Source organism: Micromonospora saelicesensis (assembly GCF_900091575.1).
GTDB lineage: Bacteria > Actinomycetota > Actinomycetes > Mycobacteriales > Micromonosporaceae > Micromonospora > Micromonospora saelicesensis.
Window position 1 is genome coordinate 509,077 of the sequence record NZ_FMCR01000001.1, and the last position, 57,482, is coordinate 566,558.

A 57,482-nucleotide genomic window follows, 5' to 3' on the forward strand; every position below is an offset into this window, starting at 1 on the left:
CATGAAGAACCGCTCCCGAGCCTGCGTCTTGATGTACTCGGGGTCTTTCCAGTTGGCGGCCTCGGCGGCGAGCTTCGCGATCTCCCGCTCCTGCACCGCCTGGGCCGCCTCCATCCGCTCGATGTCGGCCTGCTGGTCCAGGTAGACCCGGACCGGATAGGTGTAGGCCAGAGCGAGCGCGATCAGGACCGCGAACAGCACTGTGGCCCGGCCGGTGAAGCGACGGGGGTGGGGTGCGGCGAGCCGCTTCACGGAACCAGCGGCAGCGGTACGCCGAGCGGCGGCGGGACGATTCGCGGAGCGCACGCCTTCGGCGCCGCGGGCAGCACCCGGCGCGCGACCGGCTGCGCGCGGCTCGGCGCGTACACCGGCCTCCCGGACCGATCCCCGCGTGGCGCGCCCGCCGCCCGGCCGACCGGACTGACCCGGTCGGCGGGCGGGACGCTGACCACCCGGTGTGCGGCGCTGCTGCATCGTCACACCCCTCCCCCGAGGCTTCGTGCGTCTCAGGCCGAACGGTAGCGCGGGAACGCGCCAGCGCCGGCGTAGCGCGCCGCGTCGGCCAGCTCCTCCTCGATCCGGAGCAGCTGGTTGTACTTGGCGACACGGTCCGAGCGGGCCGGGGCGCCGGTCTTGATCTGGCCGCAGCCGGTGGCCACCGCCAGGTCGGCGATGGTGGTGTCCTCGGTCTCGCCGGAGCGGTGGCTCATCATGCACTTGAAGCCGGCCCGGTGGGCCAGGTCCACCGCGTCCAGGGTCTCGGTCAGCGAGCCGATCTGGTTGACCTTGACGAGAACCGCGTTCGCCGCCTTCTCCGCGATGCCGCGGGCGATGCGCTGCGGGTTGGTCACGAACAGGTCGTCACCGACGATCTGCACCCGGTCGCCGATCGAGGCGGTCAGCGTCTGCCAGCCGCTCCAGTCGTCCTCGGCCAGCGGGTCCTCGATCGACACGATCGGGTACTCGTCGGCCAGCTTCGTGTAGTAGGTGCTCATCTCCTCGGCGGACTTCGCGGCACCCTCGAACGTGTAGGTGCCGTTGTCGAAGAACTCCGTGGCCGCCACGTCGAGCGCGAACACGATGTCGGTGCCGAGCCGGTAACCGGCCTTCTCGACCGCCTCGGCGATCAGGTCCAGAGCCGCCGCGTTCGTCGGCAGGTTCGGCGCGAAGCCACCCTCGTCGCCGAGCCCGGTGGAGAGGCCCTTCTTCTTCAGCACCGACTTCAGCGCGTGGTAGACCTCCGCGCCCGAGCGCAGCGCCTCACGGAAGGTGGGCGCGCCGATCGGCGCGATCATGAACTCCTGGATGTCGACGTTCGAGTCGGCGTGCGCGCCACCGTTGAGGATGTTCATCATCGGCACGGGCAGGAGGTGCGCGTTCGGGCCGCCCAGGTAGCGGAAGAGGCTCAGCTCGGCGCTGCCGGCAGCGGCCTTCGCCACCGCCAGGGAGACCCCGAGGATGGCGTTCGCGCCCAGCTCCGACTTGCTCTCCGTGCCGTCGATGTCGAGCATCTTCTGGTCGATCAGCCGCTGCTCGCTGGCCTCGTACCCGATGATCTGGTCGACGATCTTGTCTTCGACGTTGGAGACCGCCTTCTCCACGCCCTTGCCCTGGTAGCGGTCGGCGTCACCGTCGCGCAGCTCGATCGCCTCGAAGGCGCCGGTGGAGGCGCCGGAGGGCACGGCGGCGCGGGCTACCGTGCCGTCGTCCAGACCGACCTCGACCTCGACCGTCGGGTTGCCCCGCGAGTCGAGAATCTCCCGGGCGACGATTCCCTCGATGGTTGCCACTAAGTCGCTCCTCGTTGTTGTGATCCGGTCCGTGGGTGGGCCGCGACGGTGCGGCTGAGGCAGGTGTTGAACGCAGCGTATCGGGCGGCGCGAACGGGCACGGCGTCGCCCGCGCACCCGGGTCGCCCCGCGTTGACGGACATTCCCGGATTTCCGGGCGTCAACCGGCAACGGGTTTGCGCTGCGCGGACCAGATCCACCAGGCTGGTCGCCATGCCCGCCGCCTCGACCACCCTCCGCATGCTCGCCGTGTCGGTCATCGCGTCGCTCACGGTCACCGGCTGTCAGACATTCGAGGACGCCGGAGTCGCCATGGGCCGCTCGGAACTCGTCAACGACCTCGCCGCCCGGCTCGATCGGGCACTGGAGTTGACCTACTCGGCCGACTACCAGTTGCCCGGCGGCCAACGCGCCGCGATCGTGCAGGCACAGGACCCGGCGCGATCCACGTACACCTATCCGGGCGGGCAACTCACCGTCACCCCGGAGGCCATCACCCGGTGCACGACGACCGGCGCCCGCCCGCAGTGCACGCTGATCACACCGCCCACCCCGGGCAGCAAGCCCACCGTGACGCTGTTCGGCGAGGCCAACCAGCAGGGCCTCGTCACGCCGCCGGTGGTTGTCGGGCTGCTCACCGCCGCCGCGCTCGACCCGCAGGCGGTCATCAAGCAGAGCGACACCACCGTCGCCGGGCACCACGCCGCCTGTGTCGCGGTGGAGAGTTCGTCGTCGGGCGACTTCACCGCCTGCGTGACCACCGAGGGCGTGCTCGGCAGCTTCACCGGGCCTGTCGACGGCAAGCCGATGGAGCTGGCACTGAGCAGCTACACCGCGACCGTCGACGAGGGCGCGTTCGAACCGCCCGCCGACGCCGACGTCGTCGACCGCCGCCCCGGCGGCTCGTGACCGAGCCACCGGCCGAGCCCACAACCGTCGCGCCGCCCGGCGGGATCGCGTCCGGAACGCCCGGCGGGATCGCGCCCGCGCCGCCCGGCGGGTTCCTGCCCGGGGCCGATCGGAGCCGGCCTCCCGGCCCCGGCGACCTGGCCCTGCCGGTGACCGGCGCGAAGCTGCTGACCGGCGTCGACGGTCAACTCCTCCGCGTCGCCGACCTGCCCGCCGACACCGAGTGGGTGCCGCTGGGCACGCTCGACGGAGTGCCCGCCTGGGGCGCCGACCTGACCAGCGCCGACGACAGTCCTGGCCGGGCGCGCGGCTGGGCGTCACTCGCCGCCGAGGTGCCGGAGCCGCACGCCACGCTCGCCGGCCGGGCGTTGGCGGTGCTGACCTGGCGGCGTACCCACCGGTGGTGCGGCGCCTGCCGAGCGGAACTGACCGACCGACCCGGCGAGACCGCCCGACAGTGCCCCGACTGCGGCCTGTACGTGCCGATGCAGCTCTCCGCCGCCGTACTGGTGGCGATCACCCGGCCCGGCCCGCCCGGCCACGTTGACGAGCTGCTGCTGGTCCGGCACGCCACCGGTCCGACCGGGCTGTGGGCGCTGGTGGCCGGCTTCGTCGAGGCGGGCGAGACACTTGAGGCGGCGGTACACCGGGAGGTCGGTGAGGAGGTCGGGCTGCCCGTCGACCGGCTGGCCTACTTCGGCAGCCAACCGTGGGCGATCTCCGGCCCGGGCGTGCTGCTCGCCGGCTTCACCGCCCGTGCCGCCGACCCGCACGCCGAGCCGGTGGTCGACGGGCGGGAGCTGACCAGGGCTCAGTGGTTCGGCCTGGATGCGCTGCCGGCGCAACTGCCGCCCGCGTACTCCATCTCGCGCTGGCTCATCGACGCGACGGTGACCGCCGGGCGGCGCTGAAACCCGCGCGGCCCGGCGTTTCTCCTCAGAGACCGAGCAGGGTGCGCAGGTGGCGCGGGGGCGGGCAGTCGTGGGCGAGCATCGCGTCGTGCCAGTCGCGGACCGACACCCCATCGGGGCGGGCGGCGGCGATCTCGGCCACCTCGCTGTACCCGACGAAGTAGGTGGAGAGCTGGGTGGAGGTGAGTTGGGCGCGCCGCCACTTGCCGGCCGCCTCGCCCTCCTCCTGGAAGCCGCGCCCGGTCATCAACGCCATCGCCTCGGCCTCGGGCAGGTCCTCGGCGTGCACCAACTGGTCGAGGAGCGCGTTGATGGTCATCCGCAGTTGCATCTTGAGCTGCTGCAACCGCACCGGCAGACCACCGAAGCCGAGCCCCGTCATCACCTCCTCCGCGTAGACCGCCCAGCCCTCGATGAACGGGCCGGACTCGGCCAGCGCGCGGACCCGCGTCCCACCGACGTAGCGTCGGGCGTGGGCGAGCTGGAGGAAGTGCCCCGGCATCGCCTCGTGCACCGTGAGGTTGCGGATCATGTGGTCGTTGTATTCGCGGTAGAACGACTCGACCCGCTGTGCCGGCCACTCCGACGGGGTGGGAGCGATGCAGTAGAAGGTCGGCACGACGGCGGTCTCCAGCGGGCCGGGCGCGTCGCAGTACGCCACCGCGACCCCCCTGGCGAACTCCGGCATCTCCTGGATCACGCACCGGTCGTCGACCAGTGTGACCAGGTCGTGTGCGCGGACGAAGTCGGTCGCCTCGTCCAGGGTCACCCCGGCCAGCTCGACGATCGTCGCGTCGTTCGGGTGCTCGCCGGCGAGCAGGTCCAACGCCCGCCGTACGGTCGCGTCGTCGGCTGGACCACCGACCAGCTCGACGGCCGCCTCGCGGATCTCCGCGGTGACCCGGTCCAGGTTGGCCCAGGCTCGACGCTGGATCTCGGCGGCGCCCAACTCGGTGTCGAGGGTGTGCCAGAGCCGGGCCTCCCAGCGGCGCCGGCCCAGTCGCGGGTCACGGCCGGGGCCGGCATCGGCGGCCAGGCCGGTGCGCAGCCAGGCGACGAACTCCTCCAGCGCGGCGATCGCGGCGGTGGCCGCCGGCTCGACCCGGTCCAGGTGGCCCGGCGCCTGGGCGAGCAACGGCGGCAGCTCGTCGCGGATCAGCGCGGCCGTGCCGGTGAACTGCCCGACCGCCGTCTCCGCGTGGATGCGCGGCATGTCCCGCAGCGTCGCGCGGGCGGTGGCGAGGGCGTCCGGTACGGCGGCGAGCCGGCCGGCCAGTTGGGTCAGCCGCACGTCCGCGGGGGCGTACGGTCGGGCCAGCAGCGGGTGCAGCAGCGGGCCGGGGTTGTGCCGCAGCGGATCCCACTCGTGCGAGCGGATCTCGGTCAGCTCGAACAGCTCCCGGTCCACGAATGAGGTGAGCAGCGCGTGGTCGACCTGCTCGTCGACGTCGAGCGAGTCCGGGTCCAGTTCGGACAGTGCGTTGGCCGCGTCGGAGAGCATCGACCGATCGGCGGTCAGCCCGTCGGCGGACAGGTCCGGCAGTCGGTCGTCGAACCGGTGGTCCCCGGCGGCGGTGGCAACCCCCGGCCGCGACTCCAGTAAAGCCTCGACAACCCGCTCAGCCAGCACCCCAAACGCTTCCACCGCCCCACCCTACCGACCGCCCCACCTCCCGCCGCCGGTTTCACCCACCCCGTCGATCATGAAGTTATTGCCATCCACCTCGGCGTGTCGGAGCAATAACTTCATGATCAACGCGAGCTGGCGGGTGGGGGTGGGGGTTCGGCTTGGCGGATGGCTTCGGCGTAGGCGAGGGTGGCGCGGCGGAGAGCTGCCTCGGGGTCGATGCCTGCCTCGCGGGCCGCGGCGACCGTTGCCAGCAGGCTGGCACCCAGTCGCGCTTCGGCGTCCACCTGGGTGTCCGCCAACGGGGGCGGAACCTCGATGCCCCTGCGGGCGGCGCGGCCGAGGATCTGCGTTGCCAGGGCCAGCGCGGGCTGACTCAGGGCCACGCCGTCCAACACCGAGTGCCGTGCCTTCTCCGCACGCTTGATCCGCTCCCAGTTCTCGGTGATCTCCTCCAGGGTGCCCGCCTCGGCACCGGCGAAGACGTGCGGATTACGCCGGATCATCTTGTCGACCAGCCCACCGGCCACGTCGTCGATGGTCCACCGCTCGTCCTCGGGCAGCTCCTCGGCAAGCCGCGCGTGCAGCACCACCTGCAACAACACGTCGCCCAACTCCTCGCGCAGCGCGTCGGTGTCGTCGGCGCTGATGGCGTCGTACGCCTCGTAGCTCTCCTCCAGCAGGTAACCGGCGAGGCTGCGGTGCGTCTGCGCCCGCTTCCACGGGTCGCCACCCGGAGAGGCCAGTCGATCCAGCACGGCCACCGCGTCGAGCAGCCGGGCACCCGGCGGATCCCACGAGCCGTACATCAACTCCATCTCGGCCAACCCGGGCTGCCGGGCCAGCCGCAGACCCAACTCCCGGGCCAGCGCCTCGTCACCGGCCGGACCGGCCAGCCACACCACAGTGCCGTGCGTCGCCACCGCGTCCAGCAACGGCTGCGTCGCCGGACCGTCCACCACTGTGACCTCGGCGCCCGCCTGGCGCACCGCCGTGGTCAACTCGCTGTCCGCGCCGGTCAACACCGGGTGCTGGCGTACGACGTCCCAGGCCGCAGCCGTCAGCAGGCCGGCGGGCAACCGGGGTGAGGTGACCAGGAGAACGATCCGTGCGGTCATGCTCAGCTGGCCGTGCCCTCGGCCTCCGGCGTCCCGGTCGGCCCCTCCGGGGTGGAAATGTCAGTGACCGCGTCGGAGGCCGGCTCACCCAACGGCACACTCACCGCGGGTGCGTCACCGGCGAAGCTGAGCAGCGGGAACTCAAGCGGACGGTACCGAGGGCTGACGGTGACGTCGTAACGACCGACCGCCTCGGCCAGGATCCGCTTGGTCGCCAGCGCGCCGCGTAGCTGCTCGCCGTCGAGCTGCTGGGCGGCGTCCGCATCGGTCACCTCAGCCGGGATCTTGCCGGCCGCACGCCCGGCGGCGATCACGTCCGCGATCTCCTCCTTGGTCGGCTCGACCGGCTCGGCCGGCAACCCGGACAGGCAGGTGAAGAGCTTCGCCACCTCCCGCACGTGCCCGGTCTCCGGGTCGAGACCGAGCTGCTGGGCGGCCTGGTCGGCCGCCACCTGGCCGCGCGGCTGGTAGTTCTTCTCGGCGGAGAGCTTCTCGCACACCTTGGTCAGCACCATGGTCCGAACCACGTCGGCCACCTTGGGCAGGGCCGGTTGCGGCGCCTCGGGCTGCCCACTGGCGGATGACTCCGGCGCCGGGTTCTTCGTCCGCAGGTCCTTCATCGCGGTGGTGACCTGAACGTCGGTGATGCGCTGGTCACCGATGTAAGCGGCGATACCAGGCTCAGCACGACAACCGGAGAGGGCGACGAGGCCGAGCGCCACAGTGGCGACGGCGGCAAGACGGCGAGCACGCATAGCCGTCACTCTCTCACGCCGTCACCCGGGGTTGTGACACCCCCCACCGTCGCTCATCGCACGACCAGGGACGGCGCCGACGCGCGACCGTCCCTGGTCGAGAGCACACCGTCAGCTCAGGCGCCCGCGGCCACGGTGACGGCTCAGGCGCTCGCGGCCACGGCGAGTGGGGCGGGAGCACCGAGCACATCGGAGAGCAGTTGGGCGCACCACTGGAGCAGCGCCTGGTCACGCAGCGGCTCGCCACCGATCCGACGGGTGGTCGGTCGGGGCACGCTGACCTGGTCGGTGGCCTGCTTGTAGACGGCATCCGGGTGGTAGCGCTTGAGCCGCAACTGCTTCGAATCCGGCAACGGCAGCGGGCCGAACCGTACGTGCTTGCCCTGCATCGACACGTCGGTCAGGCCGTAGCGGCGGGCCAGCAGACGGAACCGGGCCACCTCCACCAGGTTCTGCACCGGGGCCGGCGGCTCGCCGTACCGGTCGGTCATCTCGGCGATCACCTCGGCCAGCCGCTCCTCGTCGCGCGCCTCGGCGAGCTTGCGGTACATCTCTAGGCGCAGCCGCTCCACGCTCACGTAGTCATGTGGCAGGTGCGCGTCGACCGGCAGGTCGATCTTGACGTCGGTCTCCTCCTCCGGCCGCTCACCCTTGAACGCGGAGACCGCCTCGCCGACCATCCGCACGTACAGGTCGAAGCCGACGCCCTCGATGTGCCCGGACTGCTCGCCACCGAGCAGGTTGCCGGCGCCCCGGATCTCCAGGTCCTTCATCGCCACGTACATGCCGGCGCCCAACTCGGTGTGCTGGGCGATGGTCGCCAACCGCTCGTGCGCGTGCTCGGTGAGCGGCTTCTCCGGCGGGTAGAGGAAGTAGGCGTACGCCCGCTCCCGGCCCCGGCCGACCCGGCCCCGGATCTGGTGCAGCTGGGCCAGGCCGAGCAGGTCGGCCCGCTCCACGATCAGCGTGTTGGCGTTCGGGATGTCGATGCCCGACTCGACGATCGTGGTGCAGACCAGGACGTCGAACTCCTTCTCCCAGAAGCCGACCATGACCTTCTCCAGGGCGTCCTCGCCCATCTGGCCGTGCGCCACCGCCACCCGCGCCTCGGGCACCAGCTCCCGCAGCCGCCGTGCCGCCCGGTCGATCGACTCGACCCGGTTGTGCAGGTAGAAGACCTGCCCGTCGCGGAGCAGCTCACGGTGGATGGACGCGGCCACCTGCCGGTCGTCCTGCGCGCCGACGAAGGTGAGCACCGGGTGCCGCTCCTCCGGCGGGGTGGCGATGGTGGACATCTCCCGGATGCCGGTGATCGCCATCTCCAGGGTGCGCGGGATCGGGGTGGCCGACATGCTGAGCACGTCGACCGACGCGCGCAGCGTCTTCAGGTGCTCCTTGTGCTCGACACCGAAGCGCTGCTCCTCGTCGACGATCACCAGACCGAGCTGCTTGAAGCGGGTCGCCGTCTGCAACAGCCGGTGCGTACCGATGACGATGTCGACGGTGCCGTCGGCGACCATCTCCAGCGTCCGCTCGGTCTCCTTCGGGGTCTGGAACCTCGACAACTGCCGGATCTGGACCGGGAACTGGCTCATCCGCTCGGCGAACGTGTTGTAGTGCTGCTGAACCAGCAGGGTGGTCGGCACCAGCACCGCCACCTGCTTACCGTCCTGCACCGCCTTGAACGCCGCCCGGACCGCGATCTCGGTCTTGCCGTAGCCGACATCACCACAGATCAGCCGGTCCATCGGAACGGTCTGCTCCATGTCCCGCTTGACCTCGTCGATCGCGGCGAGCTGGTCCGGCGTCTCCTGCCAGGGGAAGGCGTCCTCCAGCTCGCGCTGCCACGGGGTGTCCGGGCCGAACGAGTGCCCCTTGGACGCCTTGCGGGCGGCGTAGAGCTGGATGAGCTGCGCGGCGATCTCCCGGACCGCCTTGCGAGCCCGGGCCTTGGACTTCTGCCAGTCCGAGCCGCCCATCTTGTGCAGGGTCGGCTGCTCACCGCCCACGTAGCGGGAGAGCTGGTCGAGCTGGTCGGTCGGCACGAACAACCGGTCGCCGGGCTGGCCCCGCTTGCTGGCCGCGTACTCGATGACGAGGTATTCCCGGCTGGCGCCGTTGACTGTGCGCTGCACCAGCTCGACGTAGCGGCCGATGCCGTGCTGCTCGTGCACCACGTGGTCGCCGGCCTTCAACTCCAGCGGGTCGATGGTGTTGCGCCGCCGGCTCGGCATCTTGCGCATGTCCCGCGTCGAGGTGCCCCGACCGCCGGTCACGTCGTTGCCGGTGAGCAGCACGAAACGGGACGCCTCGTCGACGAACCCGCTGCTCAGCGCACCACAGGTGACCACCAGCTCGCCGGGGACGGGCGCGGTCGGCACCTCCTCGGTCAACCGGGCACCCAGGCCGGCGTCGCGCAGCACCTCCACCGCCCGCTGGGCGGGGCCGTGCCCCTCGAAGACCAGCGCGATCGACCAACCTTCGCCGGCCCAGCGCTTGAGGTCCTCGACCACCCGCGAGGTCTCGCCGTGATAGAGCGGCGCCGGTTGGGCGGACAGGGTCACCGCGATGGCGTCGTCCGGAGTGACGGCGGCCTGCTCGGGCGCGTCCTCCCAGGGCTGCCGCGTCTCCGCGGTCTCCCCATTGACCAATCCGAACGGGGACAGCGTCCACCACGGCTGGCCGAGCCTGCCCGCGGCGGCGCGTACCTCGCCGAGGGTGCGGAAGGCGGCGGCGCCGACGTCCACCGGGGCCTGGCCGCCGACCGCGGCGGCGGCCCAGCTGGCCTGCAGGAACTCCTCCGAGGTACGCACCAGGTCGTGCGCCCGCGTGCGGATCCGTTCCGGGTCGCAGAGCAGGACGTGGGTGCCGGCCGGCATGGCGTCCAGCAGCAGCTCCAGCGAGTCGGGGCCGACCAGCACCGGGGCCAGCGACTCCATCCCCTCCACCGGGATGCCCTCGGCCAGCTTGTCGAGGATCTCGGCCAGCTCGGGGTGCTGCTCGGCGAGCGCGGCGGCCCGGTCGCGGACCGCCGGGGTGAGCAGCAGCTCCCGACAGGGCGGTGCCCAGAGCAGCGGAACCTGCTCGATGGTCCGTTGGTCGGCGACGGCGAAGGTGCGGATCTCCTCCACCTCGTCGCCCCAGAACTCGACCCGCGACGGGTGCTCGTCGGTGGGCGGGAAGACGTCCAGGATGCCGCCGCGCACCGCGAACTCACCGCGCTTGGTGACCAGGTCGACCCGGGCGTACGCCATGTCGATCAGCCGGCGGGCGACCTCTTCCAGGTCGGCCTCCTCGCCGGCGGCGAGCTGCACCGGCTCCAGATCGCCGAGCCCCTTCAACTGCGGCTGGAGCAGCGAACGGACCGGGGCCACGACCACTCGCAGTGGCCCGGTGCCGCCGTGCGCGTCGGTCGCCTCCGGGTGCGCCAGCCGGCGCAGCACGGCCAGCCGCCGGCCGACCGTGTCGGAGCGGGGGGACAGCCGCTCGTGCGGCAGCGTCTCCCAGGAGGGGAAGACCACTACCTGCTCGGCCGGCAGCAACCCGCCCAGCGCGGCGGCCAGGTCGTCGGCCTCCCGGGTGGTGGCGGTCACCGCCAGCACCGGTCGCCCGGCACCGTCGTTGTCCGCGGCGACCGCCGCGACGGCGAACGGGCGCAGCGCCGCCGGGGCGGTGATGTCGAGGCCGTCGACCTGGGCGGCACCGGAGCGCGCCAGGTCACGCGCCCGGGTCAGCCCGGGGTCGGCCAGGGCGGCGGTGAACAGACCGGTGAGCAAGGGAAATCCTTCCCGGGGAGTCGACGCACACGACGGCGGCCCCTCGTCCAGCCGGACGGGGGGTGCATGACGCAAGCCTATCCCCGTCCACCGACACACACCCCCTTCCGCCGAGGTCCGCGCCGCGCGCGTCACCCACGTCACCCGCGCCGCCACGCCGCCATGCCGCCGCACCGCCGCACCGCCGCACCGCCACGCCGCCACGCCGCCACGCCGCCACGCCGCCACGCCGCCACGCCGCCACGCCAAGATCATGCTCGAACCAGGATGTAGTGGCCTCAGCGGCGCACCGATGCCACTACATCCTGGATGTTGCGCGATCTTGCCGGGCGGGCGCCGGCCGCCGCCGCCCGGGGATCTTGACCGCCGCCGGCGGGCGTGGTCGGGTTTCGGTATGGGTGAGCAGTGGCGGGCACAGTTCGACGCGGAGGTGAGCTTCGCCAACGGCGGCGGGCTGCGTGCCGAGGGGTTCCGGCTGGACATTCCCGGTCGGGAGATCACCGACGACGACCTGGCGGCGTTGTTCGTCCGGCACCTCGGGCTGCTGATGGTCGCCGAGGTTCGGATCAGCGCCAAGACGATCATCGAGGAGCCGCACAAGGGCGGCCGGGGTGTCGCGGTCGACGGATCCGGCGCCGATCGTCGGCTGGTCGAGCTGAGCCACGTGATCAGCGACGGGATGACGACCCTGCCGGATTGGCCGGGCCCTCGGATCACCGAGTGGCTGACCTTCGCGGCATCCCGCGAGCGGTACGCCCCGGGCACCGAGTTCCACGTGGCCCGGATCGACATGATCGCCAACACCGGCACGTACCTGGACACGCCCGCCCACCGCTGGGCCGGCCGGGACGACCTGACCGGGGTGTCGCTGGACCGTCTCGCCGACCTACCGGGGGTGGTGGTCCGGGTGCCGGCCGGCATCCGCGCGGTGGACCGGCTGATGCTGGCCCCGTACGAGGTGGCCGGCCGGGCGGTGCTGCTGCACACCGGGTGGGACGCGCACTTCGGCACCGATCGGTACGGCGCGCCGGACGCGCCGTACCTGACCGGCGACGCCGCCCAGGCGCTGGTCGACGCGGGGGCGGCCCTGGTCGGCATCGACTCGATCAACATCGACGACATGAGCCCGGCGGCCGCCGGTGTACGCCCCGCGCACAGCGCGCTGCTCGCCGCCGGCATCCCGATCGTGGAGCACCTGACCGGCCTGGCCGCGTTGCCGCCGAGCGGGTTCCGGTTCACCGCGGCCCCGCCGATGGTGGCCGGCATGGCCACCTTTCCGGTCCGCGCCTTCGCCGTCGTCGACCCCTGACGCCACCCGCCTCGGACGCCACCCGCGACGCCGTCGACGCACGGCCAGCGGCCGGGCCGGTCTCCGTGGCGATCAGTCAACCGCCCGGCCAACCGGTTCCGCCCGGCTGTCCACAAAACCAGCCATAGGCTGACAACGTGGACAAAGAATCGCACGGCACAGCTCACGACTGGGCGCCGCGCAGCATCGGACTGCTCCTCGGCACCCTCGTGCTGGCCACAGCGTTCATCGCGGCCTACGTCGGCGCGTTGCACCAACCCACACCCCGCGACGTGCCGATCGGCGTCGTCTCCGGCGACCAACGCGCCCGGGCGACGCTCGACGCCGTGCGCGGCCAGACCAACATCCTCAAACCCATCGGGTACGACGACCCGGCCGCCGCCGAGCACGGACTGCTCAGCCGCGCGGTGTACGCCGTACTCAGCACCGGACCCGACAACGGCCTGCTCCTCACCGTGGCGAGCGCCTCCGGTCCCTCCGCGACCAGCGCGATCAAGGAGGTCCTCGGCACCGCCACCACCCGCACCGGCACCCCGCTCCAGATCGTCGACGAGGTGCCGGTCCCCCCGGCCGACCCGCGCGGGGTGGTGCCCTTCTACCTGAACGTCGGGTACGTGCTCGGCGGCTACCTGGGCTCGACAGTGCTCGGGATATCCGCCGGCACCACCCCCCGTACGGCGCGTCGGGCCGGGCTGCGGATCGCCGCCCTGGCGGTCTACAGCGTGCTGCTCGGCATCGCCGGCGCGGTCGTGGTCGGGCCTGTCCTGGACATCTGGCACCACGACGTACCGACGATCGCCGCCATCGGCGCGTTGGCCGTCTTCGCCGCCGCCATGTTCGCCAGCGCCATCCAGGGCTGGCTCGGCGTCGCGGGCACCGCGCTGGTCATCCTGCTGCTGGTGGTGCTCGGCAACCCGGGCTCCGGCGGCATCTACGCGCCCGAGTTCCTGCCCGGGGTGCTGCGCGGCATGCACCGCTGGAACATCCCCGGTCTCGCCAACGACCTGACCAAGGCCGCTGTGTACTTCGACTGGCGGTCGGCCGGCTGGCCGGCTGCCGCCCTCGGGATCTGGACGGTGCTCGGAGGGCTCGGGTTGGTCACCGCGAGCCTGGTCCGGGGTCGGCGGGCCGCCACCTCCGGCCCCGGGGCCACCCGCTCCGGCCCCGCGCCGGACCACGACGGTGGTTGAGATCACCCCGGAAAACACCCTCCCGAGGGCAGTGGATCACCAGGGGGCCCTCCAGACATCCCCGGCGCGCGGATACCATCCAGTAAGTCGGACAGCGCTGTCCTTCGTACCCACGTAAGGGAGCGCATCGTGACCGACCAGCACGACCATGACGGCCCGGACGCCGCACTGCGCGCCGACATCCGCCGACTCGGCACCCTGCTCGGCCAGACCCTGGCCCGCCAGGAGGGTCGCCCGCTGCTCGACCTCGTCGAGGAGATCCGCGCCCAGGTTCGCTCCGACGCCCCTGCGGCCGCCCAGCGCCTCGGCGGGCTCGACGTGACCACCGGCACCAAGCTGGCCCGCGCCTTCTCCACCTACTTCCACCTGGCCAACATCACCGAGCAGGTGCACCGTGCGCGGGATCTGCGCCGCCGCCGCGCGGTGCAGGGCGGCTGGCTGGACCAGGCCGCCAAGATGATCGCCGAGCGCGGGGTGCCGGCCGAGGAGATCGCCAACGCGGCTCGCCGGCTGGCGGTGCGACCGGTCTTCACCGCGCACCCGACCGAGGCGGCCCGTCGCTCGATCCTGTCCAAGTTGCGGGCTATCGCCGACGAGTTGGACACCGAGACCGCAAACGCGATCCTCTACGGCGCCAGCGACGAGGGCCCGGCCAACCGCCGGCTGGCCGAGTTGTTGGACCTGATGTGGCAGACCGACGAGCTGCGGCTCGACCGGCCGGACCCGACCGACGAGGCCCGCAACGCGATCTACTACCTGCGCGACCTGTACGCCGAAGCCGCCCCGCAGGTGCTCGACGACCTGGCCGACACGTTGCGCACGCTCGGCGTGGAGACCTCACCGACGGCCCGGCCGCTGAGCTTCGGCACCTGGATCGGCGGCGACCGCGACGGCAACCCGTTCGTCACCCCGGCGGTCACCCGCGAGGTGCTGACCATCCAGCACGAGCACGGCATCGCGGCCACCGAGAAGGCGATGGACCACCTGATCAACGAGGTCTCGGTGTCCCGCCGGCTGCGCGGGGTGTCCCTGGACCTCTCCGCCAGCCTCGCCGCCGACCTGGACGCGCTGCCCGAGGTGGCACAGCGCTTCCGCCGGGTCAACGCGGAGGAGCCGTACCGGCTCAAGGCACGCTGTGTGAAGGCGAAGCTCGCCAACACCCGGCTGAGGTTGCGCCAGGGCACCGCGCACGTACCGGGCCGGGACTACCGGGGCTCCGCCGAGCTGATCGCCGACCTGGACCTGCTGCGCGCCTCGCTGGCCCGCAACTCCGGGCAGCTCACCGCGGTCGGCCGGCTGGCCTCCACCATCCGTACGGTCTCCGCGTTCGGCCTGCACCTGGCCACCATGGACGTCCGGGAGCACGCCGAGGCGCACCACGCGGTGCTCGCGCAGCTCTACGAGGCGGTCGGCGAGGTCTCCGACTACCCGGCGCTGACCCGGCTGGAACGCACCAAGCTGCTCGCCGACGAGCTGACCGGTCGCCGTCCGCTGTCGACAGTCGACACGTCGCTGTCCGAGCCGGCCCGCAAGACGTTCGACGTGTTCAGCACCATCCGGGAGGCACAGGACCGGTTCGGCGCCGAGGTGATCGAGTCGTACATCATCTCGATGACCCTGGGTGTCGACGACGTGCTGGCCGCCGTGGTGCTGGCCCGCGAGGCCGGCCTGGTGGACGTGCACAGCGGGCGGGCCCGGGTCGGGTTCGTGCCGCTCCTGGAGACCCCGGCCGAGCTGAACTCCGGCGGCGAACTCCTCGACGAACTGCTGTCGCTGCCCGCGTACCGGGCGCTGGTGACGGCGCGGGGTGACGTGCAGGAGGTCATGCTCGGCTACTCCGACTCGAACAAGGAAGCCGGGATCACCACCAGCCAGTGGTCCATTCACCGGGCGCAGCGCGCGCTGCGCGACGTGGCCGCCCGGCACGGTGTGCACCTGCGGCTGTTCCACGGCCGGGGCGGCACTGTCGGACGCGGCGGCGGGCCGACGCACGAGGCGATCCTGGCGCAGCCGTACGGCACCATGGACGGCGCGATCAAGGTGACCGAGCAAGGCGAGGTGATCTCCGACAAGTACACCCTGCCCTCGCTGGCCCGGGAGAACCTGGAACTGACCCTCGCCGCGGTGCTCCAGGCGACCCTGCTGCACACCGCACCCCGGCAGCCGGCCGAGATGTTGGAGCGCTGGGACGCGACGATGGACGTGGTCTCCGAGTCGGCGTTCCGGTCCTACCGGTCGCTGGTCGAGGACCCGGACCTGCCCGCGTACTTCTGGGCGTCCACCCCGACCGAGCTGCTCGGCGCGCTGAACATCGGCTCCCGGCCGGCGAAGCGCCCGAACACCGGTGCCGGGCTGTCCGGGCTGCGGGCCATCCCGTGGGTGTTCGGTTGGACGCAGACCCGGCAGATCGTGCCGGGCTGGTTCGGCGTCGGCTCCGGGCTGGCCGCCGCCCGCGAGGCGGGGCTGGCGGACGTGCTGGCCGAGATGCACCGCAACTGGCACTTCTTCCGCACGTTCCTGTCGAACGTCGAGATGATGCTGACCAAGACCGACCTGAGCATCGCCCGCCGGTACGTCGAGACGCTGGTGCCGAAGGAGCTGCACCCGATCTTCGAGCAGATCGAGCAGGAGTACGAGCTGACCAAGCGGGAGGTCCTGGCGGTGACCGCCTCACCGGCCCTGCTGGAGAACTCGCCGGTCCTCCAGCGCACCCTGGCCGTCCGCGACACCTACCTGGAGCCGCTGCACCATCTCCAGGTGGCGCTGCTGCGGCAGTACCGGGAGTCGGGCGCCGCCGGGCGGGCGATCGCCACCGCACCGGGCGGCCGACGCGCACCGAGCGACGGCACCGCCCTGGAACGCGCGCTGCTCACCACCGTGAACGGCATCGCCGCCGGGATGCGCAACACCGGCTGATCAACAGGTACCGAAACGGGCCCCGGTCGCTGCGACCGGGGCCCGTTGTCGTAGCTCTGCGAACGGCGGTCAGAAGTCGCCGCCGCCGAAGTCCCCGCCCCCGAAGTCGCCGCCGCCGAAGCCGCCACCACCGAAGTCGCCGCCACCGAAGTCCCCACCGGCGTAGTCCCCGCCGCCGAAGTCCCCACCCTGGTCGCCGCCCCCGAAGTCGCCGCCCTGGTCGCCGCCGTCGCCGCCCTGATCGACACCGTCACCGAAGCCCTCCTGGTAGCCGGCGTCGTAGCCGTACCCCGGGTCGGCGAAGGCGGGAGAGAAGAGCGCGTCGGCGATCAGGATGCCGCCGAGCACGCCAGCGCCGGCACCCAGCGCCGTCTTCCACCAGGGCGTCGAATACCAGCCGGCGGGCACCGGGCGACCCTGATAACGCCCACCGGGGTAGTAGTAGGGCGTTTCCCGGCCGGGTTGCGGCCCGGCCCGGAAGGTCTGCCCCTGCACATCGACCTCGCGCTCCTTGGTGAGCTGCCCGACGCCGCGGGCAGCGGCCAGGGTCGGCACCTCGGGGCCCGGATCGATGCCCAGCGCCGTACGCGCCGCCCGGATGTACGCCAAACCCTCCAGCGCGGTCTCCCGGGCCAGCCCGAACTGGTGCGGCGTGGACGCCTGCTCCAGCTGGGAGCCCGCCGCGTTGTACCGCTCACCGGCGTCGGCCAGCGCCTGGCGTACCGCTGGGTCCTCGCCGTGCAGGTTCATCAACTGGCCGCCGAGGCGCTCGTACCACCGCTGCGCCTCCGCGCGGGCGTCGCCGAGCTCGGTGCGCCGACGGGCACCGGCCTGAGCGCGGATGAGCGCGGCGGCGCCCAGCGCGCCGACCAGCACAACGGCGAGGCAGAGCACAAGTTCCATGTCATCGAACGTACCCCCGGGTCGCACGTCGTATCCGTCTGGCAAGCTCCGGTGATGGACGTCTCGACAGTGCTCCTGGTGATCGTGTGCCTCGGCGCCGGCGGGGCGGTGGGCTGGCTGGCGGCCCGGTCCCGGTCGGCCGCCGACATCGCCCGCCTGGATGCCACCCTGGCCGCCACCCGGGAGGGCGAGGGTCGGCTGGAGCAGTCCATGCGGGCGTTGAGCTACGAGGCCACCGCACAGTCCCAGGAGGCGGTGGCCCGGGCGGTCGCGCCGCTGCACGACACCCTGCGCCGCTACGAGCAGCGGGTGGCCGAGCTGGAACACGACCGCGTCGACGCGTACGCCGAGCTGCGTGAGCAGGTCCGCTCGATGACCGCGGTCTCCGGTGAGCTGCGTACCGAGACCAAGCAGTTGGTGGCGGCGCTGCGCGCACCGCAGGTGCGGGGCCGCTGGGGCGAGCACCAGTTGCGCCGGATCGTCGAGGCTGCCGGCATGCTGGAGCACTGCGACTTCTCGGAGCAGGTCACCGCCGCTACCGACCAGCAGGTCGTCCGACCGGATCTGGTGGTCCGCCTGCACGGCGGCCGCTCCGTGGTGGTGGACGCCAAGGCCCCGTTCGACGCGTACCTGACAGCCATGGAGGCCCGCGACGAACGCGGCCGGGACACCCACCTCGACGCGCACGCGCGGCACCTGCGGGGGCACGTCGACGCCCTGGCCGCCAAGTCGTACTGGTCGGCGTTCGACAACTCACCGGAGTTCGTGGTGCTGTTCGTCCCCGCCGACCCGTTCCTCGACGTCGCGCTCCAACGGGACCCGACGCTGCTGGAGCACGCCTTCACCCGCAACGTGGTGCTCGCCACGCCGGCCACGCTGGTCGCCCTGCTCCGCACGGTGGCCTACTCATGGCGGCAGGAGGCACTGGCCCGCAACGCGCTCGCCGTGCACACCCTGGCCCGGGAGCTGTACGGCCGGCTCTCCACCCTCGGTGACCACGTTGGCAAGCTCGGGTCCTCGCTGGCCGGTGCGGTGACCGCCTACAACCGGGCGGTCGGCTCGCTGGAGGCCCGGGTGCTGGTCAGCGCTCGCAAGCTCGCCGAGTTGGGCGTCTCGGACGACGAGTTGGCCACGCCGGTCCAGGTCGAGTTGGCGCCCCGGCAGCCGCAGGCACCCGAGCTGGCCGATCCGGCCGACGAGGTCTCGGCCCGCTAACCATCTATGTGACAGTGCGTATGCCTGCATATCACGAAGTGGTCACAAGGAACTGAGCACTAGTGACAGTGCTCGCCGACACCCCGAAAGATTCTGCTCACCCGAGCGCCCTTCTCTGAGGGCCCTGTTCTCTGGAGGAAAAGAGAACGTGAGCAGACTCCCAAACCTGAGCCGGCGCACCTCAGCCGCGCTCTTCGCATCGGTCCTGGCGGCGAGTGCCGTGACCGCCATGGGTGGTGCCGCCACCGCGGCCGCCGCTCCAACGACCACAGCGGACACTTCCCCGGCCACCGCCGCCGAGACGCTGGGCGCGCACGACGCCAAACTGCTCAGCGAGGCCCGCGCCAAGAAGGCTCCGACCGTCACGTTGATCGTCGCCACCGAGAAGGGTGAGGCAGGGGACGTCGCCGACAGCCTCACCAAGCTCGGCGGCACCGTCAGCCAGCGGCAGGACCGGGTCGGCTTCGTGCTGGCCAAGGTCCCGACCGACCGGGTCCTCAAGGCGGCCCGCCTGCCCGGCGTCTCGGCGGTCGACCTGGACGAGGTCATCCAACTGCCGGACCCGGCCCCGGAACAGACCCCCACCGGCACCGCCGGCGCGCGGCAGGCCACCGTGGAGGCGCCGGGCGCGGCCACCCCGGCCGACAACCCGTACATGCCGACGAACGAGACCGGCGCTGTGGCGTTCACCGCGGCCCACCCGGAGTGGGACGGCCGGGGCGTCACGATCGGCATCATGGACTCCGGTGTGGACCTGGCCCACCCGGCGTTGCAGCAGACCACCACCGGCGAGCGAAAGATCGTCGACTGGGTCACCGCGACCGACCCGCTGGAGGACGGCTCGTGGCGGCGGATGCAGGCCGAGGTCGCCGGCCCGTCGTTCACCATCGACGGCCTCGGCACCTGGACGGCGCCGGCCGGCACGTACCGGTTCAACCTGTTCAGCGAGTCGGTCACCACCGCGAGCGACGCCCGGGGTGACGTCAACCGCGACGGCGACACCACCGACACCTGGGGTGTGCTCTTCGACCCGGCCACCAACAACATCCGGGTGGACGCCAACCAGAACCGCAACTTCACCGACGACCCGATCATGCGGCCGTACAAGGAGAAGTACGACATCGGCTACTTCGGCACCGACAACCCGGCCACGCCGGTCGCCGAGCGGCAGCCCTTCGTCGTCGAGTTCCGCAAGAACGTGAACACCACGCCGATCGGACTGCCGGGCACCTACGACTACGTCAACATCGGCATTGTCGAGAGCACCCACGGCACCCATGTCGCCGGCATCACCGCCGCCAACGACATGCTCGGCAACGGGGCCTTCGACGGTGCCGCGCCCGGCGCCAAGCTGGTCTCCGCCCGCGCCTGCTCCTGGGGCGGCGGCTGCAGCGCAGCGGCCCTCACCACCGGCATGATCGACCTGGTGGCCAACCGTGGCGTCGACATCGTCAACATGTCGATCGGTGGCCTTCCGGGCCTGAACGACGGCAACAACGCGCGGACGAACCTCTACAACGAACTGATCGAGACGTACGGCGTGCAGTTGGTCATCTCGGCCGGCAACTCCGGCCCGGGTCTCAACACCGTCGGCGACCCGTCGGTGGCCAGCAACGTGATCAGCGTTGCCGCCAACATCAGCAAGGACACCTGGCTGGCCAACTACGGCTCGGTCGTCAAGAAGAAGAACGCACTGTTCAACTTCTCCTCCCGTGGCCCGCGCGAGGACGGCGGCTTCAAGCCGAACATCGCCGCCCCCGGCTCGGCCATCTCCACCGCACCGACCTGGCAGCTCGGCGCCCCGGTCCCCGAGGCCGGATACGCGCTGCCCCCGGGCTACGCGATGCTCAACGGCACCTCGATGGCGTCTCCGCAGACCGCCGGCGCCGGCGCGTTGCTGCTGTCGGCCGCCAAGGCCACCGACCGGGGCGTCAGCCCGGCGGCACTGCGGCGGGCGCTGTTCACCTCCGCCAAGCCGATCGCGGACGTGCCGACGTACGCGCAGGGCTACGGCATGGTCAACGTTCCGGGCGCCTGGCAGCTGCTGCGCCAGGGCGTCGAAACCCGCTCGTACGTCTCCGACGCGCCGGTCTGCAGCCCGCTGGCGGAGCAGCTGACCATCTGGAACGGTGTGAAGTTCGTGCCGAACCCTGGTCGGGGCACCGGCGTCTACAACCGCTGCACCTCGTCCGAGGGCGGCCACAAGGTCGGCCAGAGCAAGACGTACCCGGTCAAGCTCACCCGCACCAGCGGCCCGGCCGGCACCATCAAGCACAACATCACGCTCCAGGGCAACGACGGCACCTTCAAGGCACCGAAGACCGTCGCGTTGCCGCTCAACAAGGCCGTCACCATCAGCGTCACCGCCAAGCCGGCCACCGAGGGTGCGCACGGCGCGATCGTGCGGATCGACGACCCGGCCACCAACGTTGTCGACTTCGAGGTGTCCACAGTGGTAGTGGCCTCGAACGACGTGAAGAAGCCCAACTTCTCGTACGCCAACGAGGGCTCGGTCGACCGCAACGGCTTCACGTCGTACTTCGTCACGGTGCCCGAGGGTGCCAAGGCCCTCCAGGTGAACCTCTCCGGGATCGCGACCGGTTCGCAGACCCGGTTCATCGCGATCAACCCGCTGGGTGTGCCGGTGGAGGCAACCACCAGCACCGTCTGCTACACCAACTTCTCCGACGTCAACGTCTGCAAGCCGCAGGAGCGTGACTACCAGAACCCGCTTCCCGGGGTCTGGGAGATCGAGGTGGAGTCGCGGCGCACGTCCCCGGCGCTGAACAACCCGTTCAAGCTCCAGGCGCGGGTGCAGGGCCTGACGGTCGAGCCGGCGCTGGTCGAGCTGCCCAGTGTCGAGGCCGGCGAGCCGACCCCGGTGAGCTGGAAGGTCACCAACGCCTTCGGTCCGGTCTCGGTCAGCGGCCGCAGTGGCGCGCTGACCGGTGTGCGGACCGAGCGTCCGACCATCACCGAGGGCGGTCCCAACCAGGAGTGGACCGTCGAGATCCCGGCGGGTACGTCGACGTTCACCGCCCGGATCGGCAACCCCGCCAACGCGGGAGCCGACCTCGACCTGTTCGTCTACCGGGGTACCACCGAGGTCGGCCGGGCCGCGGACGGCGACTCGGAGGAGGCGGTCACGCTGACCAACCCGGCCGCCGGCACCTACCGCGTCGTGGTGGAGCCGTACGGGGTTGACGGGCCGGGGACCAGCACCGCCTACGACTACTACGACGCGTTCGCGTCCGCGTCGCTGGGCACGATCACCGCCCCGGCCGCCGCGGTGCCGCTGATGCACGGCGAATCGGCCACCATCACCGGCACGGTGACCGCGGTGGCCGTTCCGGCCGACGGGCGTCAGCTCTCCGGTGAACTGGCGATCGTCACCAGCGAGGGTGCGGTCGTGGGTCGCGGCAACGTGTCCATCGGTGCCGTGAACTGATCCGCTCGTAACACCGCAGGAGCCCGTCCCCACGTTCGGGGGCGGGCTCCCGTGTGTCAGGGGTGAGTGGTCAGGATCGGTGGGCGGCCGTGACGACGAACGGGGTGCCCTGCTGGCAGGTGGTCATCATGCCGGGCTCCACCCGGCCGGTGACCTCGACCCGTACGCCCGGCATCAGCACGTCACGAGGGCCGCCGAGCAGCAGGTAACCGTCGAGCAGTACGCACCCGGGCTCCACGCCGCCCTGCAAAGTGCCGCTCAGGGTGGTGGCCCCGACGCCCGGCGGTGTGCTCGGGCCGCCCGGCTTCGGGGTCTTCACCCCGGGCGGCACGGTCGGGGTGCCGGTCGCCGGCGAGGGCGTCGGGTCGGGCGTGGGCTGGCTGGTCACCGGCTGGGCTCCCGTCGGTGTCGGGGTGGGTGTGCCGCCCCCGACGCCCTGGCCGCCGCAGGCGCTCAGCGCCACGCAGACGGCCAGCGCGGGGACGGCGAGCCGAAGAGTCCTCATGCCGAATCTGACGTACGCCGACCCGAGTTCGTTCCCGCGCTTCAGCCGCGCGCCGCGGCGGCCTTCATGTCCCGCCTCAGCTCCTGCGGAAGCGAGAACGTGAGCCGCTCGTTGGCGGTGGTGATCTCCTCGACGTCGGCGAAGCCGCGGGCGGCGAGGTGGACCAGCACCTCCTGGACCAGGTCGTCCGGGACGCTCGCGCCCGAGGTCAGGCCGACCGTGGTGGCCCCCTCCAGCCAGGCGTCGTCGATCTCGTGCGCGAAGTCGACCAGGTGACCGGCGCGGGCGCCGGCGTCCAGGGCGACCTCGACCAGGCGGACCGAGTTGGAGGAGTTCGTCGAGCCGACCACGATCACCACGTCACAGTCTGCGGCGATCTCCTTGACCACGTGCTGCCGATTGGAGGTGGCGTAGCAGATGTCGTCGCTGGGTGGGGACTGCAACAGCGGCAGCCGCTGCTTGAGGCGGGCCACCGTCTCCAGCGTCTCGTCGACAGAGAGCGTGGTCTGGGAGAGCCACACCACCTTCTCCGGATCACGTACGGTGATCTTGTCGGCGCCGTCCGGGCCGTCCACCAGCTGGATGTGCGCGGGGGCCTCACCGGCGGTGCCGATGACCTCTTCGTGCCCCTCGTGGCCGATGAGCAGGATGTCGTAGTCCTCGGCCGCGAAGCGCCGCGCCTCGTGGTGCACCTTGGTGACCAGCGGACAGGTCGCGTCGATCGCCTTGAGCGACCGCGCCTTGGCCTGCTCGTGGACCTCCGGCGCCACACCGTGCGCGGAGAAGACGACGGTGGCGCCCTCCGGCACCTCCTCGTTCTCCTCCACGAAGATGGCGCCCTGGGCCTCCAGGGTCTGCACCACGTGCTTGTTGTGCACGATCTGCTTGCGCACGTAGATCGGGGCGCCGTAGAGCTTCAGCGCCTCCTCCACGGTCTGCACCGCGCGGTCGACACCCGCGCAGTAGCCGCGGGGCTTGGCCAGGAGCACGCGCTTGCCGGTCCGGTGAGTCGCCTGAGCCTCAGTCACCACCCCATCGTACGTGCCACCCTCCCACCCGGCACCGGCCCGCAACCCACCCCAACCCCCACCCCCTGCCCTCGGTGATCAAGAGGTTTGCGTCAGAAACGCGCCCAGCGCCGACGCAAACCTCTTGATCACCGGGGAGGTCCGTAGGGTGGGCGGGTGAGCGAGGGCGGGCGGGTGAGAAGCGGCGGAAGCGGCGGGGGCGGCGGCGGGGCGAGCAGCGCTGAGGAGCCTTGGCCGGTACGGGTGGTCAGCCAGAAGGTGGGGGCCTGGATCGCCAAGCTGGGCTGGGTGTGGGTGGACGGGCAGGTCGCGCAGATCAGCCGCCGCCCCGGGGCCAGCACGGTCTTCCTCACCCTGCGTGACCCGTCGGCCGACCTGAGCCTGACCGTCACCACAAACCGGGACGTCCTGGACTCCGGCGCGCCGGAGCTACGCGAGGGCGCACGTGTGGTGCTGCACGCCAAGCCCGAGTTCTACGCCGCCCGGGGCACGCTGAGCCTGCGGGCCGACGAGATTCGCCAGGTAGGGCTCGGGGAGTTGCTGGCCCGACTGGAGAAGCTCAAGAAGCTGCTCGCCGCCGAAGGGCTGTTCGACCGCGCCCGCAAGCGTCGACTGCCGTTCCTGCCCGGCCGGATCGGGCTCATCACCGGTCGCGCGTCGGCGGCGGAGCGGGACGTGCTGACAAATGCCCGGCGCCGCTGGCCAGCGGTGGAGTTCCGGACGGTCAACGTGGCCGTGCAGGGCCCGTCCGCGGTGCCGCAGATCGTCGACGCGCTCAAGGTGCTGGACGCCGACCCGAGCATCGACGTGATCATCATCGCCCGGGGTGGCGGCGGCATCGAGGACCTGCTGCCCTTCTCCGACGAGGCGCTCTGCCGCGCGGTGTTCGGCTGTCGTACGCCGGTGGTCAGCGCGATCGGCCACGAGACGGACGCGCCCTTGATCGACTACGTCGCCGATGTCCGTGCCTCCACCCCGACCGACGCGGCGAAGCGGGTCGTCCCCGACCTCACCGAGGAGGTACGCCTCATCGGTCAGGCCCGGCACCGCCTCGAACGGGCGGTACGCAACCTGGTCGACCGGGAGACGCACCGGCTCGACGGGCTGCGTTCCCGGCCGGTGCTGGCCCGCCCGCAGGTGATGGTGGAGCATCGGGCCACCGAGCTGGCCGCGTTGCGCCAACGGGCCGGCCGCTGCCTGGATCACCGACTCACCGCCGCCGACGGTGATCTGCGGCACACCCTCGCGCGACTACGCGCGCTCTCCCCCGCCGCCACCCTCGACCGGGGGTACGCGATCGTGCAGCGCGCGGACGGCCACGTGGTCCGCGCGGCGGCAGAGGTCGGCAAGGGCGACCCGCTGCGGGTACGGCTGGCCGACGGCGAGCTGGCCGCCACGGTCGATGGCTGAGTGGCGACGCGGCGCGGTGGGGAGTGGTGTGCTGAGATGAACGCGATGACTGACGACACGAAGGCCGGGCCGGACGAGCGGCTCAGTTACGAGCAGGCCCGCGCCGAGCTGGCCTCGGTGGTGGAACGGCTGGAGGCAGGCGGCACGTCCCTGGAGGAGTCGCTGGCACTCTGGGAGCGCGGCGAGGCGCTGGCGGTGATCTGTCAACGCTGGCTGGATGGTGCGCGGGCGCGGATCGACGCCGCCCGGCAGGAGCCCGCTTCCTGACCGACCGCCGGTGGGGCGGCCGGAGCCGCCCCACCTCGGTACGTCAGTTGAACAGGCTGTACAGCTCGGCCGGCGCCTCGACGACCTGGTCCGCCGGCGGCTTCTGAGCGGCGGTGGCGGCACCGTAGTCGGAGTAGGTCATCTTGACCTCCTGGGCGGCGGTCTGCCCGGCGGCCGGCAACTGCAGCACCAGCTCGCTGAGCCGGCCCTGCGGGTCCACCTTCGCGGTGAACGGGACGGTCTTCGCCTGGGTGCCCAGCGCGGCGATCGTGGCCGCGTTCAACGAGCCCGCCTCGGCGGCCTTGGTGACGTCGATGGTGCCGGCGTACGCGCCGGTGCCGGTGCTGCGGACCTCGGTGATGCCCTGGGTGAGCACCGCGCTACCGGCCGGGTCGACCTTCTCGAAGTCGAAGCCGAGGTTGCGGTTGCCCTTGATCCGGTTCTGGTCCAGGTGCTGGTACTTGCCGAGGTTGAGCTGCTTGATGGCGGGCAGGCTGTCGGCGGTGGGGCCGGTCAGCTCCAGCTTGACCCAGCTGTCCGGCTTGAAGTGGATCACGTCGAGCTTCATCGCCAGGTCGGCCGAGGGACCACCGATCGCGATCTTCATCGCCGCGCTCTGGCTCGGCTGGTGCACCAGCCCCTCCGCCGTCGAGCCGGCGCCGGCCAGGGTGAACCGGAAGTTCCCGTTGCTGATCTCCTTGGTGGAGTCGAGCAGGGCCTGCTTGGCGTCACCCGCCACCGGGGCACCGGACGGGCTCGCCGTGCCGGAGGCGCTCACCGTCGGGGACGGCGTCGATCCGGCGGTGCCGGTTCCGCTGGCGCAGGCGGCCAGTGCGGGCGTGATCAGAGCGGCGGCTACCAGGCCGGCGCCGAGTCGTCGAACAGTCATACGTGTCTCCCAAGGGGGTCACCCGACGACCTGGACGGCGCCGGAAACTCCGGCGACGCAGCAGCACCGTCGGCTGCGTCGCGCGACCCGGGCCGAGCAGCGCGCCCGGATCACACCCTCCTTGTTCCCTGTCGACGGGCCGGACAATCACCCTTCGGGCCTGTTGCCCAGATTCGGCGCCCGCGGGGCCACCCCACCGGGGTCCGGTCAGCGCAGCGAGCCGGCCAGTTCGCGGAGTTCGTTGTCCCGGGCGTCGCCGACGACGATCACCGTGCGGGTCGGCTCCAGCAGGACCAGCGCCTGCTGGTTTCCCCGGGCCGTGTAGAGCTGCCAGGTGCGCCCGGCCAGCTCGGTGGGGCCCTGCGGCTGGCCCTGACTGGTCAGCTCGGCGGGGAGCAGACGGTCCGCCGGGACGCTGCTCTGCAGCAGTTGGACGCCCCGCCCCTCCGGTGTCAGGTAGCCGAGTCGCAGGTTCGCACCGTCCTCGACGGTCTGATAGCGGGCGCTGACCATCTTCCAGTCGCCGCCGAGCCCCTGCGGCTGGCTCACCGGAAAGACGTTCGCCGAACGGGCCTGCTCGATGGCGGGCGCCGGATCGACTGTGGTGGCCTGGTCGCCGCCGAGGAATCCCCGGTAGAACGCCAGCAGCAGCGCGATCGGGACGAGCAGGACCAGCAGCGAGATCGCCATGTCCTTCGGCGACCGCTCGGACTTGCCGGACACCGCCGGCGGCGGTGGGGTCGGGTCGGTCGCGGCGGGCTCACCACCGCGGCCGGCGGGGACGTCGGCCGGCGGCTGACCGTCGGGCGGCGTGCGGTCGGCGGGTACGCGGTCGGCTGGCTGTGCGGGTTCCACCCCCTTATCTTCGCAGCCGCCCGACCGGCGGTATCCGGGCCATCACCGCCCCGCGCCGACGCCCGGTCGGCCATCGTGTGAGGATCAGCGACAAAGCCGTCAGTGGGGGCCTCCCCGCCGCCGGTCGTTCCCCGCACCGTCGCGAGGAGGAGTAGCCGTCATGACGAACACCAGGACGCGGATCCCACAGGATCTCGACCGAAACCTTGCCCTCGACCTGGTCCGGGTCACCGAGGCCGCGGCGATGGCCGCCGGCCGGTGGGTCGGTCGAGGCGACAAGGAGGGCGGCGACGGAGCCGCGGTCGACGCGATGCGCAAGCTGATCAACTCGATCCAGATGCGCGGTGTGGTGGTGATCGGCGAGGGCGAGAAGGACAACGCCCCGATGCTCTTCAACGGCGAACACGTCGGCGACGGCACGGGCCCGGAGGTGGACGTCGCCGTCGACCCGGTGGACGGCACCACCCTGATGAGCAAGGGCATGCCGAACGCGGTGGCGGTGCTGGCCGTCTCCGAGCGCGGTGCGATGTTCGACCCCAGCGCCGTGTTCTACATGGAGAAGCTCGCCGTCGGGCCGGCGTACGCCGACGTGATCGACATCAACGCCGGTGTGGCGGAGAACCTGCGCCGGATCGCCAAGGTCAAGGGCACCGACGTCTCCGAGGTCACCGTCTGCGTGCTGGACCGGAGCCGTCACGACGACCTGGTCGCACAGATCCGCCGGACCGGGGCGGGGATCCGGTTCATCTCCGACGGCGACATCGCGGGCTCCATCGCGGCGGCCCGGGGCGAGTCGGACGTCGACGTCCTGATGGGCATCGGCGGCACCCCGGAGGGCATCATCTCCGCGTGCGCGCTGAAGTGCATGGGCGGCGCGATGCAGGCCAAGCTGTGGCCGCGCGACGAGCAGGAACGGGAGAAGGCGATCGCCGCCGGGCACGACCTGGACCGGGTGCTGGGCACCGACGATCTGGTCACCGGCGACAACTGCTTCTTCGTGGCGACCGGGGTCACCTCGGGCGACCTCCTGCGCGGGGTGCGTTACCGGGCGGGCGGCGCGTACACCCAGTCGATCGTCATGCGCTCGAAGAGCGGCACCATCCGGGTGATCGACTCGTACCACCGGCTGGAGAAGCTGGCGCTCTACTCCGCTGTCGACTTCGATGGTCGTCCGCTGGCCGAGCAGGAGTGACAGCCACCGACACGGCGACCCCGCAGACCCTGTCGGCCGCCCGCCGGATCACCGGCGTCGCGCTGGCGTCGGCCTCCGGGGTCGCGGTGGCGGTGCAGTCGCGCATCAACGGCGAGCTGGGGGTACGCCTCGACGACGGTTTCGCCGCCGCTGTCGTCTCGTTCGGCGTCGGTCTGCTGGTGCTGCTGGTGCTGGTGCCCGCGACCCCCGGTGGTCGGCGAGGGCTGGCCGCGACGCGGCGGGCGCTGCGGACCGGCACACTGCGGCCCTGGCAGTGCCTCGGCGGGATGTGCGGAGCCTTCCTGGTGGCCACCCAGGGCCTCACCATCGGCACGTTGGGCGTGGCGGTCTTCACCGTGGCGGTGGTCGCCGGCCAGACCGGCAGCAGCCTCGCCGTGGACCGGGCCGGGATCGGGCCGACCGGCCGGCAGCCGGTCACCCGGCAGCGGCTGGCCGGCGCGGTTCTCACAGTGCTGGCGGTCGGCCTGGCGGTCGGCGACCGTCTTGGCGACCCGGGCGCGCTGGCGCTGGCCCTGCTACCGCTGCTCGCCGGGGTGGGTATCGCCTGGCAGCAGGCCGTCAACGGCCGGGTCCGAGCGGCGGCCGACAGTGCGTTGACCGCCACGCTTGTCAACTTCGCCGTCGGCACTGTCACCCTGCTCGTCGCGTTCGCGATCGACATCGCCGTACGCGGCTGGCCGGGCGGCCACCTGCCGACCGAGCCGTGGCTCTACCTGGGCGGCCCGATCGGCATCGTGTTCATCGCGATCGCCGCCGCGATCGTCCGCTTCACCGGCGTTCTGCTGCTCGGCCTGGCCACCATCGCCGGGCAGATCGTGGGCGCCGTCCTGCTGGACCTGATCCTCCCCACGGCGGCCTCGCACCCGGGTGTGAACACTCTGCTCGGGGCAGCGCTGACCATGGTGGCGGTGCTGATCGCCGCGCTGGCGCCACCCGCTCGCCGCTGACCAGCCACCTGCCGAGGGTCCAGCCGCACGCCGGAGAGCCAGCCGCACGCCGGAGGTTCACTGCGGCGACGATTGCGACGGGTACGGCGGATCAGGCACCGTCGGTGGGCGCGCAGGGTAGGGCGCAGGCGGATAGGGCCCGTGCGGCGGATAGGGCGCATAGGGCGGGCGCGGCGGGTACCGGCGCTCGAACGCACGGGCCGGGTCGACCAGCCGCGCGATCCGGGTGGCCAGCAGCACGCCCGGCACCGTGGCCAGCAGGGCGAGCGCCACCGCGAACCGGGTCCGCGACGGGGTGCCGTACAGCCAACCGACGAGCGGCAGCCCGGCCAGGAGCGCGGTGCACAGGAGCCCGGTGAGCACCAACCTGATCCAGCGCCGCAGAGCGCCCTGGTAGGAGGCTCGAACGATCATGGCCACCGCGATGAGGACGCCCACCGCCAGCACGAACGACACGGCCAGGAACGTCAGGGTGTCGTCGTCGCGCTCCCACACCGCAGCCAACACGATCCCCGCGACCAGCATCGACGCACTGGCGGCGATCCCCCACCAGCGCGGACCTCCGCCACGGCGGATCGCGAGATGACCGGCGAACGCAGCGACCGCGCAGCCGAGAGTCAGCGCCAGCGCGACGGCGAGCAACAGGTCCGTCTCGCGGTCGGCGGGTCCGCCGCCGCCCAGTCGGGGCGGTTCGCCCCAGGACGTGCGGATCCGCCCCTCCTCGAAGAGGAACCCGTCGCGCTGCCACCCACCGTCAGGCAGGCGGCGCAGAAACCCGTCCCGGCCGTTGGCGACAAGCACCTCGTGACCACCCCCGGCGTGGGGATAGACGATCAGATCGCGGGACGCGAAGTGGCGCTGGACATCGCCCGGGTTCGGCGACCGGCGGGCCAACTCCTCGCGCTGCCCGTCGGGCACCTCCCAGGCCACCCGCCAGGTCGCACCGGCGTCGTCACTCTCCTCGACCCGTAGGTGCCCGGTGACGACCCGGTAGCAGCGCCGGAGCTCGTCCGCAGCGCACGCCTGCTGCTGCCCGACCTCCTGGCCGGACAGTCGCCGCTGCTCGTCCTCCGTGACCGGCCGCCAGGTGGTCGCGCCGTCCTCGCTGACCGCCCACTGCCCGCCCAACGGACTGGTCGGCCAGTCCGATGAGCTGTAGCCGCTGCCGACCGAGATCGCCGGGTGGCCGTCGAGCGTCGCGGTGCTCACCGCGTACGGATAGTGGATCGCGCTTGTCGCGGCCACCGCCAACACCGCCGGTGGCAGCACCACCAGCAGCCGGACCAGCCGGGCGGTCCGTTGACGCACCGGGCGGCGACGTGACCGCGTCCAACTCCACCAGGCCAGGCCGAGTGCCGGCAGGGTGAGCAGGTCGGTCCAGTCGGCCCGGACCAGCGACGGCCCGGCCAGCACGGTCCAGGTGGAGGAGGCGAGTTCGGCGGCGTACCCGCTGGATTTGACGACGGCGAACCCGGCGCCCACCGAGACCAGGCCGGCCAGCGCGGCGGCCCGGGACGGCAGCCGTGGCACCAGGAGGGTCAGCAGCACCGCGACCAGCGGCGGAGCGAGCACCAGGCCGGCGACGTCGCTCAGCTTGCCGGTCACCAGGCCGGGGAAGGCCGCCTTCAGCACATGGTCGTTGACCAGCAGCAGGACCAGCGCGAACACTGTGGCGGGGTGGCAGAGCCAGGACAGCGTGGTGGGTGCGCCGTCCTGCGGTGTCTCGGAACCCGTCATCCCCTCAGGATCCGGTCGACCCGTCTCGATCCGGACTCAGGTCGGCCTGGGTCCGATACCGACGCTCAGCCGGCGTCGGAGGAGTGCCCCGGGAAGAGGTGTGCGCTCGGGTCGATGGCCACTGCCGCGTTGTTGACCGCCGTCGCCGCCTCACCGAAGCCGGTGGCGATCAGCCGGACCTTGCCCGGGTACTCGGTGATGTCACCCGCCGCGAAGACCCGGGGCAGGTTGGTGGCCATCGCGCTGTCGACCAGGATGTGCCGGCGGTCCAGCCGAAGCCCCCACTCGGCGAGCGGGCCCAGGTCGGCCGTGAAGCCGAGGGCGGCCACCACGGTGTCCACCGGCAGCGTCTCGGTCGCGCCGCCGCGCACTGTCACCTCGGCACCGGTCACCGCGCCGTCCCCGAGCAGTCTGGTGACCTCGGCGTTGACCACCACCCGCACCGGCAGGGACAGCACCCGGGCGACCGTCGAGGCGTGGGCCCGGAACTTCTCCCGGCGGTGCACCAGGGTCACCGAGCGGGCCAGCGGTTGCAGCGCCAGCGCCCAGTCGAAGGCGGAGTCGCCGCCACCGACGATCAGCACGTCCCGATCGGTCAGCTCGGTCGGCTCGGTCACGAAGTAGACGATCCCCGAGCCGGGGGCGCCGTCGGCGCACGGCAACGGCCGAGGGCTGAAGCTGCCCAGCCCGCCGGTGACCACGATCGCGCCGCACGCGAGCTGCTCGCCACCGGCCAGGCCGAGCACCGGGCGACCGTCGGCGTACGCGAGCTTCTCCGCCCGGGTGCCGAGCAGGTACTGCGGATTGAACGGGGCCGCCTGGGCCACCAGGTTGGCCACCAGGTCGCGGCCCTTGACCGCGGGGAAACCGGCGACGTCGAGGATCAGCTTCTCCGGGTACATGGCGGTGACCTGACCGCCCGGCTCGGGCAACGCGTCGATCACCGCCACCGACAGCCCCCGGAACCCGGCGTAGTACGCGGCGAAGAGGCCGGCCGGACCGGCCCCGATCACGGCGACATCGACCTCGCGCATGGCGTACCGTCGCTTTCCGCTCACGGATCAACGCGTGCTGATCTCGACCGTAAGCGGGTAGTGGCGGTCGGGCAAGCACGTCCCAGAGGCGCGCCGGAGAATCGCCTCAGGGCAGGCTGAGTGTGGAGCCCGAGTAGTCCGGGCCGCCCACGGCGGGTCGCCGCCGACGGAACAGAATCGCGGCCACCACCCCGCCGAGCAGGCCGAACAGGTGCCCCTGCCAGGAGATCCGCTCGTCGGTGGGGAGGATGCCGACCAGCTGCCAGCCGTAGAGCAGGCCAACCAGGAGGAAGACCGCGAAGTTCCACCAGCTGCGCTCGACGATGCCCCGGGTGAGCAGGATGCCCAGGTAGCCGAAGATGACACCGCTGGCGCCGACCACCACCGAGTTGGGTGAGCCGGTGAACCACACGCCGAGCCCGCTGACCAGGATGATGACCAGGGTCGACCAGAGGAATCGGCGGGCACCGGCGGCGAGGACGAAGGTGCCCAGCAGGATCAGCGGGATGCTGTTGCTGTAGAGGTGGTCGAAGCCGTGGTGCAGGAACGGGGAGAAGAAGACCCCGTCCAGCCCGTCGATGCGCTGCGGGATGATGCCGGCGGTGGCGTCCAGGCCGAACGCGAGCCCCTGGTCGACGGCCTCGATGAGAAAGAGGAACGGGACCACCGCGCACATGGCGACGAACGCCCGGCCGAGCGCGGCGTAGAACGCCTCGGTGCCGAACCGGTAGGGGTCGCCGCTTGACGGGTGCAGGGTCACTCCACAACTGCTATCAGCAAAAGCGGCCGACCGCCACTCACGTCCTGTGCGGAGTACGCGCGAAGGCGGGGCGGTGGAGAGCCACCTGCCCCGCCTTCGACAGCCGTCAGTAGTGCCCGTTGTTCTGGAAGTAGGTCCAGGCACCGCAGGGCGTCTTGTACCTGCCCTTGATGTAGCCCAACCCCCACTTGATCTGCGTGGCCGGGTTGGTCCGCCAGTCGGACGCGACGGAGCCCATCTTGCTGCCCGGCAGAGACTGCGGGATGCCGTACGCACCGGACGAGGAGTTGCTGGCCTTGTGGTTCCAGCCGCTCTCCTTGGTCCAGAGCTTCTCCAGGCAGGGGAACTCGGCGATGCCGAAACCCGAGCTGATCATCAGGGCGCAGCCGGTCTTGCGGTTGCCGCTGTACTCGGCGCAGGACGCCGGGATCGGCCCGTCGTACGGCTTGGCGGCCGCATTGGCAGCGGCGGCGCGCTCGCGCTTGCGGGACGCCGCAGCGGCCTCGGCCCGGCGGGCCCGCTCAGCGGCTTCCTTGGCGGCCTCCTTCGCCCGCAGCTTGGCCTGGTACTCGGCGGCCCGCTGCTTGGAGAACTGCACCTGGTGGGCGGCCTGCCGCTCGCGCTGGTACGCGAGGTCGGCCCGGTCGACCTCGAGACTGACCTGCTCGGTCAGACCCTGTTGCTGGGTTTCCCGGTCTTCGCCCAGGTAGAAGCCACCGGCAACGCCCACGGAGAGCAGCGCTACAGCAGCCGTACGGGCGCCCAACCGGCTCCACAGCCGACTCACGAAGTGGTCCCTTCGTCGGGAGCAAGGACGTGGCGCGGCGCAGACCACAGGTGGGCCGTCAGCCGTGCCACGAGCGCCCCGACCGGTTGCCGGTCGCGCCGACGCACCAACCTTCGCCGATGTCGTCCGTCTCGGGACGAACGATCGCCAACGATTCCGGTGGTGCATGGACGCTCGTGGGACACGATTGCGCACAGTGAGGCTGATGGGAAACCAACCAGGCTGTTTGTGATCTGCGCCACACCGAAAATGCGGACAAAAGCCCGCATAAGACCCGTCAGATCGGGATGTCCTCTAGGAGGTCGGTGACCATCGCGGCGATCGGCGACCGCTCCGAACGGCTGAGGGTGACGTGCGCGAAGAGCGGATGGCCCTTGAGCGCTTCGATGACAGCCGTCACCCCGTCGTGCCGGCCGACCCGCAGATTGTCCCGCTGGGCCACGTCGTGGGTGAGCACCACCCGGGAGCCCTGCCCGATCCGGGACAGCACGGTCAGCAGCACCCCGCGCTCCAGCGACTGGGCCTCGTCCACGATCACGTAGGCGTCGTGCAGGCTGCGCCCGCGGATGTGGGTCAGCGGCAGCACCTCCAGGATGCCCCGCGAGGTGACCTCCTCCAGCACGTTCTCGTGCACCACAGCGCCGAGCGTGTCGAAGACCGCCTGGGCCCACGGCGACATCTTCTCCGACTCCGAGCCCGGCAGGTAGCCCAACTCCTGGCCACCGACGGCGTACAGCGGGCGGAACACGATGACCTTCTTGTGTCGGCGGCGCTCCATCACCGCCTCCAGCCCGGCGCAGAGTGCCAGCGCCGACTTGCCGGTGCCGGCCCGGCCACCCAGCGAGACGATCCCGATCGACTCGTCCAACAGCAGGTCGAGAGCGATCCGCTGCTCGGCCGAGCGGCCGTGCAGCCCGAACGCCTCCCGGTCGCCCCGGACCAGACGCACCGACTTGTCCGGCAGCACCCGACCGAGTGCGGAGCCACGCCCCGAGTGCAGCACCAGACCGGTGTGGCAGGGCAGCCCGGCCGCCTCGTCGAGGTCGAGCGTCTCGCCGGCGTACAGCTGGCCGATCTGCTCCTCGCTCAACTCCATCTCCGACATGCCGGTCCAGGTCGGGTCGCTGGCCTGGCCGTGGCGGTACTCGTCGGCACGCAGACCCACCGAGGCCGCCTTCACCCGCAACGGCATGTCCTTGCTGACCAGGGTCACCTCCCGCCCCTCGGCGGCGAGGTTGAGCGCGACGGAGAGGATCCGGGCGTCATTGCTCTCGGTGCGGAAACCGGGCGGCAGGACGCCGTCGTCGGTGTGGTTGAGCTCCACCCGCAGGGTGCCGCCGACGTCGTTGGCGGGCACCGGCCGGTCGAGTCGGCCGTGCCGTACCCGCAGGTCGTCGAGCATCCGCAGCGACTGCCGGGCGAACCAGCCCAGCTCCGGATGGTGCCGCTTGCCTTCCAGTTCGGTGATGACCACCAGAGGTAGCACCACCTCGTGCTCCGCGAACCGGTGGAACGCCGCCGGATCGGAGAGCAGCACCGACGTGTCCAGGACAAAGGCCTGGCCGGCTGGTCGTGGCTCCTTGGGGTCGGCCGGCGCGGTGACCGCCGAACGGCGGCTCCTGGTGGCTCGGCGGGGCGTGGCAGTCGCGGCCGGGGTCTGGTCGGCACCGGCGATGGTACGGCGAGTCGTCACAGGCCTGCTCCGACGGATGGGCACCCGCCACCCGTGTTCCGCCTCCTCCGGTGCCCGGGGACACGGGGTCGGATGCGGAACCCCATGCGCGAGGTCGCAGATCCGGGCGGACCGGCTGGCTCGGGAGAACCCCGTGCCATGCCTAGACGCTAGCCCCGCCTGACCTTCCCGGCTAGGGGCCGAACGTGGATCTCCCAAGACGCGCTCATGAACAGCACTCCGCCGACGCTCGCACCAGCCGTGGGACCGGCGGCGAACGCGGCGGAACCGGCCGGGATGCATGCCCCCTGCGCGCATCCCGGCCGGTGGGGCCACCGTCACCGGTCTGACGTGACCCCGACGGTGCGTGTCCGCCGCGGACGACGCACCGCGCTCGTGGTGCCGGTCGGCGGGGCAGCCCCGCCGACCGACCTCAACCGGTACGTCGGACGAGCGTGCCGGTCGGGTGCCGCCCGGTGATCGGGGCGGCCGGCGCGCTGAACGACGAGCCGGTGTACGTGGTGCCGGGGCGTTCGACAGCACCGGCGGAACGGACCACGCCAGCGGGCGAGACCGACAGAGCCGAGGCGATCGCCGCCTGGGCGTCCCGACGACGCCGGTTCCAGGCGCCCCGGTCACCGTCGAAGTAGCCCTGTCGGTAACCGAAGCGGTAGCCGATGCGGTAGCTGAGCTGCCCGTGCAGACGGCCGGCCGCGTAACTGGTGGCACCGAGCACCAGGACGAGGAACACCGCGAGAAAAGGGCTCATCGGGCAGCTCCGGCCCAGCCGGGACGCCAGGTCATCGCTCCTCCGGCTCGATCGTGGTGGGGTCGGCGACGAGCAGCCGGTCCAGGTCGTCGGTGCTGACCTCCTCGACCAGCTCGACGCTGATCCGGCAGCCGTCCAGCACGACCTCGGCCACCGAGGAGCGGCGGATCTCCCCGCCGGCGTCGTAGACCCGGACGCTCAGCTCCGGGCAGCCGAGATGGGTACGCCAGGCGTTCCACTCGGCACGATCACCGACGCTCAGCGACAGGTAGCGGCAGCCTCGGGCCAGGTAGAGGCGCCAGGGGGCAGTCAGCCCTGCGGCGACCCCCTCGGCGATCAGCCCGAAGGCCTGGGCGCGGGTGGCGAGCTCGGTCACCACGACCCCCTGGCACCGGGGGCGTGACGCATGTGAGCACCAATCGTCTCATGCACGTGACACACCGTAGATTGTCCCATGGGCGTGACAGTATCAGCTTTTCGTCCGCTTACGTTTGCCACTACGTTCATCTATTCTGCCCGCGTGACACCCCTCAACAGTGGCACTGACTCGTTTACCGGAAATCCGAACCCCTCGTCACGTCCGCGTGACAGTGGCGAGCCGGGGCGCGCACCCGCAGCCGGCTGGCCGTACCGTCACGGAGTGACCGAGACGGCCAATGCGCGGAAGATCGCCTTCGCCACCTTCGTCCGGCGGGCCCTGGACGAGGCACGGGCGACCCGAGCCTGGAGCGGCACCGAGGTGTCCCGGCGCACCGGCGTCTCCCGGCAGACCATCAACCGCTGGGTCCGGGGCGACTGGGCCAGCGATCCGGAGGCCGAGCGGGTGGTCGCCTTCTGCGAGGGCCTGGGGTTGAACCCGGCCGCCGCCTTCGCCGCGCTCGGCTGGGACCGCGCCGCGGCCGGCCCCCGCACCGGCCAGGCCGCCCCTCCGATGGACCCGGACGTGGAGGCGCTGCTGCGCCGTCTGGTCGATCCGCAGGTGTCGGACGCGGAGAAGTTCCACATCCGGGAAACCATCAGATATCTCGCATACCGCCCAACGTTGCCGGTCGATGTCCGAAAAAGGGGCAATCAGGCAGGCTAGTTCCTCAGATAGCGAAAGAACGCCTGGTCAGGTTCATTCGTTTGCCTCCGGGGCTGGAACGGGCACGCTAGCGTCCCTATTCGTACTGCTTGGGCTCGTCATCGGCGGGGGGACGGGACAAGGCCGAACCCAGCCCTGCGGGACAGAAGGAGGGGTCTGTCCATGACCCTGAAGTGGTTGGCAGTCGTGGTCGCAACGGTGTCGGTGACACTGTGGGCGACCGGTAACACGGTGACCCTCGCGGTCGACGGCGGGCAGCTGCCGCTGCTCGTCAATCTCTTTGCGCTCATCACCGCCGGCACTGCGGTCGTCCTGGCCGTCGTCGCCGAGCTGCACGAGCGTCTGAACAACCGAATCAGCGCGCTCACCGAGTTCCTGGTGGCCCGGCTCAACGAGATCGAGAACCACACCGGCGATCGCAACACCGGGTTCGTGGAGGGCTACCTGTTGAGCCACGGCCAGGAGGCGGCAGTGGTGCCGTTCGGCCGGCGCGGACGAGGAGCCGCCGAACGCTGATCGCGTACCGCTCAATGGGCCCGCTCGGCCAGGAATGAGCCTGGATCGCCGGGGTACGCTGACGCGCGTGCCGCCGTTGAATCTGGGCAATCAGCAGCCGAGAACCCCGTTGAACGCCGACCAGGCCTGGCGGATAACCGCCAGCCGGGCGGCCGGGACCGTGCTCTTCTTCGACTTCGACGGCACGCTCGCGCCCGTCGACGACGATCCGACCGCGGTACGCCCGGCGCCCAAGGCGTTGGCCGCGATCGAGGCGCTCGCCCCGGTCGTGCAGCGGGTCGCGATCGTCTCCGCCCGACCCGTCGAGTTCCTTCGGGATCAGCTCGGCGGGCTCGTCGGTGTGGACCTCTACGGCCTCTACGGGCTGGAGCACAGCCACTCCGGCGGCGAGACGGTCACCGAACCGGCCGCGCTGCCCTGGGTGCCGACCATGGCGGAGCTGGCCGACCTGGCTCGGGCGGAACTGCCGCCCGGCACGCTCGTGGAGTACAAGCGGCTCTCGGTCGCGCTGCACTGGCGTACCGCCCCGCAACTGGGCGCGACAGTGCAGCAGTGGGGGCAGGCACAGGCCGACCGTCTGGGGCTGCGCTCGCAGGCCGGGCGGATGGTGCTGGAGCTCAAGCCACCGGTCGACCGGGACAAGGGCATGGTGATCGGCGAGGCGATCAAGGGTGCCACCGGCGCCTGGTACTTCGGCGACGATGTCTCCGACATCAAGGCCTTCGCCGCGCTACGCGCTCGCGCCGCCGCCGACCCGGACTTCCTCGGTGTCTGCGTGGCGGTGGCCAACCCGGAGACCGGACAAGAGGTGGCCAACGCCGCCGACCTGACCATCGAGTCGCCGGCCGCCCTGGGCGACTTCCTCACCCAGGCGCTGACCCACCTGCCCTGACGTGACCTGACCGGGCGGCGACCGACGGCGTCGCCGCCGCGTCAGGCCCCGTAGCGGCGTTGTCTGGTGGCGTACGAGCGCAGGGCCCGCAGGAAGTCGATGTGCCGGAAATCCGGCCAGTTGAGCTCGCAGAAGTAGAACTCCGAGTGCGCGGACTGCCAGAGCATGAAACCGGACAGCCGCTGCTCGCCGCTGGTGCGGATGACCAGGTCCGGGTCGGGCTGGCCCCGGGTGTAGAGGTGCTCGGCGATGTGCTCGACGTCCAGCACCTCGGCCAACTCCTCGATCGTGCCCCCGGTGGCGGCGTGCTCAAGCAGCAGCGAACGGACCGCGTCGGTGATCTCCCGGCGACCGCCGTAGCCCACCGCGATGTTGACCTCCGCGCCTCCGGTGCGCTCGCGGGTGCGCTCCTCGGCGCCCTTGAGCGCCGCCGCGGTCTGCGCCGGCAGCAGGTCGAGCGCCCCGACGATGCGCAGTCGCCAGGGGTTGCCCTCCTCGGAGAGCTCCACCACCAGGTCCTCAATGATCTTGAGGAGCGGGTCCAGCTCGGCGGCCGGACGGCGCAGGTTGTCGGTGGCCAGCAGGTAGAGGGTCACGTGCCCGACGCCGGCCTGGTCACACCAGCCGAGGACATGCTTGATCTTCGCCGCGCCGACCCGGTGCCCGTCGTTCGGGTCGACGAAGCCCATTTCCCTCGCCCATCGGCGGTTGCCGTCGCACATCACCCCGACATGCCGGGGCACCGGCTTACCCGCGAGCTTCGCCGTGAGCCGGCGCTCGTACACGGAGTAGATAAGGTTCCGCAGCGTCATCACCTAGCAGCGTAGCGACCCTTCGGCCAGTTCACTGCCTCGGAGCCCCATCCCCGCCGCCCAGACCGGCGCCGATCAGTGCGAGCGTACGGGCGGTGAGGCGTCCGTCACCCAGTCCCAACTCGACCACGTCGTAGAACACCCGGTCGTCCCGACGGGCGGCCCGGACCGCCGCGTCCACCACCCGGCGTCGCCGGGCCAACCAGGCGGCGACCGAACTGTGCCGCAGGTGGGTGCCGAGGCGGCGACGCAACCCGTCGGCGTAGCGGCCGGCCGCGCCCTCGGGCGACCGGGCCGCCGCCGACCCGGCGAGCGCGCCGGAGAGCAACGCGTAGAAGATCCCCTCGCCGGTGAACGGATTGATCAGTGACAGGGCGTCCCCGGCCAGCAGGGTGCGCCCACGCCCCGGCGACGGCCGGTGGGTGGAGAGCGGCAGGTGATGCGCGCGCAACGCGGTCACCGTCGCCAGATCGGTGCCGGGCAGCAGAGCGGCCAGCCGGTCCAGCAGGTACGCGCGGCTCAGCGGCTCACCGCGCAGGACCTCCCCGTACCCGACGTTCGCCCGTCCGTCACCGATCGGAAACGACCAGGCGTACGCCGGCCAGCGCGCCTTCGAGGTGACGATGAGCTGCTCGGACGGGCCGGGCAGAGCCGGGGCGTACCCCCGGATGGCCAGCGCGAGGTGCCGGTCGGGGTTCTGCGGATGGCCGAGCGCCCGACGTACCACCGAACCGGCGCCGTCCGCGCCGATCACCACCCGACCGGACACCTGCCCGTCGAGCACCACCCGGTCCGCGCGCGGCTCGACCTGGCGCACGGTGTGCCGGCGCAGCTGGGCGCCGGCGGCCACCGCAGCCGCCACCAGCCGCGCGTCGAAAACCTCCCGGGGCACTGTGTACGCGGGTCGGGGCAGCGCCCGAGCCACCGCACCGCCACCGGGCGAGATCATGCGTAACGCCGGCAGCGGCGCGTAGCCCGCCACCGCCTCGGTCACCCCCAGCTCGGCGAGCACGTCCACCGAGTGCGCGGCGATCCCGTCACCACACGCCTTGTCCCGAGGAAAATCGGCCCGGTCCAGCAGCAGCACGCTGGCACCGGCCCGGCGCGCCGTCAGCGCGGCTGCCGCCCCGGCCGGCCCCGCCCCCACCACCACCACGTCGAACTCGTCGCCCACCGCGCGCCTCCCTCCGGCCGACGCGACTGCTCCCGCACCGCCCCGACGATCCACCTGCGCCGCCCACGCCGACCGTTGTGACCGACGCCACCCCGCCATCCTGCCCCCTACCGGCCCGCCCGGGCCGCTCCCGCACGGCACCGCTTCCCGGTCTTCGTCAGAGCGACCCTGGAACGACCGATCCTCTAGGGCGCGGGACGCGGGACGCGGGACGCGGTCAGGCTGGGGCGGCGTCGGGGGTGCGGGCGGCGCGGCGGAGGCCGTAGAGGGCCAGCCCGGCGGCGGCGAGCAGGGGTGCTCCGTCGCGGATCAGGCCGTCCACGCCCAGCAGCCACCAGCACAGCGGCAGATCCACGGCGAGTACGGCGACCGTGACGACGACCAGCAGGCCACGCGCCCAGTCTTTGCCCCGCATCAGGAACGCGGTGCAGAACAGCACCGCGTAGCTGGCAGTGATGCCCGCACCGAACCAGAACAGCACAGCCGGCACCGCGTTGAGTCGACCATCCAGGATGGAACCTCCGGCCACCAGGGCCGGCACCAGCATCAGCGGGCTGTAGGTGAAGGCCGCCACCCGGCTGGTCAACAACCAGGCACTGGCCTGTGGTCGGCGTGGAGGCGTCTCCCGCCAGGAGATGCCGTCCCGGTCGATGACGAGTCGTGGACGGTGCCGGACCAGGTGCCCGGCCAACGCCGACGAGCGGTAGAGCAACCAGACCACCGCGACACAGAGCGCCGTGAGAATGGCGAAGCCGAGCAGGCCGGGCAGTGGCGGCACCCCCTGCCGGGGCACGATGAGCCGGCCGACCGCGAAGATCGTGGTGACCGCGAGGATCAGCCCGAACGGGCGGGCCACCGTACGACCCCGTCGCACGTGCCCGATCAGCAGCAGGAAGCCGAACGAGCGCAGCATGGCCCAGCCGGTCCGTACGGCAAGCCCGAATCCCTGCTCCGGGGCGTACCACCAGTTGAGCAGTTCGACCACGACGGTGGCCGCCGCCGTCGTCGCCAGCAGGGTGGTGAGCACCCGGACGGCGGACGGCCGCCGGACCTGGGTCACGGCGGCCGTCCTCATGAAATCCGATGTTGCCCGCGAAGGGTCTCGTTCACACCTACCGCTGCGGCTGCGCGGCGTCCAGGCGGGCGCGCAGCGCGTCCAACTCGGCCCAGAGCACGCCGGGCAGCTTGTCACCGAACTTCTCGAACCACTCGGTGATCATCGGCAGCTCGTTGCGCCACTCGTCCGGGTCGACCTTCAGCGCGATCCGAACGTCCTCCGGGGTCATGTCCAGGCCCTCGACGTCCAGGGCGTCCGGAGCGGGGACCATGCCGACCGGCGTCTCGACCGCGCCGGCAGTGCCCTCGATCCGCTCGACGACCCACTTGAGCACCCGGGAGTTCTCCCCGAAGCCCGGCCAGAGGAACGAGCCGTCCGGGTCCTTGCGGAACCAGTTGACGTAGTAGATCTTCGGCAGCTTCGCCTCGTCGCCGTCGGCGCCCTTGCCCATCTCGATCCAGTGCCGGAAGTAGTCCCCGGCGTGGTAGCCGATGAACGGCAGCATCGCCATCGGGTCCCGCCGGACCACGCCGACGGCGCCGGACGCGGCGGCGGTGGTCTCCGAAGAGAGCGTGGCACCCATGTAGACGCCGTGCACCCAGTCGCGGGCCTCGGTCACCAGCGGGATGGTGTCCTTGCGGCGTCCGCCGAAGAGGATCGCGTCGATCGGCACGCCGTTCGGGTCGAAGTACTCGTCGGCGAGGATCGGGCACTGGGTGATCGGGGTGCAGAACCGGCTGTTCGCGTGGGAGGACAGGCCCTCGCTCTCCGGCGTCCAGTCGTTGCCCTTCCAGTCGATCAGGTGCGCCGGCGGCTCACCCATGCCCTCCCACCAGACGTCGCCGTCATCGGTGAGGCCGACGTTGGTGAAGACGGAGTTGCCCCGGTCCAGCGTGCGCATGGCGTTGGCGTTGGTCTTCCAGTCGGTGCCGGGCGCGACACCGAACAGGCCGTACTCGGGGTTGACGGCGTAGAGGCGGCCGTCCGGGCCGAACCGCATCCAGGCGATGTCGTCGCCGATGGTCTCGACCTTCCAGCCGGGAATCGTCGGCTCCACCATGGCGAGGTTGGTCTTGCCGCAGGCAGACGGGAACGCGCCGGCGATGTGGTAGGTCTTGCCCTCCGGCGACGTGATCTTGAGGATCAGCATGTGCTCGGCGAGCCAGCCCTCGTCCCGGCCCATCACGCTGGCGATCCGCAGCGAGTAGCACTTCTTGCCGAGCAGCGAGTTGCCGCCGTAACCCGAGCCGTAAGACCAGATCTCCCGGCTCTCCGGGAAGTGCGAGATGTACTTGGTGTCGTTGCACGGCCAGGCGACATCCTGCTGGCCGGGTGCGAGCGGGGCGCCGATCGAGTGCAGCGCGTGCACGAAGTCCGCGTCGTCGCCCATGGCCTCGAGGACCCGGCTGCCCATCCGCGTCATGATGCGCATCGAGGCGACCACGTACGGGCTGTCGGTGATCTCGACACCGAACATCGGGGACTCGGCCTCGACCGGCCCCATGACGAACGGGATGACGTACATGGTGCGACCGCGCATGGAGCCCCGGTACAAGTCCGTCATCGTCCGCTTCATCTCGGCCGGCGCCATCCAGTTGTTGGTGGGGCCGGCGTCCGCCTCGTCGACGGAACAGATGTAGGTGCGCTCCTCGACCCGGGCGACGTCCGTCGGGTCGGTGCGCGCGTAGAACGAGTTGGGCTTCTTCTCGGGGTTGAGCCGGATCAGGGTGCCGGCCTCGACCAGCTCATCGGTGAGGCGGCGCCACTCCTCGTCGGACCCGTCCACCCAGACGACACGGTCGGGGGTGGTCAGTTCCGCGACCTCACGGACCCAGGCGAGCAGTTTCGGATGGGACGTCGGGGCCTGATCAATACCCCGCACAACAGCCGGAGCAACCATGACACATCTCCTTGTGGTCGACGCTGACCGATCTATGGGATGCACGAGACTCGGCGGCGCGATGCGTCGCCTTCGTGGAAACCTGGGATTGGCCTCAGCGTAAACCGGGCAGCCTTCCGAGTCAGTGGGACAGGTTGTGAAGAACTGCACAAGCTACGGCCTCGCTGCGGCATCACGAGCTGATACCCGCTTTCCCGCGCAGTTTCACGCAAATCTTGTTGTGCACCCCGGCGGACGCTTGTTGCGGTCGGGCCGTGGACCTGCCCCGCCGACCGGTGCGGTGATTCCCGTTCCGCGGCGGCTCAGTCCTCCCAATTGGCTACGCTCTGTGCGGTGGTCACGCACGCGGCGCTGGGCCCCTCCGGGAGACCACGCCCGCTTGCCGTTGCTACCCCTCTGACTGGCCGGCAGCCGGTAGGCTCCCTCCGTGGCCGCCACGATGACCGGGGAACAACCGGGTCCCCGGCAGACCCGACGGGGTCTCGTCGGCATACTCCTCGACCGCTTCGGTCACCTCATCCGCGAGATGAGCAAGTTCGCCACCGTGGGTGGTTTCGCGTTCCTCGTCGACTTCGCGCTCTTCAACTACCTGACGAGCAAGCACGGCGTCGAAGAGCTGACGGCGAAAACAATCTCCACCGTGATCGCGGCGTCCGTCGCCTTCGTGGGCAACCGGTTCTGGACGTGGCGGCACCGCCAGCGCAACAACGCGGCCCGCGAGTACGCGCTCTTCTTCTTCTTCAACGCGGTCGGTCTCGGCATCACGGTGGCCTGCCTCGCGCTCAGCCGCTACGGGCTCGGAGCCATCTGGCCGGCCGTGTTCCAGACGCGCCTGGCGGACAATCTCGCCAGCTACATCGTCGGCACGGGGTTCGCCACGCTGTTTCGATTCTGGTCGTACCGGCGGTTCGTCTTCGTCGAAGCGGGAACCCCGACCCTTCCGCAGGTGAATCCCGACCGAGACCACGAGGCGTGACCTGCCGCCCACCTCGTTCGGCCGGTGATCGCCGGCCGCACCGACTGCCCTAAGGTGTTTCGCATGCGTCTTGTCCGCCTGCTGCCTGAGCGCTGGCAGAAGTTCATCCACGAGGCGCTCAAGTTCGGCATCGTCGGCGGCATCAACACCGTCATCAATTACGCGGTGTTCAATGCCCTTGCACTGACCGTTTTCGTCAACGGTCAGTTGAAGGCGACAGTGATCGCGACGATCGTCGCCACCATCACGTCGTACCTCATGAATCGGCACTGGACGTACCGCGATCGCCCGAAATCGGCGCTTCGCCGGGAATATCTTCTCTTTTTCCTTTTCAACGGCGCCGGCCTGCTCATTGAGCTGGGGGCCGTGGCGGCGGCCAAGTACGGTCTCGGCGTACACGGCCTGCTGGCGCTGAATCTGGCCAAGACCGTCGGCGTCATGCTGGCCACGCTGTTCCGGTTCTGGTCATACCGCACCTTCGTCTTCCAGCCCGTCGCACCGGCCGAGGACGAGGCCGCGAAGCCCGACTCCACCTGGCACGACATTCCGCGCGACGAGTGGGACACCATGGCGGAGATGGACCCGGTCGCCGAGTTGGCGGAATCGGTGTCCGAGCTGGAGGAGGCGGAGTCGGCGCAACGCCTCGACTCCCCAGCCGGCGCACCGGCTCAGGGCCGGCCCCCGCGGCTGAGCGTCAGCCCCGCCGTCGACCTGGACGCGGAACTCGCCGCGGAGCTGCACGTCAGCACCCGCCGCGCGCCCCGCCGGTGACGACCCCCGACGCCCGCTCCGGCACGGGGCGACCGGCCGAGCTGTTCTTCGAGGATCTCGTCCCGGGTCTCACCGTCGACCTCGGCGTGGTCACCGTGGACGCCGACGAGATGGTCGCCTTCGCCCGCCGCTTCGACCCGCAGTGGTACCACGTCGACCCCGACCTGGCCGCGGAGAGCCGACACGGTGGTCTGATCGCCAGCGGCTTCTACACCGTCAGCCTGTTCATGCGCGCCTACGTCGACCACCTGCTGTCCCGGGCCGCCGCGGACGCGTCCCCCGGCCTGGAGGAGCTGCGTTGGCTCGCCCCCGTGCGGGCCGGCGACCGGCTCGCGGTCCGGGTCGACGTGATGGGCGCCCGGCCGTCGACCGCCCGCCCCGGGCTCGGCACCGTCAGCCTCACCGGCACCATGCTGCGCCTCGGCCCGGACGACCGGCCCGAGCAGGAGGTGCTGCGGACCCGCTTCCGTGGCTGGTTCGCCGTGCGACCGGTCGAGACCGACCCCGCCGAAGCTGAGGCCGTCCCGACCGACGCTGACCAGCCCGAAGTTGACCAGCCCGACAGCGGCCCGACCGCAGCGGACCCGTCCACCGGCGGGTCGTTCGACGGCGACCCGACGGAGAGCAGCGGCTCACCCGAGGCTCAACGGCCCGACTGACCCGCCCCCGACACTCTGCGGCAGGGGCGGGTCCCAACCGTCCGGTTCAGGTCGTGGTGTCGCGCAGCGGCTTGCCGTCCTGCATGTCGGCGAGCATGTCGCGCATCTCGCCATCGCCCAACGAGTGCTTGTCGTGCTGTGCCTCGACCAGCTCGTACAGAGTGGTCTGCACCTTTCCGACGTCCGGCACGTCGTGGAGCACCGACTGGCCGCGCTCACCTGCCGACTCGATGGTGAGCGTCCCGCAGCCGAGCAGACGCTCGACGAAACGCTGGTTCATCGAGTGGTCGTTGACCCGGGCGAGCGGGAGGTCCCGCCGGTCCCGGGAGAACACACCCTGCTGAAGCAGGACTCGCTCGTTCGTGAACAGGTAGTGGGTGGTGCGCCAGACCAGGAACGGCCACAGGCCGAGCCAGAGCACCGCGACCAGGGCGATCGCCCCGATCACGGCCAGCGCGATCGAACCGCCGCCACTCTCGGGCAACAGGAGCACGCCGACCACCACCGCGGCGATGGCCAGCACCAGCACCGCGATCGGCCGGATCAACGCCTTCCAGTGCGGATGCAGGTGCAGCACGACGTGCTCGTCCTCGGTGAGCACGTCTTCAGGAAACGCCACGGGAACCTCCAACGCGATTTACTGGACGCGCAGACGGTAAACCCCCCAAGCCCCACCACAACATCCGCCGCGCGGGCCCACTCGGCTCTTCGTGATCTTGCCCGTCCTCAGCGGAGGTGCAGGACGTCGCCGGCGGCCAGGGTTCGGGCGCCGGTCGACGTGGTGACCATCAGCTGGCCGTCCGGGTCCACTCCGGTGGCGGTGCCGGTCAGCGAGTCACCGTTGGGGAGCAGAACGCGTACCTCGCGGCCGATCGTCGCGCAGGCCGCCAGGTAGGCGTCGCGCAGGCCGCTGGCCACCGCGTCGCCGCCCGCCGAACGCCAACGGTCGTACCAGTCGGCGACCGCCCGCAGCAGCGCCCGCAGCAGCGGATCCCGATCGGTGGCCACCGCGCCGGCCAACTGGAGCGAGGTGGCCGGCAGCCCGGTCGGATTCACCGGCAGCTCGTCGGCGCGCAGCGTCACGTTGAGCCCGATGCCCAGCACGATCGCCGGCGGTTGGTCCGGCGCCCGTCCGGGCACCGCCTCGGCCAGCACGCCCGCGCACTTCGCGTCGTCGATCAGCAGGTCATTCGGCCACTTGAGGGTGGCTTCCAGCTCGGCCAGCCGGGCCACCGCCTCGACCAGCGCCACGCCGGCCAGCAACGGCAGCCACCCGTACCCCGTGGGTGTCGCCGGCAGCCAGCCACGGTCCGGCACGGCCTCGCCGGGCCGCAGCAGGACGCTCGTCGCGATGCCGGCCCGCGCCGGCGACTGCCAGACCCGACCGCGCCGGCCGCGCCCTTCGGTCTGCCGCTCGGCGACCACGACCAGGCCCTCGGGCTCGTCGGCCCGGGCGGCCTCGGCCACGTCGGCGTTCGTGGAGCCGGTCTCGGCACGCAGCTCCAACCGGGCCCACGGCCCGTTCGGCGCGGTCAACGCGCGGCGCAGCCGGGCCGCCGACAGCGGCGGCCGGTCCAGATCGGTGTACGGGGAGCCCGACATTCCGCCAGCCTACGGCGGTGCTCCGATCGACACTGAGGCGTACTGCACAGCGGCACCCACCTGAACCATCGTTATATTCCCTGGGTGACTACCGAGACCGGGACCAACATGCACAGCACCGCGGGCAAGCTGGCGGACCTGGAGCGCCGGGTCGACGAGGCGGTGCACGCCGGGTCGGCCCGCGCCGTGGAGAAGCAGCACGCGCGCGGCAAGAAGACCGCCCGCGAGCGGATCGAGATGCTGCTCGACGAGGGCTCCTTCGTCGAGCTCGACGAGCTGGCCCGGCACCGGTCCACGGCCTTCGGGCTGGAGCGGAACCGCCCGTACGGCGACGGTGTGGTCACCGGCTACGGCACGGTGGACGGCCGGCAGGTGTGCGTCTTCGCGCAGGACTTCACGGTCTTCGGTGGCTCGCTCGGCGAGGTCTTCGGCGAGAAGATCGTCAAGGTGATGGACCTGGCCATGAAGATCGGCTGCCCGGTGGTCGGCATCAACGACTCCGGCGGCGCGCGCATCCAGGAGGGCGTCGTCTCGCTCGGCCTCTACGGCGAGATCTTCTTCCGCAACGTGCGGGCCTCCGGCGTCATCCCGCAGATCTCGCTGGTGATGGGGCCCTGTGCCGGCGGCGCGGTCTACTCCCCGGCGGTCACCGACTTCACCGTGATGGTCGACCAGACCTCGCACATGTTCATCACCGGCCCCGATGTGATCAAGACGGTGACGGGCGAGGACGTCGGCATGGAGGAGCTGGGCGGCGCGCGTACGCACAACTCCCGCAGCGGCAACGCGCACTACCTCGCCAGCGACGAGGAGGATGCGGTCGACTACGTCAAGGCGCTGTTGTCGTACCTGCCGTCGAACAATCTCGACGAGCCGGTGGTCGTAGACGCTCCCGCCGAGCTGGCGATCAGCGACGAGGACCGGGAGTTGGACACCCTGATCCCGGACTCGGCCAACCAGCCGTACGACATGCACACCGTCCTCGAACACGTCCTCGACGACGGGGAGTTCCTGGAGGTCCAGCCGCTCTACGCACAGAACATCGTGGTCGGCTACGGCCGGGTCGAGGGGCGACCGGTCGGTGTGGTGGCCAACCAGCCGATGCACTTCGCCGGCACCCTGGACATCGCCGCCTCGGAGAAGGCCGCCCGCTTCGTTCGCACCTGCGACGCGTTCAACATCCCGGTGCTGACCTTCGTGGACGTGCCCGGCTTCCTGCCCGGCACCGGTCAGGAGTGGGACGGCATCATCCGCCGGGGCGCGAAGCTCATCTACGCGTACGCCGAGGCGACCGTCCCCAAGGTCACCGTGATCACCCGCAAGGCGTACGGCGGGGCGTACGACGTGATGGGCTCCAAGCACCTCGGCGCGGACCTGAACTTCGCCTGGCCGACCGCGCAGATCGCGGTGATGGGCGCGCAGGGCGCGGTGAACATCCTCTACCGCTCCGAACTGGCCGGGGCCGAGGACCCGGCGGCGGTCCGGGCCGAGAAGATCGCCGAGTACGAGGACACCCTGGCCAACCCGTACGTGGCCGCCGAGCGCGGTTACATCGACTCGGTGATCCCGCCGCACGAGACGCGCACCCAGATCGTCCGGGCGCTGCGCGTCCTGCGCACCAAGCGGGAAACCCTGCCGCCCAAGAAGCACGGCAACATCCCGCTCTGATCTCGGTCGCTTGATCCGCGCAACTTCGGGGAAGGTGCTGCCTCCGGGCGACGGGAGGCAGCAACAACCCTGATAGTGGTCAGCAGGCCGGGTTGGCGGCGGCGCACATCCGTCGGGCGGCGACAGCCGCCAGCCGACGCAGGTCCAGCTCGGTGCCGGTCTGTCCCAGATTAAGCACGGTGATCAGGTCGCCCACCCGGACCACGGCGGTGGTGCTCGGCCGGGGTGGCGCGCCGATGGGCTCGCCCGTCTTCTGGTCAACGGGCTGCGAACCGGTGTGTCGCAGCAGCGCAGCCCCGTCGCCGGCGAAGTCCCGCTGGACCACCGCCCAGCGGTGCGTCGCCGACCCGGTGCCCGTTGCGCCCCCCACCTTGTACCCGCCGATGCTGTTCCACTCGGCGCACGGGGCGACCAGGTCGTCCATAGTGGCGAGAAGCTGGATGGCCGCGTCCGGGGTCAGCCGGTAGAGATCCTGCGTGAGCAGACCGTCGGACTGGGTGAGGATTGCCGCAGCACGCTTCGGCACCAGGGTCTGCGAGCGGGACAGGATCGAATACTGCCGGCCATCCGATCGCCCCTGGCTCGTCCGGCAGGCGTCGAGCATGTGGTCCAGCAGGACCGGCTCACCCAGCCCCGATTGGCTGAGCTGCACATCGACCTGCTGCGGCAGGTCGGCTGGCTGCAACAGGGCGTCGGTGGTGATCTCGTGCCGGGTCGGCGAGGCGGAGGGCGCGGCGGCCGGCAGGACCGGCGGTGGAGACTTCCTCGGGGCGGCGACCGCCACGGCGGAGACCCCGGCGAGGGCCAGCACGACGGTGGCCACCACGACCTTGCGCTGGCTGCGGCGGCGCGCCCGGGAGCGAATCTCCTCCGGGCCGAGCCACCGCACGTCCCGCAGGTCCCGCTGGATCTGTTCGACGAACGTCGGGTCGTCACGCATCGGTGGCCTCCTCCAGATCAGAGACGGCGAGCAGACCGGCGAGCGCGGCACGCCCCCGGGAGAGACGGGCCTTGACGGTGCCCACCGGGGCCGCGGTCTCCCGCGCGACCTCGGCGACCGGCATGCCTACCAGGTAGTACAGGGCGATGGCGACGCGTTGCTCCTCGGGCAGCCGACGCAGGGCGGCGACCACCGCGACGGTGTCGGTGCCCGGCCCGGGAACGGTCTCGGTGGCCCCGTGTCGCAGGTAGGCGCGGGCGCGGCTACGCAGGCTGCGCCACCGGCTGACGGCGATCCGGCTGGCCACCACCCGCACCCACGCCTCCGGGTCGTCGTACGCGCTGACCGTCGACCAGCGCTGCCACGCCCGGACGTACGCCTCCTGCACGGCGTCCTGCGCCTCACCCCGATCGCCGGTGAGGGCGTAGACGAACCCGAGAAGTCGTTGCCGACTCCCCCGGTAGAACTCGTCGAACCCGTCGACGTCCGGCACCCGCTACCTCCCCGTGTCGGTCGCTGGGAACACGCACCGGGCGGGGTCGTCGGTTGCCCCGGTCAGGCGATCATCTTTTGCAATTCAGTGAGCGGGAACGCCCCGGCCCCGATCCGCTCCCGGACCGCCCGGCGTACGGCCCGCTGCACGGCGACGTTGACCGGTGTCGGTACGCCGTGCAACCGGCCGAGCAGCGCGATCTCGCCGTTGAGGTGGTCGACCTCGGTCGAGCCGGTGCCCCGGGCCAGGCTCTGCCAGGTGGAGCCGCCGGAGCGGGCCTCGCCGTCGACCGGGCGCTGCCCCACCAGGTCGCCGCGTTCGACCTTCTCCTCCTCTGGCGAGGTGTGCGCGATGCCGGCGGCGGCGAGCGCGGCGACGCCCTCGGCGCGTACCCGTTCGACCAGCGCGTCCGGGATGTCCCGGCCGAGCAACGCCTGGAGGCCGTTGCCGAGGTTGCTGAGCAGCTTGCCGTACTTCCAGCGCAGCACGTCGGTGCGGACCGGGGCGACGAAGCCGGCGGCGGTCAGGTCGGCGGCGATCGCCCGGTCGGTGTCGTCGGCGCCTGCGGGGTACCGCCCGATGTGGAGCATTCCGGGATGCGGGTACCCGTTGGCGACCACCACACCCGGGTCCAGGTGGGTGGCCGGCAGCCAGACGCAGACCGGGTGCACGTCGGCGAAGAGGCGCAGCGCGGCCCGCTCGTTGGCCACCCCGTTCTGCGCGGTCACCAGCGGCAGACGTTCGCCAGCCGTACCGCCGCCGACCACCGGCGCGTCCACCCAGGCGGCCAACGCGCCGGCGGTGTCCTGCGACTTCACGGTGAGGATCAGCACGGTGTCCGCCGGCAGCGGCTCGTCCGTGGGCCGGTCCACCGCCGCGAGCCGGGCGGTGACCTCACCCTCGGGCTGCCGCACTGTCAGACCCCGCCCGCGGATCGCGTCCAGGTGAGCGCCGCGGGCCACCACTGTCACGTCCCGGTCGGCCTGGGCCAGCCGTACGCCGATGGTCCCGCCGACCGCACCCGCGCCGATGATCACGTATCGCATGGCCTCATTCTGCCCGCCCGTGCCTCTCCAGCCCGTGCGCCTTCCGCCCGTGCGGCTTCCGCCCGTGCGGCTTCCGCCCGTGCGGCTTCCGCCCGTCGGTCAGCTGGTCAGGCCGGCGTCGGTGAGGATCGGGCCGGCGAGCAGGAGCGCGCCGGCGACCAGCGCCGCCAGGTTGACGAGGGCGAAGACGCCGACCCAGAAGAGCGGCGGGAACGGGGTGAGCCCGGCGAGCTGGTCGGCGTCGGAGGCGGGCATCCGGCCGCGCGAACGCAACCGTTGCAGCTCGACCACCGGCCGCACCCCACCGAGCAGCAGAAACCACACCCCGGTGTACGCGAACGCGGCCTGGACCTGCGGCGTCGCGTACCACGAGACGGCGAACACCAGCGCCCCGGTGATCAGCAACGACACGACGCCGAAGACGTTGCGGATCATGACGAGCATGGCCAGCAGCAGCGCCACGGCCACCCAGAGCAGCAGGGTGATCCGGTTACCACCGAGCAGCCAGGCGCCGGCCAGCCCGACCAGCGGCGGTGCGACATATCCGGCGAGCAGGGTGAGGATCATGCCCGGCCCGGTGGGACGGCCTGCGGAGAGCGTCAGCCCGGACGTGTCCGAGTGCAGCCGGATGCCGCGCAGCTTACGGCCGGTGAGCAGGGCGACCAGGGCGTGCCCGCCCTCGTGCGCGATGGTGATGGCGTTACGGGCGATCCGCCACGGCAGCCGGGTGGAGACCACCACCAGCGCGACGACCCCGGTGATCAGCACCAGCAGCGCGGGCGGGTCCGGCTGCGCGCCGAACAGCGTGTCCCACAGGTCGCCCAGCCCGTCGATCGACATCATGGGGCGCGAGCCTACCGGCGTCGTTCCGTGTCGCTCCCGAGGCACCGGCTCGTATCCTGTGAAACTGATCGGGTGGCGAGTCGAGCGGGAGGTGAACGCGGGTGAGCGCAGCGCCCCTGGAGCCGCACATCGGCCTGTGGACCGAGGCCGACTACTTCGCCTTGGGTGAAACCCCGGACCGGATCGAGCTGCTCGACGGGAGCCTGCTGGTGAGCCCTGCCCCGAGCCGACGGCACCAGCGGGTGTCGCGCCGACTGGCGAACAGCATCGAAGCAGCGGCAGACTTCCACGGCCTGTCGGTCTATGACGCGATCAACGTCCGGCTCGGCATCGATCGAGTCGTCACTCCGGACCTCGTTGTGACCGATGTCGATGACGACGGCACCTTCCTCGACCCCGACCGGGTGGTCCTCGTCGGCGAGATCGTCTCGCCCGGCAACGCAGCCGCCGACCGGCTGGTCAAGATGCAGCTCTACGCCATCGCGCGAATCCCCTGGTATCTGCTGGTCGAGCAGGACGGCGACGGTCACCCGCTGCGGCTCTACCGGCTCGACGGCGAGCACTACGTCGAGGACCAGGTTGCCAAGGCGGGCGAGACCATGACCATCGTCGAGCCGTTCCGCTGGCAGCTCGACCCGGCCGCCCTGGGCTGATCCGTTCCACTTCAGCCACCGGGGCGACTCAGTCCCGTCGATGAAGCTTTTTTCCGGTCGCCCTTGTGATCTAGGGCACTTACCTCCAAAGATGAATGTCGATAGAACGACGTCCTTGGAGGCACTCATGGCCCGTACCCGATCATCGCTGCGCCGCGCGCTCGCGGCCGGCCTCACCGTCCTCGCCACCGCGGCGGCGGCCCTGGTCGCGACCGCCGGACCGGCGGCCGCCGCCACCACACCCGGTGTCGACGTCTCCCGCTACCAGGGCACCATCAACTGGACCAGCGTCCGCAACGCGGGCATCCAGTTCGCCTTCATCAAGGCGACCGAGGGCACCAGCTACAAGGACCCGAACTTCAACGCCAACTACGTCAACTCGTACAACGCCGGGGTGATCCGCGGGGCGTACCACTTCGCCCGGCCGAACATCTCCGCCGGCTCCACCCAGGCCAACTACCTGGCCTCCAACGGAGGCGCCTGGTCGGCGGACAGCCGCACCCTGCCGGCCGCACTGGACATCGAGGGCAACCCGTACGCAGGCGGCTACTGCTACGGGCTCAGCACGACCGGGATGCGCAACTGGGTGCAGGACTTCCTGAACACCTACCGGTCCCGCACCGGCCGGTACGCCGTCATCTACACCACCACGAGCTGGTGGAACCAGTGCACCGGCAGCTGGACCGGCCCCTGGGCGAACCACCCGCTCTGGCTGGCCCGCTGGTCGAGCACGCCCGGCGCCCTGCCGGCCGGCGCGTCGGTGTGGAGCTTCTGGCAGTACACCAGCACCGGCGCGGTCTCCGGGATCAGCGGCAACGTGGACCGCAACTACTGGAACGGCGACCGGAGCCGCCTGATCGCGTTGGCCAACAACACCTGACCGGGCCGTTGGCGGCAGCGGGATCGACGGTCACCACACGGTCGACAATCGGTCCGGCTGCCGCCACACCACCGGGTACGGGTCAGACCCGCCGTCGGCTCAACACCGGCACCACAGCATCCTCACTAGCCAGCGCGCCCCGGCGGGTCAACCGCCAGGCGGCAACGCCAAAGCCGGCAACGATCACGACGCCGAGCAGTGCGATGAGCACCGAAACCCCCGCGCTGACCAGCAGCAGGATCGCGTCGCCGAGCGCCACGAGCATCCACAGTGCCAGCCGGGGCCGAGTGTCCCTCCGTCGGTAACCCATGTCGTGCCTCCTTCCGTCGTCGAAGGTCAATTACCCACGACGACGCAAGGTCATGCGAATGAGTTTCAGTCCTGACGGTCGGGCACGAAACCCTTGGCGATCCGGTCGAAGTCCGGCAGCTTGGCCTGCCAGTCCTTGTCGGCGACCTCCCACCGCAGGGCGTAACCGCGGTCCTTGGCCGTCACGAACCCCCGGTTACGGACGTGGATCCGGGTGTTGTCACGGGTCTCCAGCCACTCCCAGTCCGCGCAGGTCCGCCCGACATTGCAGCGCTCGATGCTGAGGTACTGATAGTTGATGACTTCGTTTTTGCGGTCGCCCTCGATGCTCTTCCAGTCGGCGTAGGCGTCCTTCTTCGGCGTGCTGGTCCACTGCACGAGCAACTCGCCCGGGCCATTGGACTGGTCGAAGACGACGGTGTTGCGACCCGCGTTGCGCCGTACCCAACCGTCGGGAATCGGCAGGGCGAAGCCCTCCGGGTCCCGGTGCAGCTTCCAGCCCGCCGGCAACACGTTCGGGTCGACCGAGGGGGTGGCCGAGGCGGACGGACTCGGGGCACCGCTGGTGGGCGGCGGAGGCGCCGCAGCGGTGGTCGGTGCGGGCGCCGAGGTCGCGGCAGCACCGGTCGGGTTGGCCTGTGGGCTCTTGCCGTCGCCCTTGGTGAGCATCGGCACGACCACCACGAGGCCGATCAGCAGCAGGGCGACCACGGCCCCGATCAGCAGGTTACGTCGGGTGTTGTTCGGCTTCGTGCCATCCGAGGGTGGCACCGCCGCGCGACCGGCCGGACTCACCGGCGGCATGAGCGACGTCGGCGTGGTCGGCTTGCGCTGCTCCGGAGCCACCGGCGGACCGTCGACGACAGTCGGCTCGTCGTCGACGTTCGTCGTACCGTCGTCGCTCGTGTCGGGCGCGGCCGTGACCTTTGCGGTCGGCTCGGCCTCGGTCGGCTCGGCCTCGGACGGGCGGTCGATCGGGGCGGTCGGCTCGGCCGGCGCCTCTGCGGTCGACTCGCCCGACACCAGGGCGGTCGGGTCGGCGGCCTTGGTGTCGGAGGAGACGACGGCCGTCGGCGTGGCATCGGCGGCCGGAGTCGCGGCGGCAGCGGAGGTGGCGGCGGAGGTCGTCGGGGCGGCGGCCGGCGGCGGTGACACCGGCCGGTCGACACTCTCGGCCGGTCGCGGGGCCGGCACCACCGGCAGGCGCGGCTCGCGCGGACCGTTCGGCCCAGGCCGGCGTACGCCATCAAGCAGTGAGATCCCGCGCGACCGCTTGCCGGCGGCGCGGCGCAGCAAGCGCTCGGCCACCTCGGCGGTGATCCGCTCGTTCGGGTCCTTGCGCAACAGCCCGTTGAGGACGGCCTTGAGCGGACCGGCGTTCTTCGGCGGCGGAATCGGCTCGGTGGCCAGCGCGGCCAGGGTGCCGATCGCCGACGGCCGGGCGTACGGCGACTTGCCCTCGACCGCCGCGTAGAGCGTCGCGCCCAACGACCACAGGTCGGCCTCCGGACCGGCCGTGCCGTCCCGAGCGCGCTCCGGCGAGATGTACGCGGGCGAGCCGAGCACCATGCCGGTGCGGGTCACATTGGGGTCACCGGGGATCGTGGCGAGACCGAAATCGGTCAGCACCACCCGGCCGTCGTCGCCGAGCAACACGTTGCCGGGCTTCACGTCGCGGTGCATGACACCCGCCTTGTGCGCGGCGCTGAGCGCACCCAGCACACCCAGGCCGATCTCCACCGTGCGGGCCACCGAGACCGGGCCGTCCTCGGCGAGAGTGTCCTGCAACGACTTCGACGCCACGTACTCCATGACGATCCACGGATCGCCGTCGGTGCGCAGCACGTCGAAGATGCGGACGACGTTGGCGTGGTTGAGCCGGGCGATGGCCCGCGCCTCCCGCAACGAGCGCTCGCGCATCTCGCGGCGCTCCTCATCGGTGAGACCAGGCGGCGGCACCAACTCCTTGATGGCGACGTCCCGATGCAGCACCTCGTCGCGCGCCTTCCACACCCGGCCCATGCCGCCCTGGCCGAGCGGCGACAGGAGCCGGTATCGGTCAGCGACGAGTTGGGGAAGCGCGTTCGACATCGGTGAGACGGTACCCGGACCGGCTGACGCTCACACCGCCGGCACGCCACTGTGCGCTTCGCGTTACTTCGCGCCGCGTACCCTGTCGGCATGTCTGCCGAAGAGCCCCTGTTCCGGGTCGTCCGCGGCGTGCCCACCGCCGAGGAGTTGGCCGCTCTGGTGGGGGCGATCATCGTCCGAACCCGTCCGGCCGCCGCCCCCGTTCCGGCGACGATCTCCGCCTGGGCGCGCAGCGGTCGACCCGGCGGCTCCCGCGGGTGGCGCGCCGCCGGCCTGCCCCGCTAACCCGAGACCTGCCGCGCGGGGGCTGCCACGGTGGCGTTGAGCCGTTAACCTCACTCAGGGAAACGGTGCCGCTACGGGTAGGGAGGATCCATGATCCCCGAAGAGGACCGGCCAGCACCCTGGCTACGCGGTTACGGCGGCATCGAAGCCGACATCAGCCAGCTCAGAGAGTTCGCCGACCGGCTCGCCGCCGAGGTCGAGAGCAACTACGCGCCGCACCTGTCGTACATCGCCGAAGACATGTCCGCGAAGCTGCCCAACCCCTGCGACGCCTTCATCGAACTGGTCACCTTCCTGCACGCACACCACGAGACGCAGCAGGCCACCGCCGACATGGTGTACGCCGTCCGAGGCGCCACCGGCCACCTGGCCGCCGCCGCCGATCAGGTCGCCACCCACTACGCCGACAGCGACGCCTTCACCGCCGCCCGAGTGGTGGACGTGCAACGAGCCCTCGCCAACCCGGCCAGCGTCCTCCCCGGCGGCCCGACGCCAACCCTGACCGACCCGACCAGCCCCGACGCCGCAGGACCGGTGGTGCTGCCGTGATCGAACGGGGCACCGGCCGCACCTCCGGCCTCACCGACTGGCACCTCATGGACGTCAACAGCATGTGGGCCTGCCTCCAGGACCACGACACCGCCAACCACTGGAAGCAGGTCGCCGGCTGGCGCAAGGTTTGCGACCTGGCGCAAACCCACCTCGGCCGTCTTCAGCAGTACCGACGCGGACTCGCCGAGGCATGGCCCCCCGAAACAAGCGCCGCCTCCCGCACCTACCTCGCCGAACTCGACGAACTCATCGACCAGGTGCGGCGCACCCACGACGCCGCCGCCGCGAACTACACCGCGCTGTCCGCCGCAACCCAGGCCATCGGCACCACCCGCGCCGCACTCCGCAAGATCTACGAGGAGTACGCGACCAAGTTCCAACAGAAGCAGGCGTACGAGTCGATGGTCGCCGACCCGAAAGCGGTGATGGGCAACCGGGCCACTACGCCGCCTGTTGCTGATGGGGAGCTGGAACGGCTCAACGTGCAGGCCCGATCCATGATGTTCAACCTGAGCGGTGAACTCCAACAAGCCCAAGCA

52 protein-coding genes (1 of these 52 running past the window's edge) are annotated in these 57,482 nt (G+C 71.3%); 22 read left to right on the plus strand and 30 right to left on the minus strand.

Going from position 1 to position 57,482, the window contains the following annotated elements; translation table 11 throughout:
• Both GA0070561_RS02415 and eno read right to left on the minus strand, forming a co-directional pair.
• Positions 1-474 carry the 5' portion of an FtsB family cell division protein gene (locus GA0070561_RS02415; RefSeq protein WP_091397199.1) on the minus strand. It extends 165 nt beyond the left edge of the window, so the window shows 474 of its 639 coding nt (coding positions 1-474); it begins with the start codon at positions 472-474; its stop codon lies off the left edge, out of view.
• A gap of 32 nt (positions 475-506) precedes the next feature.
• The gene (gene eno, locus GA0070561_RS02420) at positions 507-1,790 is read right to left on the minus strand and encodes a phosphopyruvate hydratase (protein ID WP_091394269.1); all 1,284 of its coding nucleotides are present in this window, start codon (positions 1,788-1,790) and stop codon (positions 507-509) included.
• 213 nt (positions 1,791-2,003) lie between these two features.
• Between eno and GA0070561_RS02425 the strand changes: the two genes are divergently transcribed.
• Entirely contained in the window at positions 2,004-2,699 is a 696-nt protein-coding gene (locus GA0070561_RS02425) for a hypothetical protein (protein WP_091394271.1), read from the plus strand.
• Positions 2,696-3,610: an NAD(+) diphosphatase gene (gene nudC / locus GA0070561_RS02430; RefSeq protein ID WP_167362328.1), complete on the plus strand. Its 915-nt coding sequence runs from the start codon at positions 2,696-2,698 to the stop codon at positions 3,608-3,610. Before GA0070561_RS02425 ends, nudC begins: the two co-directional genes overlap by 4 nt.
• A gap of 25 nt (positions 3,611-3,635) precedes the next feature.
• On the opposite strand, the gene GA0070561_RS02435 is transcribed toward nudC, so the two are convergent.
• From GA0070561_RS02435 to mfd, 4 genes are all read right to left on the minus strand, one after another.
• Complete coding sequence (locus GA0070561_RS02435; RefSeq protein WP_091394274.1) at positions 3,636-5,255, minus strand: DUF885 domain-containing protein; 1,620 nt, start codon at positions 5,253-5,255, stop codon at positions 3,636-3,638.
• Between the two features lie 107 nt (positions 5,256-5,362).
• Positions 5,363-6,355, minus strand: a complete 993-nt coding sequence (locus tag GA0070561_RS02440) for a nucleoside triphosphate pyrophosphohydrolase (RefSeq protein ID WP_091394278.1) — start codon at positions 6,353-6,355, stop codon at positions 5,363-5,365.
• Positions 6,356-6,357: 2 nt separating this feature from the next.
• Positions 6,358-7,110, minus strand: a complete 753-nt coding sequence (locus GA0070561_RS02445; RefSeq protein ID WP_091394281.1) for a hypothetical protein — start codon at positions 7,108-7,110, stop codon at positions 6,358-6,360.
• A gap of 143 nt (positions 7,111-7,253) precedes the next feature.
• Complete coding sequence (gene mfd / locus GA0070561_RS02450) at positions 7,254-10,886, minus strand: transcription-repair coupling factor (protein WP_091394284.1); 3,633 nt, start codon at positions 10,884-10,886, stop codon at positions 7,254-7,256.
• A gap of 394 nt (positions 10,887-11,280) precedes the next feature.
• Here mfd and GA0070561_RS02455 point away from each other — a divergent pair, with 394 nt between their 5' ends.
• From GA0070561_RS02455 to ppc, 3 genes are all read left to right on the plus strand, one after another.
• Positions 11,281-12,195: a cyclase family protein gene (locus GA0070561_RS02455; protein WP_091394287.1), complete on the plus strand. Its 915-nt coding sequence runs from the start codon at positions 11,281-11,283 to the stop codon at positions 12,193-12,195.
• Positions 12,196-12,332: 137 nt separating this feature from the next.
• Complete coding sequence (locus GA0070561_RS02460) at positions 12,333-13,385, plus strand: hypothetical protein (protein WP_091394290.1); 1,053 nt, start codon at positions 12,333-12,335, stop codon at positions 13,383-13,385.
• 129 nt (positions 13,386-13,514) lie between these two features.
• Complete coding sequence (gene ppc / locus GA0070561_RS02465) at positions 13,515-16,301, plus strand: phosphoenolpyruvate carboxylase (RefSeq protein ID WP_091394293.1); 2,787 nt, start codon at positions 13,515-13,517, stop codon at positions 16,299-16,301.
• 69 nt (positions 16,302-16,370) lie between these two features.
• Here the strand turns inward: ppc and GA0070561_RS02470 are convergent, their stop codons facing one another.
• Positions 16,371-17,204, minus strand: a complete 834-nt coding sequence (locus tag GA0070561_RS02470) for a hypothetical protein (RefSeq protein ID WP_091394295.1) — start codon at positions 17,202-17,204, stop codon at positions 16,371-16,373.
• Between the two features lie 54 nt (positions 17,205-17,258).
• Between GA0070561_RS02470 and GA0070561_RS02475 the strand changes: the two genes are divergently transcribed.
• Together GA0070561_RS02475 and GA0070561_RS02480 are read left to right on the plus strand one after the other, a co-directional pair.
• Entirely contained in the window at positions 17,259-18,419 is a 1,161-nt protein-coding gene (locus GA0070561_RS02475; RefSeq protein WP_091394298.1) for a DNA recombination protein RmuC, read from the plus strand.
• Between the two features lie 148 nt (positions 18,420-18,567).
• Positions 18,568-21,867, plus strand: a complete 3,300-nt coding sequence (locus GA0070561_RS02480; protein WP_091394301.1) for a S8 family serine peptidase — start codon at positions 18,568-18,570, stop codon at positions 21,865-21,867.
• Positions 21,868-21,937: 70 nt separating this feature from the next.
• On the opposite strand, the gene GA0070561_RS02485 is transcribed toward GA0070561_RS02480, so the two are convergent.
• Positions 21,938-22,372 carry a hypothetical protein gene (locus tag GA0070561_RS02485; protein ID WP_091394304.1) on the minus strand — a complete coding sequence of 145 codons (435 nt, stop codon included), beginning with the start codon at positions 22,370-22,372 and terminating at the stop codon, positions 21,938-21,940.
• A gap of 41 nt (positions 22,373-22,413) precedes the next feature.
• Positions 22,414-23,400, minus strand: a complete 987-nt coding sequence (locus GA0070561_RS02490; protein WP_091397205.1) for a 4-hydroxy-3-methylbut-2-enyl diphosphate reductase — start codon at positions 23,398-23,400, stop codon at positions 22,414-22,416.
• A 156-nt stretch (positions 23,401-23,556) separates the two neighbouring features.
• On the opposite strand from GA0070561_RS02490, the gene xseA reads away from it, so the two are divergent.
• Positions 23,557-24,810, plus strand: a complete 1,254-nt coding sequence (gene xseA, locus GA0070561_RS02495) for an exodeoxyribonuclease VII large subunit (RefSeq protein WP_244166033.1) — start codon at positions 23,557-23,559, stop codon at positions 24,808-24,810.
• A 45-nt stretch (positions 24,811-24,855) separates the two neighbouring features.
• A complete protein-coding gene (locus tag GA0070561_RS02500; protein ID WP_030328827.1) occupies positions 24,856-25,077 on the plus strand; it encodes an exodeoxyribonuclease VII small subunit in 222 nt (73 codons plus the stop codon).
• Between the two features lie 43 nt (positions 25,078-25,120).
• Here GA0070561_RS02500 and GA0070561_RS02505 read toward each other — a convergent pair whose 3' ends face one another.
• Both GA0070561_RS02505 and GA0070561_RS02510 read right to left on the minus strand, forming a co-directional pair.
• A complete protein-coding gene (locus GA0070561_RS02505) occupies positions 25,121-25,966 on the minus strand; it encodes a hypothetical protein (protein ID WP_091394308.1) in 846 nt (281 codons plus the stop codon).
• Between the two features lie 207 nt (positions 25,967-26,173).
• On the minus strand, positions 26,174-26,821 hold the full coding sequence (locus GA0070561_RS02510; RefSeq protein WP_091394310.1) for a DUF4245 domain-containing protein: 648 nt from the start codon (positions 26,819-26,821) through the stop codon (positions 26,174-26,176).
• Between the two features lie 160 nt (positions 26,822-26,981).
• Here GA0070561_RS02510 and glpX point away from each other — a divergent pair, with 160 nt between their 5' ends.
• Positions 26,982-28,013 carry a class II fructose-bisphosphatase gene (glpX, locus tag GA0070561_RS02515; RefSeq protein ID WP_091394313.1) on the plus strand — a complete coding sequence of 344 codons (1,032 nt, stop codon included), beginning with the start codon at positions 26,982-26,984 and terminating at the stop codon, positions 28,011-28,013.
• Entirely contained in the window at positions 28,010-28,981 is a 972-nt protein-coding gene (locus GA0070561_RS02520) for a DMT family transporter (protein WP_091394316.1), read from the plus strand. The genes glpX and GA0070561_RS02520 overlap by 4 nt, the downstream gene beginning before the upstream one ends.
• Positions 28,982-29,038: 57 nt before the next feature.
• Here GA0070561_RS02520 and GA0070561_RS02525 read toward each other — a convergent pair whose 3' ends face one another.
• The 7 genes from GA0070561_RS02525 to GA0070561_RS02555 form a co-directional block, all read right to left on the minus strand.
• Positions 29,039-30,718 carry a hypothetical protein gene (locus GA0070561_RS02525; protein WP_091394320.1) on the minus strand — a complete coding sequence of 560 codons (1,680 nt, stop codon included), beginning with the start codon at positions 30,716-30,718 and terminating at the stop codon, positions 29,039-29,041.
• 65 nt (positions 30,719-30,783) lie between these two features.
• Entirely contained in the window at positions 30,784-31,752 is a 969-nt protein-coding gene (locus GA0070561_RS02530) for an NAD(P)/FAD-dependent oxidoreductase (RefSeq protein ID WP_091394323.1), read from the minus strand.
• A gap of 106 nt (positions 31,753-31,858) precedes the next feature.
• Positions 31,859-32,512 (minus strand): rhomboid family intramembrane serine protease, encoded by a 654-nt coding sequence (locus GA0070561_RS02535; RefSeq protein WP_091394326.1) that lies wholly within the window; start codon positions 32,510-32,512, stop codon positions 31,859-31,861.
• A 106-nt stretch (positions 32,513-32,618) separates the two neighbouring features.
• Positions 32,619-33,299: an aggregation-promoting factor C-terminal-like domain-containing protein gene (locus tag GA0070561_RS02540; RefSeq protein ID WP_091394329.1), complete on the minus strand. Its 681-nt coding sequence runs from the start codon at positions 33,297-33,299 to the stop codon at positions 32,619-32,621.
• Positions 33,300-33,576: 277 nt separating this feature from the next.
• The gene (locus tag GA0070561_RS02545) at positions 33,577-34,992 is read right to left on the minus strand and encodes an RNA 5'-3' helicase PhoH2 (protein ID WP_091394334.1); all 1,416 of its coding nucleotides are present in this window, start codon (positions 34,990-34,992) and stop codon (positions 33,577-33,579) included.
• 412 nt (positions 34,993-35,404) lie between these two features.
• The gene (locus tag GA0070561_RS02550) at positions 35,405-35,740 is read right to left on the minus strand and encodes a hypothetical protein (RefSeq protein WP_091394339.1); all 336 of its coding nucleotides are present in this window, start codon (positions 35,738-35,740) and stop codon (positions 35,405-35,407) included.
• 31 nt (positions 35,741-35,771) lie between these two features.
• Positions 35,772-36,116 (minus strand): hypothetical protein, encoded by a 345-nt coding sequence (locus GA0070561_RS02555; RefSeq protein ID WP_030328857.1) that lies wholly within the window; start codon positions 36,114-36,116, stop codon positions 35,772-35,774.
• A gap of 264 nt (positions 36,117-36,380) precedes the next feature.
• Here GA0070561_RS02555 and GA0070561_RS02560 point away from each other — a divergent pair, with 264 nt between their 5' ends.
• The 3 genes from GA0070561_RS02560 (at position 36,381) to otsB (ending at position 38,232) form a co-directional block, all read left to right on the plus strand.
• Positions 36,381-36,824 (plus strand): XRE family transcriptional regulator, encoded by a 444-nt coding sequence (locus GA0070561_RS02560; RefSeq protein WP_091394342.1) that lies wholly within the window; start codon positions 36,381-36,383, stop codon positions 36,822-36,824.
• 162 nt (positions 36,825-36,986) lie between these two features.
• Complete coding sequence (locus GA0070561_RS02565) at positions 36,987-37,340, plus strand: hypothetical protein (RefSeq protein ID WP_091394345.1); 354 nt, start codon at positions 36,987-36,989, stop codon at positions 37,338-37,340.
• Positions 37,341-37,407: 67 nt separating this feature from the next.
• The gene (otsB, locus tag GA0070561_RS02570; RefSeq protein ID WP_091397211.1) at positions 37,408-38,232 is read left to right on the plus strand and encodes a trehalose-phosphatase; all 825 of its coding nucleotides are present in this window, start codon (positions 37,408-37,410) and stop codon (positions 38,230-38,232) included.
• A gap of 41 nt (positions 38,233-38,273) precedes the next feature.
• Here the strand turns inward: otsB and GA0070561_RS02575 are convergent, their stop codons facing one another.
• The 4 genes from GA0070561_RS02575 to GA0070561_RS02590 form a co-directional block, all read right to left on the minus strand.
• Complete coding sequence (locus GA0070561_RS02575) at positions 38,274-39,044, minus strand: isoprenyl transferase (RefSeq protein ID WP_091394347.1); 771 nt, start codon at positions 39,042-39,044, stop codon at positions 38,274-38,276.
• 31 nt (positions 39,045-39,075) lie between these two features.
• Positions 39,076-40,317 carry a geranylgeranyl reductase family protein gene (locus GA0070561_RS02580; RefSeq protein WP_425255878.1) on the minus strand — a complete coding sequence of 414 codons (1,242 nt, stop codon included), beginning with the start codon at positions 40,315-40,317 and terminating at the stop codon, positions 39,076-39,078.
• A 118-nt stretch (positions 40,318-40,435) separates the two neighbouring features.
• Positions 40,436-41,293: a hypothetical protein gene (locus GA0070561_RS02585; RefSeq protein ID WP_091394354.1), complete on the minus strand. Its 858-nt coding sequence runs from the start codon at positions 41,291-41,293 to the stop codon at positions 40,436-40,438.
• A gap of 37 nt (positions 41,294-41,330) precedes the next feature.
• Complete coding sequence (locus tag GA0070561_RS02590; protein ID WP_091394358.1) at positions 41,331-43,175, minus strand: phosphoenolpyruvate carboxykinase (GTP); 1,845 nt, start codon at positions 43,173-43,175, stop codon at positions 41,331-41,333.
• A gap of 439 nt (positions 43,176-43,614) precedes the next feature.
• Between GA0070561_RS02590 and GA0070561_RS02595 the strand changes: the two genes are divergently transcribed.
• The 3 genes from GA0070561_RS02595 (at position 43,615) to GA0070561_RS02605 (ending at position 45,581) form a co-directional block, all read left to right on the plus strand.
• On the plus strand, positions 43,615-44,151 hold the full coding sequence (locus GA0070561_RS02595; RefSeq protein ID WP_091397213.1) for a GtrA family protein: 537 nt from the start codon (positions 43,615-43,617) through the stop codon (positions 44,149-44,151).
• A 63-nt stretch (positions 44,152-44,214) separates the two neighbouring features.
• A complete protein-coding gene (locus GA0070561_RS02600; RefSeq protein ID WP_091394363.1) occupies positions 44,215-44,922 on the plus strand; it encodes a GtrA family protein in 708 nt (235 codons plus the stop codon).
• Positions 44,919-45,581: a MaoC/PaaZ C-terminal domain-containing protein gene (locus tag GA0070561_RS02605; protein ID WP_208603675.1), complete on the plus strand. Its 663-nt coding sequence runs from the start codon at positions 44,919-44,921 to the stop codon at positions 45,579-45,581. Before GA0070561_RS02600 ends, GA0070561_RS02605 begins: the two co-directional genes overlap by 4 nt.
• 46 nt (positions 45,582-45,627) lie before the next feature.
• On the opposite strand, the gene GA0070561_RS02610 is transcribed toward GA0070561_RS02605, so the two are convergent.
• On the minus strand, positions 45,628-46,200 hold the full coding sequence (locus tag GA0070561_RS02610) for a PH domain-containing protein (RefSeq protein WP_091394367.1): 573 nt from the start codon (positions 46,198-46,200) through the stop codon (positions 45,628-45,630).
• A gap of 107 nt (positions 46,201-46,307) precedes the next feature.
• Complete coding sequence (locus GA0070561_RS02615; RefSeq protein WP_091394370.1) at positions 46,308-47,183, minus strand: biotin--[acetyl-CoA-carboxylase] ligase; 876 nt, start codon at positions 47,181-47,183, stop codon at positions 46,308-46,310.
• 84 nt (positions 47,184-47,267) lie between these two features.
• On the opposite strand from GA0070561_RS02615, the gene GA0070561_RS02620 reads away from it, so the two are divergent.
• Complete coding sequence (locus GA0070561_RS02620) at positions 47,268-48,851, plus strand: acyl-CoA carboxylase subunit beta (protein WP_091394374.1); 1,584 nt, start codon at positions 47,268-47,270, stop codon at positions 48,849-48,851.
• Between the two features lie 79 nt (positions 48,852-48,930).
• Here the strand turns inward: GA0070561_RS02620 and GA0070561_RS02625 are convergent, their stop codons facing one another.
• The 4 genes from GA0070561_RS02625 to GA0070561_RS02640 all read right to left on the minus strand — a co-directional run bounded on the left by GA0070561_RS02625 (position 48,931) and on the right by GA0070561_RS02640 (position 52,173).
• Positions 48,931-49,791 (minus strand): hypothetical protein, encoded by an 861-nt coding sequence (locus GA0070561_RS02625; RefSeq protein WP_091394377.1) that lies wholly within the window; start codon positions 49,789-49,791, stop codon positions 48,931-48,933.
• Entirely contained in the window at positions 49,784-50,284 is a 501-nt protein-coding gene (locus GA0070561_RS02630) for a SigE family RNA polymerase sigma factor (RefSeq protein ID WP_091394380.1), read from the minus strand. Before GA0070561_RS02630 ends, GA0070561_RS02625 begins: the two co-directional genes overlap by 8 nt.
• A gap of 62 nt (positions 50,285-50,346) precedes the next feature.
• Positions 50,347-51,330: a ketopantoate reductase family protein gene (locus tag GA0070561_RS02635; RefSeq protein WP_091394383.1), complete on the minus strand. Its 984-nt coding sequence runs from the start codon at positions 51,328-51,330 to the stop codon at positions 50,347-50,349.
• 99 nt (positions 51,331-51,429) lie between these two features.
• Complete coding sequence (locus GA0070561_RS02640) at positions 51,430-52,173, minus strand: M50 family metallopeptidase (protein ID WP_091394386.1); 744 nt, start codon at positions 52,171-52,173, stop codon at positions 51,430-51,432.
• Positions 52,174-52,274: 101 nt separating this feature from the next.
• Here GA0070561_RS02640 and GA0070561_RS02645 point away from each other — a divergent pair, with 101 nt between their 5' ends.
• Positions 52,275-52,826: a Uma2 family endonuclease gene (locus GA0070561_RS02645; RefSeq protein WP_091394389.1), complete on the plus strand. Its 552-nt coding sequence runs from the start codon at positions 52,275-52,277 to the stop codon at positions 52,824-52,826.
• A 127-nt stretch (positions 52,827-52,953) separates the two neighbouring features.
• Positions 52,954-53,706 (plus strand): GH25 family lysozyme, encoded by a 753-nt coding sequence (locus tag GA0070561_RS02650; protein WP_091394392.1) that lies wholly within the window; start codon positions 52,954-52,956, stop codon positions 53,704-53,706.
• A gap of 82 nt (positions 53,707-53,788) precedes the next feature.
• Here GA0070561_RS02650 and GA0070561_RS02655 read toward each other — a convergent pair whose 3' ends face one another.
• Positions 53,789-53,965 carry a hypothetical protein gene (locus GA0070561_RS02655; RefSeq protein WP_244166035.1) on the minus strand — a complete coding sequence of 59 codons (177 nt, stop codon included), beginning with the start codon at positions 53,963-53,965 and terminating at the stop codon, positions 53,789-53,791.
• Between the two features lie 116 nt (positions 53,966-54,081).
• Complete coding sequence (locus GA0070561_RS02660) at positions 54,082-56,106, minus strand: serine/threonine-protein kinase (protein ID WP_091394398.1); 2,025 nt, start codon at positions 56,104-56,106, stop codon at positions 54,082-54,084.
• 90 nt (positions 56,107-56,196) lie between these two features.
• On the opposite strand from GA0070561_RS02660, the gene GA0070561_RS02665 reads away from it, so the two are divergent.
• Together GA0070561_RS02665 and GA0070561_RS02670 are read left to right on the plus strand one after the other, a co-directional pair.
• Entirely contained in the window at positions 56,197-56,391 is a 195-nt protein-coding gene (locus tag GA0070561_RS02665) for an acyl-CoA carboxylase subunit epsilon (protein WP_091394401.1), read from the plus strand.
• A 90-nt stretch (positions 56,392-56,481) separates the two neighbouring features.
• The gene (locus tag GA0070561_RS02670; protein WP_091394404.1) at positions 56,482-56,940 is read left to right on the plus strand and encodes a hypothetical protein; all 459 of its coding nucleotides are present in this window, start codon (positions 56,482-56,484) and stop codon (positions 56,938-56,940) included.
• Positions 56,941-57,482: the final 542 nt, after the last annotated feature.

What these genes read in the sequence shown, in the direction of transcription:
- GA0070561_RS02425 (WP_091394271.1), top strand. Translation starts at nt 2,004, where the DNA reads ATGCCCGCCGCCTCGACCACCCTCCGCATGCTCGCCGTGTCGGTCATC.
- GA0070561_RS02440 (WP_091394278.1), bottom strand. Translation starts at nt 6,355, where the DNA reads ATGACCGCACGGATCGTTCTCCTGGTCACCTCACCCCGGTTGCCCGCC.
- GA0070561_RS02445 (WP_091394281.1), bottom strand. Translation starts at nt 7,110, where the DNA reads ATGCGTGCTCGCCGTCTTGCCGCCGTCGCCACTGTGGCGCTCGGCCTC.
- GA0070561_RS02455 (WP_091394287.1), top strand. Translation starts at nt 11,281, where the DNA reads ATGGGTGAGCAGTGGCGGGCACAGTTCGACGCGGAGGTGAGCTTCGCC.
- GA0070561_RS02470 (WP_091394295.1), bottom strand. Translation starts at nt 17,204, where the DNA reads ATGGAACTTGTGCTCTGCCTCGCCGTTGTGCTGGTCGGCGCGCTGGGC.
- GA0070561_RS02475 (WP_091394298.1), top strand. Translation starts at nt 17,259, where the DNA reads ATGGACGTCTCGACAGTGCTCCTGGTGATCGTGTGCCTCGGCGCCGGC.
- GA0070561_RS02485 (WP_091394304.1), bottom strand. Translation starts at nt 22,372, where the DNA reads ATGAGGACTCTTCGGCTCGCCGTCCCCGCGCTGGCCGTCTGCGTGGCG.
- GA0070561_RS02500 (WP_030328827.1), top strand. Translation starts at nt 24,856, where the DNA reads ATGACTGACGACACGAAGGCCGGGCCGGACGAGCGGCTCAGTTACGAG.
- GA0070561_RS02505 (WP_091394308.1), bottom strand. Translation starts at nt 25,966, where the DNA reads ATGACTGTTCGACGACTCGGCGCCGGCCTGGTAGCCGCCGCTCTGATC.
- glpX (WP_091394313.1), top strand. Translation starts at nt 26,982, where the DNA reads ATGACGAACACCAGGACGCGGATCCCACAGGATCTCGACCGAAACCTT.
- GA0070561_RS02525 (WP_091394320.1), bottom strand. Translation starts at nt 30,718, where the DNA reads ATGACGGGTTCCGAGACACCGCAGGACGGCGCACCCACCACGCTGTCC.
- GA0070561_RS02530 (WP_091394323.1), bottom strand. Translation starts at nt 31,752, where the DNA reads ATGCGCGAGGTCGATGTCGCCGTGATCGGGGCCGGTCCGGCCGGCCTC.
- GA0070561_RS02550 (WP_091394339.1), bottom strand. Translation starts at nt 35,740, where the DNA reads ATGAGCCCTTTTCTCGCGGTGTTCCTCGTCCTGGTGCTCGGTGCCACC.
- GA0070561_RS02565 (WP_091394345.1), top strand. Translation starts at nt 36,987, where the DNA reads ATGACCCTGAAGTGGTTGGCAGTCGTGGTCGCAACGGTGTCGGTGACA.
- GA0070561_RS02575 (WP_091394347.1), bottom strand. Translation starts at nt 39,044, where the DNA reads ATGACGCTGCGGAACCTTATCTACTCCGTGTACGAGCGCCGGCTCACG.
- GA0070561_RS02580 (WP_425255878.1), bottom strand. Translation starts at nt 40,317, where the DNA reads ATGGCGGGGTGGCGTCGGTCACAACGGTCGGCGTGGGCGGCGCAGGTG.
- GA0070561_RS02585 (WP_091394354.1), bottom strand. Translation starts at nt 41,293, where the DNA reads ATGAGGACGGCCGCCGTGACCCAGGTCCGGCGGCCGTCCGCCGTCCGG.
- GA0070561_RS02590 (WP_091394358.1), bottom strand. Translation starts at nt 43,175, where the DNA reads ATGGTTGCTCCGGCTGTTGTGCGGGGTATTGATCAGGCCCCGACGTCC.
- GA0070561_RS02595 (WP_091397213.1), top strand. Translation starts at nt 43,615, where the DNA reads ATGACCGGGGAACAACCGGGTCCCCGGCAGACCCGACGGGGTCTCGTC.
- GA0070561_RS02600 (WP_091394363.1), top strand. Translation starts at nt 44,215, where the DNA reads ATGCGTCTTGTCCGCCTGCTGCCTGAGCGCTGGCAGAAGTTCATCCAC.
- GA0070561_RS02615 (WP_091394370.1), bottom strand. Translation starts at nt 47,183, where the DNA reads ATGTCGGGCTCCCCGTACACCGATCTGGACCGGCCGCCGCTGTCGGCG.
- GA0070561_RS02625 (WP_091394377.1), bottom strand. Translation starts at nt 49,791, where the DNA reads ATGCGTGACGACCCGACGTTCGTCGAACAGATCCAGCGGGACCTGCGG.
- GA0070561_RS02635 (WP_091394383.1), bottom strand. Translation starts at nt 51,330, where the DNA reads ATGCGATACGTGATCATCGGCGCGGGTGCGGTCGGCGGGACCATCGGC.
- GA0070561_RS02640 (WP_091394386.1), bottom strand. Translation starts at nt 52,173, where the DNA reads ATGATGTCGATCGACGGGCTGGGCGACCTGTGGGACACGCTGTTCGGC.
- GA0070561_RS02650 (WP_091394392.1), top strand. Translation starts at nt 52,954, where the DNA reads ATGGCCCGTACCCGATCATCGCTGCGCCGCGCGCTCGCGGCCGGCCTC.
- GA0070561_RS02660 (WP_091394398.1), bottom strand. Translation starts at nt 56,106, where the DNA reads ATGTCGAACGCGCTTCCCCAACTCGTCGCTGACCGATACCGGCTCCTG.
- GA0070561_RS02665 (WP_091394401.1), top strand. Translation starts at nt 56,197, where the DNA reads ATGTCTGCCGAAGAGCCCCTGTTCCGGGTCGTCCGCGGCGTGCCCACC.
- GA0070561_RS02670 (WP_091394404.1), top strand. Translation starts at nt 56,482, where the DNA reads ATGATCCCCGAAGAGGACCGGCCAGCACCCTGGCTACGCGGTTACGGC.